50 protein-coding genes, 1 pseudogene and 1 riboswitch (2 of these 52 only partly in view) are annotated in these 57,124 nt (G+C 61.6%); of the genes and pseudogenes, 17 read left to right on the forward strand and 34 right to left on the reverse strand.

The annotated features are described in order from the left end of the window. Positions 1–142, forward strand: the end of a protein-coding gene (locus tag C2U37_RS00760; RefSeq protein WP_041213327.1) for a lytic transglycosylase domain-containing protein. 599 nt of this gene lie to the left of the window's left edge; 142 of the gene's 741 nt are visible here — the last part of the coding sequence; its start codon lies off the left edge, out of view; it ends in the stop codon at positions 140–142. Between the two features lie 105 nt (positions 143–247). Here C2U37_RS00760 and aqpZ read toward each other — a convergent pair. From aqpZ to C2U37_RS00780, 4 genes and pseudogenes are all read right to left on the reverse strand, one after another. Then, positions 248–933: pseudogene (gene aqpZ / locus C2U37_RS00765) on the reverse strand (aquaporin Z). 293 nt (positions 934–1,226) lie between these two features. Next, on the reverse strand, positions 1,227–1,748 hold the full coding sequence (gene ruvC, locus C2U37_RS00770; RefSeq protein ID WP_010673515.1) for a crossover junction endodeoxyribonuclease RuvC: 522 nt from the start codon (positions 1,746–1,748) through the stop codon (positions 1,227–1,229). A 233-nt stretch (positions 1,749–1,981) separates the two neighbouring features. Further along, positions 1,982–2,890: a Gfo/Idh/MocA family protein gene (locus tag C2U37_RS00775; protein ID WP_048208128.1), complete on the reverse strand. Its 909-nt coding sequence runs from the start codon at positions 2,888–2,890 to the stop codon at positions 1,982–1,984. 277 nt (positions 2,891–3,167) lie between these two features. Beyond that, a complete protein-coding gene (locus C2U37_RS00780) occupies positions 3,168–3,395 on the reverse strand; it encodes a hypothetical protein (protein WP_041214736.1) in 228 nt (75 codons plus the stop codon). A gap of 634 nt (positions 3,396–4,029) precedes the next feature. Here C2U37_RS00780 and C2U37_RS00785 point away from each other — a divergent pair. The 3 genes from C2U37_RS00785 to C2U37_RS00795 are packed head-to-tail and all read left to right on the forward strand — an operon-like array spanning position 4,030 to position 8,005. Next, a complete protein-coding gene (locus tag C2U37_RS00785; RefSeq protein WP_102948768.1) occupies positions 4,030–5,568 on the forward strand; it encodes an OmpA family protein in 1,539 nt (512 codons plus the stop codon). 17 nt (positions 5,569–5,585) lie between these two features. Then, positions 5,586–7,169, forward strand: coding sequence for a hypothetical protein (locus C2U37_RS00790; RefSeq protein ID WP_102948769.1), 1,584 nt, complete (start codon positions 5,586–5,588; stop codon positions 7,167–7,169). 2 nt (positions 7,170–7,171) lie between these two features. After that, positions 7,172–8,005 carry a hypothetical protein gene (locus C2U37_RS00795; protein WP_102948770.1) on the forward strand — a complete coding sequence of 278 codons (834 nt, stop codon included), beginning with the start codon at positions 7,172–7,174 and terminating at the stop codon, positions 8,003–8,005. A 613-nt stretch (positions 8,006–8,618) separates the two neighbouring features. Here the strand turns inward: C2U37_RS00795 and C2U37_RS00805 are convergent. Together C2U37_RS00805 and C2U37_RS00810 are read right to left on the reverse strand one after the other, a co-directional pair. Continuing rightward, complete coding sequence (locus C2U37_RS00805) at positions 8,619–9,569, reverse strand: transposase (protein ID WP_102948772.1); 951 nt, start codon at positions 9,567–9,569, stop codon at positions 8,619–8,621. Between the two features lie 134 nt (positions 9,570–9,703). Further along, positions 9,704–9,919 (reverse strand): hypothetical protein, encoded by a 216-nt coding sequence (locus C2U37_RS00810; RefSeq protein WP_102948773.1) that lies wholly within the window; start codon positions 9,917–9,919, stop codon positions 9,704–9,706. 623 nt (positions 9,920–10,542) lie between these two features. Here C2U37_RS00810 and C2U37_RS24510 point away from each other — a divergent pair. After that, the gene (locus C2U37_RS24510; protein WP_158656223.1) at positions 10,543–11,784 is read left to right on the forward strand and encodes a TIR domain-containing protein; all 1,242 of its coding nucleotides are present in this window, start codon (positions 10,543–10,545) and stop codon (positions 11,782–11,784) included. A 132-nt stretch (positions 11,785–11,916) separates the two neighbouring features. On the opposite strand, the gene C2U37_RS00815 is transcribed toward C2U37_RS24510, so the two are convergent. From C2U37_RS00815 to C2U37_RS00825, 3 genes are all read right to left on the reverse strand, one after another. Beyond that, a complete protein-coding gene (locus C2U37_RS00815; protein WP_104451718.1) occupies positions 11,917–14,322 on the reverse strand; it encodes a YgiQ family radical SAM protein in 2,406 nt (801 codons plus the stop codon). A 196-nt stretch (positions 14,323–14,518) separates the two neighbouring features. Further along, positions 14,519–17,671 carry an efflux RND transporter permease subunit gene (locus C2U37_RS00820; RefSeq protein ID WP_104451719.1) on the reverse strand — a complete coding sequence of 1,051 codons (3,153 nt, stop codon included), beginning with the start codon at positions 17,669–17,671 and terminating at the stop codon, positions 14,519–14,521. Further along, positions 17,671–18,723 (reverse strand): efflux RND transporter periplasmic adaptor subunit, encoded by a 1,053-nt coding sequence (locus C2U37_RS00825; protein ID WP_199770496.1) that lies wholly within the window; start codon positions 18,721–18,723, stop codon positions 17,671–17,673. The genes C2U37_RS00820 and C2U37_RS00825 overlap by 1 nt, the downstream gene beginning before the upstream one ends. Positions 18,724–18,933: 210 nt before the next feature. Here C2U37_RS00825 and C2U37_RS00830 point away from each other — a divergent pair, with 210 nt between their 5' ends. Beyond that, positions 18,934–20,490, forward strand: coding sequence for a sensor domain-containing diguanylate cyclase (locus C2U37_RS00830; RefSeq protein ID WP_167292757.1), 1,557 nt, complete (start codon positions 18,934–18,936; stop codon positions 20,488–20,490). A 34-nt stretch (positions 20,491–20,524) separates the two neighbouring features. Beyond that, entirely contained in the window at positions 20,525–21,394 is an 870-nt protein-coding gene (rssA, locus tag C2U37_RS00835) for a patatin-like phospholipase RssA (RefSeq protein ID WP_041213338.1), read from the forward strand. A 65-nt stretch (positions 21,395–21,459) separates the two neighbouring features. Here rssA and C2U37_RS00840 read toward each other — a convergent pair whose 3' ends face one another. Together C2U37_RS00840 and C2U37_RS00845 are read right to left on the reverse strand one after the other, a co-directional pair. Continuing rightward, on the reverse strand, positions 21,460–22,821 hold the full coding sequence (locus C2U37_RS00840) for a sodium-dependent transporter (protein WP_104451722.1): 1,362 nt from the start codon (positions 22,819–22,821) through the stop codon (positions 21,460–21,462). Positions 22,822–23,016: 195 nt separating this feature from the next. Continuing rightward, positions 23,017–23,283, reverse strand: coding sequence for a helix-turn-helix domain-containing protein (locus tag C2U37_RS00845; protein ID WP_010673503.1), 267 nt, complete (start codon positions 23,281–23,283; stop codon positions 23,017–23,019). Between the two features lie 258 nt (positions 23,284–23,541). On the opposite strand from C2U37_RS00845, the gene C2U37_RS00850 reads away from it, so the two are divergent. From C2U37_RS00850 to C2U37_RS00865, 4 genes are all read left to right on the forward strand, one after another. Further along, positions 23,542–24,129 carry a hypothetical protein gene (locus tag C2U37_RS00850; protein ID WP_104451723.1) on the forward strand — a complete coding sequence of 196 codons (588 nt, stop codon included), beginning with the start codon at positions 23,542–23,544 and terminating at the stop codon, positions 24,127–24,129. Positions 24,130–24,434: 305 nt separating this feature from the next. Then, complete coding sequence (gene ompA, locus C2U37_RS00855; RefSeq protein ID WP_104451724.1) at positions 24,435–25,454, forward strand: porin OmpA; 1,020 nt, start codon at positions 24,435–24,437, stop codon at positions 25,452–25,454. Positions 25,455–25,865: 411 nt separating this feature from the next. Continuing rightward, the gene (ompA, locus tag C2U37_RS00860) at positions 25,866–26,867 is read left to right on the forward strand and encodes a porin OmpA (protein ID WP_039039303.1); all 1,002 of its coding nucleotides are present in this window, start codon (positions 25,866–25,868) and stop codon (positions 26,865–26,867) included. Between the two features lie 219 nt (positions 26,868–27,086). Then, the gene (locus C2U37_RS00865) at positions 27,087–28,145 is read left to right on the forward strand and encodes an OmpA family protein (RefSeq protein ID WP_048208140.1); all 1,059 of its coding nucleotides are present in this window, start codon (positions 27,087–27,089) and stop codon (positions 28,143–28,145) included. 74 nt (positions 28,146–28,219) lie between these two features. Here the strand turns inward: C2U37_RS00865 and C2U37_RS00870 are convergent, their stop codons facing one another. Both C2U37_RS00870 and C2U37_RS00875 read right to left on the reverse strand, forming a co-directional pair. Beyond that, on the reverse strand, positions 28,220–29,914 hold the full coding sequence (locus tag C2U37_RS00870; protein ID WP_010673498.1) for an NAD-dependent malic enzyme: 1,695 nt from the start codon (positions 29,912–29,914) through the stop codon (positions 28,220–28,222). 55 nt (positions 29,915–29,969) lie between these two features. Next, positions 29,970–30,827: a helix-turn-helix transcriptional regulator gene (locus C2U37_RS00875; protein ID WP_041213342.1), complete on the reverse strand. Its 858-nt coding sequence runs from the start codon at positions 30,825–30,827 to the stop codon at positions 29,970–29,972. Between the two features lie 120 nt (positions 30,828–30,947). Here C2U37_RS00875 and C2U37_RS00880 point away from each other — a divergent pair, with 120 nt between their 5' ends. After that, entirely contained in the window at positions 30,948–32,327 is a 1,380-nt protein-coding gene (locus tag C2U37_RS00880; RefSeq protein WP_102948781.1) for an MATE family efflux transporter, read from the forward strand. A 151-nt stretch (positions 32,328–32,478) separates the two neighbouring features. After that, on the forward strand, positions 32,479–32,727 hold the full coding sequence (locus C2U37_RS00885; protein WP_102948782.1) for a YciN family protein: 249 nt from the start codon (positions 32,479–32,481) through the stop codon (positions 32,725–32,727). A gap of 30 nt (positions 32,728–32,757) precedes the next feature. Here the strand turns inward: C2U37_RS00885 and C2U37_RS00890 are convergent, their stop codons facing one another. After that, positions 32,758–33,897, reverse strand: coding sequence for a GGDEF domain-containing protein (locus C2U37_RS00890; RefSeq protein WP_102948783.1), 1,140 nt, complete (start codon positions 33,895–33,897; stop codon positions 32,758–32,760). A 243-nt stretch (positions 33,898–34,140) separates the two neighbouring features. Between C2U37_RS00890 and C2U37_RS00895 the strand changes: the two genes are divergently transcribed. Beyond that, positions 34,141–35,538, forward strand: coding sequence for a nucleobase:cation symporter-2 family protein (locus C2U37_RS00895; protein ID WP_102948784.1), 1,398 nt, complete (start codon positions 34,141–34,143; stop codon positions 35,536–35,538). A gap of 100 nt (positions 35,539–35,638) precedes the next feature. Beyond that, entirely contained in the window at positions 35,639–36,352 is a 714-nt protein-coding gene (locus tag C2U37_RS00900; protein ID WP_102948785.1) for a lipoyl protein ligase domain-containing protein, read from the forward strand. A gap of 201 nt (positions 36,353–36,553) precedes the next feature. Here the strand turns inward: C2U37_RS00900 and C2U37_RS00905 are convergent, their stop codons facing one another. Further along, on the reverse strand, positions 36,554–37,930 hold the full coding sequence (locus C2U37_RS00905; RefSeq protein ID WP_045523510.1) for an alanine/glycine:cation symporter family protein: 1,377 nt from the start codon (positions 37,928–37,930) through the stop codon (positions 36,554–36,556). Positions 37,931–38,180: 250 nt separating this feature from the next. After that, positions 38,181–38,291: riboswitch (glycine riboswitch) on the reverse strand. Positions 38,292–38,797: 506 nt separating this feature from the next. Between C2U37_RS00905 and C2U37_RS00910 the strand changes: the two genes are divergently transcribed. Then, positions 38,798–39,946 carry a type III PLP-dependent enzyme gene (locus C2U37_RS00910; RefSeq protein ID WP_104451725.1) on the forward strand — a complete coding sequence of 383 codons (1,149 nt, stop codon included), beginning with the start codon at positions 38,798–38,800 and terminating at the stop codon, positions 39,944–39,946. A gap of 65 nt (positions 39,947–40,011) precedes the next feature. On the opposite strand, the gene C2U37_RS00915 is transcribed toward C2U37_RS00910, so the two are convergent. The 3 genes from C2U37_RS00915 to yfcD form a co-directional block, all read right to left on the reverse strand. After that, entirely contained in the window at positions 40,012–40,980 is a 969-nt protein-coding gene (locus C2U37_RS00915) for a calcium/sodium antiporter (RefSeq protein ID WP_010673489.1), read from the reverse strand. A 124-nt stretch (positions 40,981–41,104) separates the two neighbouring features. Further along, positions 41,105–41,575 carry a peroxiredoxin gene (locus tag C2U37_RS00920; RefSeq protein ID WP_042882470.1) on the reverse strand — a complete coding sequence of 157 codons (471 nt, stop codon included), beginning with the start codon at positions 41,573–41,575 and terminating at the stop codon, positions 41,105–41,107. A gap of 111 nt (positions 41,576–41,686) precedes the next feature. Beyond that, a complete protein-coding gene (gene yfcD / locus C2U37_RS00925; protein WP_102948786.1) occupies positions 41,687–42,217 on the reverse strand; it encodes an NUDIX hydrolase YfcD in 531 nt (176 codons plus the stop codon). Between the two features lie 177 nt (positions 42,218–42,394). On the opposite strand from yfcD, the gene C2U37_RS00930 reads away from it, so the two are divergent. Continuing rightward, the gene (locus C2U37_RS00930) at positions 42,395–42,610 is read left to right on the forward strand and encodes a DUF1107 family protein (protein ID WP_010673486.1); all 216 of its coding nucleotides are present in this window, start codon (positions 42,395–42,397) and stop codon (positions 42,608–42,610) included. 95 nt (positions 42,611–42,705) lie between these two features. Here the strand turns inward: C2U37_RS00930 and C2U37_RS00935 are convergent, their stop codons facing one another. The 16 genes from C2U37_RS00935 to phoB all read right to left on the reverse strand — a co-directional run. Next, complete coding sequence (locus C2U37_RS00935) at positions 42,706–43,449, reverse strand: amino acid ABC transporter ATP-binding protein (RefSeq protein ID WP_010673485.1); 744 nt, start codon at positions 43,447–43,449, stop codon at positions 42,706–42,708. Positions 43,450–43,462: 13 nt separating this feature from the next. Next, entirely contained in the window at positions 43,463–44,557 is a 1,095-nt protein-coding gene (locus C2U37_RS00940; protein WP_102948787.1) for an amino acid ABC transporter permease, read from the reverse strand. Positions 44,558–44,566: 9 nt separating this feature from the next. Next, positions 44,567–45,754: an amino acid ABC transporter permease gene (locus C2U37_RS00945; protein WP_223924480.1), complete on the reverse strand. Its 1,188-nt coding sequence runs from the start codon at positions 45,752–45,754 to the stop codon at positions 44,567–44,569. 62 nt (positions 45,755–45,816) lie between these two features. Next, on the reverse strand, positions 45,817–46,836 hold the full coding sequence (locus C2U37_RS00950) for an amino acid ABC transporter substrate-binding protein (protein ID WP_010673482.1): 1,020 nt from the start codon (positions 46,834–46,836) through the stop codon (positions 45,817–45,819). A gap of 460 nt (positions 46,837–47,296) precedes the next feature. After that, on the reverse strand, positions 47,297–47,608 hold the full coding sequence (locus C2U37_RS00955; RefSeq protein ID WP_029313965.1) for a DUF2845 domain-containing protein: 312 nt from the start codon (positions 47,606–47,608) through the stop codon (positions 47,297–47,299). Then, complete coding sequence (locus tag C2U37_RS00960; RefSeq protein ID WP_104451726.1) at positions 47,593–48,606, reverse strand: ABC transporter permease; 1,014 nt, start codon at positions 48,604–48,606, stop codon at positions 47,593–47,595. The genes C2U37_RS00955 and C2U37_RS00960 overlap by 16 nt, the downstream gene beginning before the upstream one ends. A 79-nt stretch (positions 48,607–48,685) precedes the next feature. Next, positions 48,686–49,567: an ABC transporter ATP-binding protein gene (locus C2U37_RS00965; protein ID WP_043152369.1), complete on the reverse strand. Its 882-nt coding sequence runs from the start codon at positions 49,565–49,567 to the stop codon at positions 48,686–48,688. Positions 49,568–49,704: 137 nt separating this feature from the next. Further along, a complete protein-coding gene (locus C2U37_RS00970; RefSeq protein ID WP_010673478.1) occupies positions 49,705–50,316 on the reverse strand; it encodes an FKBP-type peptidyl-prolyl cis-trans isomerase in 612 nt (203 codons plus the stop codon). A 200-nt stretch (positions 50,317–50,516) separates the two neighbouring features. After that, positions 50,517–50,636, reverse strand: coding sequence for a copper homeostasis protein CutC (locus C2U37_RS00975; protein ID WP_080990052.1), 120 nt, complete (start codon positions 50,634–50,636; stop codon positions 50,517–50,519). A gap of 8 nt (positions 50,637–50,644) precedes the next feature. Next, positions 50,645–51,370: a copper homeostasis protein CutC gene (locus C2U37_RS00980; RefSeq protein WP_102948790.1), complete on the reverse strand. Its 726-nt coding sequence runs from the start codon at positions 51,368–51,370 to the stop codon at positions 50,645–50,647. Positions 51,371–51,411: 41 nt separating this feature from the next. Further along, on the reverse strand, positions 51,412–52,314 hold the full coding sequence (locus C2U37_RS00985) for an ROK family protein (protein WP_102948791.1): 903 nt from the start codon (positions 52,312–52,314) through the stop codon (positions 51,412–51,414). A gap of 109 nt (positions 52,315–52,423) precedes the next feature. Then, positions 52,424–52,930: a GNAT family N-acetyltransferase gene (locus C2U37_RS00990; RefSeq protein ID WP_102948792.1), complete on the reverse strand. Its 507-nt coding sequence runs from the start codon at positions 52,928–52,930 to the stop codon at positions 52,424–52,426. Beyond that, positions 52,918–53,733, reverse strand: coding sequence for a M48 family metallopeptidase (locus C2U37_RS00995; RefSeq protein ID WP_102948793.1), 816 nt, complete (start codon positions 53,731–53,733; stop codon positions 52,918–52,920). Before C2U37_RS00995 ends, C2U37_RS00990 begins: the two co-directional genes overlap by 13 nt. Positions 53,734–53,885: 152 nt before the next feature. Then, a complete protein-coding gene (locus tag C2U37_RS01000) occupies positions 53,886–54,860 on the reverse strand; it encodes a PstS family phosphate ABC transporter substrate-binding protein (RefSeq protein ID WP_010673473.1) in 975 nt (324 codons plus the stop codon). Between the two features lie 273 nt (positions 54,861–55,133). Beyond that, positions 55,134–56,429, reverse strand: coding sequence for a phosphate regulon sensor histidine kinase PhoR (gene phoR / locus C2U37_RS01005; protein ID WP_010673472.1), 1,296 nt, complete (start codon positions 56,427–56,429; stop codon positions 55,134–55,136). A gap of 72 nt (positions 56,430–56,501) precedes the next feature. Then, positions 56,502–57,124, reverse strand: partial view of a phosphate regulon transcriptional regulator PhoB gene (phoB, locus tag C2U37_RS01010; RefSeq protein ID WP_010673471.1) — the 3' portion only. It continues 67 nt past the right edge of the window; only the last 623 of its 690 coding nucleotides appear in the window; its start codon lies off the right edge, out of view — the gene reads right to left on this strand; it ends in the stop codon at positions 56,502–56,504.

The following is a 57,124-nucleotide window of genomic DNA, read 5'->3' on the forward strand; positions in this document are numbered from 1 at the left end:
CACCGCCGCCTACAATGCAGGCGCCGGTGCGGTGCAAAAACACGGCGGCATACCGCCCTATGCCGAAACCCGGGCCTATGTGGAACGGGTCAAGCTGCTGCATCAGCGCTACAAAGAGATGCTGAGCGCCAAGGGACTGTGATCATGCCGCACCCTATCGTCGGCATGGCGCCCTGCCCGGTATTCCTTCAGGCATAAAAAAACACGCCCGAAGGCGTGTCGATACCACACGTTAACTAGCAACACATCACTCTTTCGTGGCGATCACACGATAGGCCAATGCACCCAGAATGGCACCGACAATGGGGGCAACCCAGAACAGCCAGAGCTGGCCCACGGCCCAGTCACCGACAAAAAGCGCCACGCCAGTGCTGCGCGCCGGGTTGACCGAGGTGTTGGTCACCGGGATGCTGATGAGGTGGATGAGGGTCAGGCACAGACCGATGGCGATGGGAGCAAACCCGGCCGGTGCACGGCTGTCGGTGGCGCCCATGATGACGAACAGGAAGAAACCGGTCATCACCACTTCACACACCAGTGCGGCCAGCAGGCTGTAACCGCCGGGGGAATGCTCGCCATAGCCGTTGGAAGCAAAGCCGGCGCTCACATCAAAACCCACCTGTCCGCTGGCAATGACATAGAGCACGCCACCTGCCACGATCCCGCCAAGCACCTGGGCCACGATGTAGGGCAGCACGTTGGAGGCCGGGAAGCGACCACCGGCCCAGAGCCCGACGGTCACGGCCGGGTTCAGGTGGCAACCCGAGATATGACCGATGGCATAGGCCATGGTCAGCACAGTCAGGCCGAACGCCAGGGCGACGCCCAGCAGGCCGATCCCCACATTGGGGAAGGCGGCAGCCAGCACGGCGCTCCCGCAGCCCCCAGCACCAGCCAGAAGGTTCCCATAAATTCAGCAGCAAAAGGTTTCACTCTTGTCTCTCCCATGATGACTAACACGCGAACCTGAAAGGCTCATACGGACACTGTTATTGAACAGGCGCCATATTATGGGAGTGTGGCGGAGCAAGACGAAACCGACCCGATTCATCGCGAATATGTGATGAATGTCACAAGTTATTGATAAAGTAGAAAGATATCCCCCCGCTCGGTGCGCTTCTCCATGGGAGTCCCATCGAGGGACGCGACAGATTGTGACCCGACCAGCGATTTTGCCAGCAGCTTCCCGCGCTTCCCTGCCAACACCAGAAGCCCTCCCCCGGGGATCAGCGATAACGGCCGCGCACCGATCCGCTGGCCCGCCCGGCCATGCGAATGAGGCTCTGACGGGTGTGGAAGTGGCAGAGCGCCACCCCGAGGGCATCCGCCGCATCCGCCTGGGGGGTGGCAGAGAGCTTGAGCAGATGGGTCACCATGTGCTGCACCTGCTCCTTGGCGGCGCCACCGGTGCCCACCACCGCCTGCTTGATCTGGGTGGCCGAGTACTCGCTCACCGGCAGCAGGGCATTGACCGCCGCGACGATGGCACTTCCCCTGGCCTGGCCGAGCTTCAGGGCCGAGTCCGCGTTGCGCGCCATGAAGACCCGCTCGATGGCGAACTCGTCCGGCTTGAACTGGGTGATGATCTCGCTCACCCCGTCATAGACCTGCTTCAGGCGAGACGGCAGCTCCCCCAGATCGGTGCGGATGCAGCCCGATCCCAGATATTCCGCCTTGCCCGCGACGATGCGAATGACCCCGTAACCGGTGATGCGCGAACCGGGATCGATCCCCAGAATGATGCTCATGAACGGAATACCCCGCCCACTGCGGTCAGCCATCTCATCTTCGACACCTTCTTCATTGCGATCTCTTGCCCTGCAGCTCTTGATGGCCGCCAAGATAACAAACCCGCCTTCGCTTGGCTCGCTCGCTGGCACCTTTCCCGGCTGACTGCGCAAGGAGCCACCATCTCATACAGTGCTCTGCCGCTTCTCTGGCCAGTGATGCCTGCCGGTGTCACCAGCCCCTTGCCTTCGGGTCATCCCTTTGCCAGGGCGACGAGGCGCTCTGCCAGTCGATGGCTTTTCAGGTAGCTCTCGACCAGCGCCCCGTCTGCCCGCCCGGCGTCAATCTGCCCATACCAGTGCTCGAGCATGGCGACAAAGCCTCGGCTCGCCAGCACGGGCTGCCAGTCGCCCGGTGCCAGAGTCTGCACTGTGTTGTCTCGCGCAAGCAGGCCACGGGTGCAGTTCTCGATATGCAATGAGAGGTTGTCGCCATAGGCATCGATGCGCTCCTCGGTCATGCCGGCGCTGCGATTCATGCTGCCGCTCACCGCCATCTGCCCGCTCTGCCAGGCGACGCTCACCCCGGCCAGCAGCTCGGGCTGCTCACTGCTGCGTCGCAGCACCGCATGCAGCTCCCCGTCCGGCTCGCCGCCATAACAGCAGAGGCTGTCGAGCACATGGATACAGTCGTCGAACAGGAACTGGCGAGGCGCCCCCGGCAGGGCGTGCCTGTGCTTTTGCCAATGGAGCTCGGTCAGCGGCTGGCCGCGTGCGGCGGCCATGGCGGGCAGATAGCGACGGTTGAAGCCCACAAACAGCGGGCAGTCTCTGGCGATGGCGAGATTGGCGAGTGCCTCCACCTCTCCTGCGTTGTCACACAGCGGCTTGTCCACAAAGGTGGGAATGCCGGCACGCAGGCACAGCTCCGCCAGTTTGCCGTGCACGGCGGTGGCAGCGTGGATCATCACCGCATCAGGTCGGCTCGCCAGCAGCGCATCGACCTCGGTAAAACACTCGCCAATCCGGTACTGGCGCGCCAGTTTGCCGAGCACCGAGGGACTCCGGGTACAGAGCAGCGGGGTGACTCGCTCGTCGTTTGCAAGCAGCGGCAGATAGGCCTTCCGGGCGATATCGCCAAGGCCAATCAGGGCAATGCGCATGGGCACTCCTCTCAAGGGGATAACCAGATAACTGCCTGCACGATCTCAGGATTTCCCTCGCAGATCCAGCCTTGGCGCATCTCGCTCCAGGCGCCTTCTGATGCAATGCGGCATCGCCCCGCGACACCCTGGCCACCTTCCTCCATCGCAGCAAACCCCGGCGGCGCTTGAGCGGCAAACCGCGATAGCAAAACAGGCAGGGCGACAACAGTCGCCCTGCCTGTTACACCCGCACACACCACCGCACTCGGGCGATTGGCGCTCTTCTCACGTCGAGTTACTCTGCCGATCCGGCCTGCTCTTTGGCATCCCGCCACTTGCCAATCCTGGCGCCCAGCTCGGCGCAAAGCATGGCGCTGACCATGGCACCTATCATCCGGGTCATATCCGACATCTCTGTTGCAACCGGAAGCAGGGGCACGATCAGGTTAAAGGCGATGAGCCCCATCACCAGCCCGAGCCCGCTGCCAATCTTCTCTCTTCGGGATCGCGTTGTTATCGCCATCTGATTGCTCCTGACCAAACCCTTTCGACAATATTATCAAACAATGCGTTCAACAGAGGTCTTGCAATGCTTCGAACTGCCTGTGCCCCACTCTATAAACTGTTATCAGACATATTTATCGACAATTAATCCATTATATAAACGGGCTGCCAGACGTTATTCTGCCCATGAACATTATTTCGCCAGCACTGTCAGTGGGGGCGACCACATACTTCCCCCAACAGCCCTCATCCTCAATAGCGATAATCGGCCTGCGCCTTTCACAAACCACAAGAGCGTCGCCATATCGCTCTTTGTGTTCAGCGTCGGGGAGATGGGCAAAGATATTGGAAAGTCGATGTTTTTCCTATGGTTGCATCACTTTTCCACTCGCATGATCAGGTTCGTTTGGCTTATCATAGCCACTCGATACCTATTGAACCGCATAGATAATTGCCTCTTCTGACACTCAGGACATATCAGACACAGCCGCTTGCGAGAATGAGCACGCCTGGCGCCGATATTAAACATCAGCCCGCGTTAATATCTCTTATATCAGCAATTGTCGATATTTCACTCCACCCGAAGACGCTTTTCTCTGGCCTCACTGGTATGTCTGAATCTCGCTATTAAATATAAATGGCAAGGAATCGCTATGGATAAATCGTTTCGTCTTGCACCTCTCAGCTGTGTATTGATTGCCGCCGTGGGTTGCAGCTCTCAGCAGATGCAGAATTTCAAATCCACGGTCAATGATATCGGCAAGGATTACGGCATGCCGGTGCTTTGTGGGGCTGGCATGATTGCAGGAGGGGCTGCGGGCTACGCCATCAACGGGAAAAAAGGGGCTGTCGCGGGGGTTGCCCTCGGTGGGGCGCTGGGCTGCGCAGCAGGCTATATGTGGCAGTCCAGGCTACAAGAGCTTGACCGGATAGCAAAGGAAGAGAATCTCAACATCGCGACCGAGAAACTGACCGTTGCCGAGCCAGCCGCAGTGACCGGTGTCCCTCAGGACGCCGGCCTTGTGGCCCAGATCCCCGATTCCGGCATGTTCTCGAGTGGTTCTGCCCAGCTCACAGAAAGCGGCCTGCGCGTGGTCACGAAACTGGCCCAGCTCTATGCCAAACCCGCAGCCGTAGACGCCTCGGATCAGCGCCGTATCCTCCTCGTCGGCCACAGTGACGCCACCGGCCCTGCAGAACTCAATCTGCGACTCTCCGAGCAACGTGCGCGAGCCGTCGGCAAGGTTCTGGTCGCATCGGGGATCCCGGCCTCTTCCATTTACTATCAAGGCGCGGGTTCTTCGCGTCCCATCGCAGACAACAGCGACCCCTTGCTTCGCGGTCAGAATCGCCGGGTCGAAATTGTAGAACTGGCGAACGAGCAGGCTCTGGTCATGCGGGCCCAATCAGAAGAGAACAACACCCGCTATCTGCGTTACGGGGCTTCCGATACCGCCAAGCCTCGTGTGGCTGCGACCAAACCGGCGGCTCAGTCCGCAAGCGGTTCAAGCAAGGTGGCGGCCACGTCGCAAACCGCCCCTCACCAACCCGCCGCCAAGCAGAGTGCCTCAAACACCAGCACGACCAAGGCCCTGCCCAATGCCAAGGCCGCAGTGGACTTCGGCGGCAAGCCTGCCGGCACCTATCAGTGGAACATGGCCCAGAACATCAAACCCAAGGCGAGTGGTTTTGCACTGATCAGCAGCGCATACGCAAGCGACATGCCGATGTCGAGCTGTGAGGCAGATAAGCCACGCAGTGCAGGCCAGGTACTGAGCATGGCAGACGACAAGCCTCTCCCGCGCCATGCCACCAAGGAGTACATGCCCGGCTATAACAATCGCGTCTGGGCCAATACCGTCAACGGCCACCTGGTGACTGTCTCTCCGGTTTCCATCTTGCGTGACAACGCCCAGGTCGATCGTCAACCGATCCTGCAAGTCGTTCAGGGTTACAAATCCTCGAATCAGAAGAAGCCCCAGACCCTCAAGGCGGTGGCCAACACCTATGAGGGCGAGAGTGAGGTGCTATACCGCGTCTTCACCAGCGATCCCAAGGCGTCGGTGTCCTGCATGGACCTCGTGTTCAGCAAAGGCAACGCCAAGGTCAGCCAGGGAGCCCTGTTCTATCCGGCAGGTTCCGAGGCTTATGTGGCTTCGTACCTGCCCATTCCCGCCACCCATTCCAAATAAGAAAACGGAGAAACTTAGTGGAAGACTTTTCTTTGGCAGCGCTCAAGACGCTGATCCTCGCCAACCAGATGCTGACCGTTGGCATTGTTTCATTCCTCGTCAGCGCCGTGGTGGTGTGGCGGCATTGGGAGCATGTTTCCTACTTCCTGATCCGGGTATGGCACAGCCTGCCGCTGATCGGCACAGTGGCCCGTCTCGCCCGCAAGCCGGCCTCGGTCGATGGCGATGGCTGGATCAACCATGAAGTGACCCTGTCGAATGTGTACTACCGCGAATACAAGAAGCATTTAAAGGGGACAGATGCCTACAACGCCTCCCTCGACTACCTTGCCAAGGCAGGAGAGGCCGGCCGCTCCCCGCGCCCGGCGTGGGTGCTTGCTCTGGTGCTGGTGCTGGTGCTGGTCGAGGCAATGGGCTTTGCCTACGTGCTGGCAGGCTGGATGAACATGGATGCCTCCACCAATGACCGCCACCTGCTGGCAGCCGCGACGGCTCTGCTGCTCGCCGTTGCATCCGCATTCCTGGCTGAAGTGGCCGGACACTCCCTGCATCACAACAGCCTGATCGCCCGGGCGCGCCACTGGTGGCAAGGGGAAGAGCCCTCAAAACGCTCCCGTACCCTCAAGGCAAACAAGGCCATCAATCTGGAAGACTCCTTCTCGGACTCTGACAAACCTGACTACGAGCAGCTGCTGGCACGCCTGAAAGACGTGAATTCAGGCGTCAGCCGCAAGTTTGTCTGGCTGATTGTCTGTGCTTCGTTTGTTGCCTGCATGGCAGTGGGCGCCTTCGTGGTGCGTTCAGCCACCCTCGACAGCATCGAAACCGAGATGGTCAACAACATGCGCGCCGAAACAACGGCACAGAGTGACAGCAGCATGGGGTCGCCGTTTGATCTGCCGGAAGAGTCTCAAGCCATCAACAACGAGGCGGAAGAGGCCACCATCGAAGACAAGATGCAGGCCATCCGTGAGGCCAGCCTGACCACCTACGTCATGCTGTCGCTCATCTACATCGCCATCCAGGGGATCAGCATCTGGCTTGCCAGCAAATACCACTTTGCGGGCACCCATTCCAAAACAGCCTGGCGTCTGACACACGAATACGCGACCGCCGAAGAGATGCTGGACGCGATGGACCAGCAACGCACCGCCATTGCCAGCCATGCCGATGACAAGCTCCGCCGCTTGCAGACCCTGTTGTCGAGCCGTGACCATACCAACTCGGGTGTGCTGGGGGCGCTGGAAGGGGAGAAATCCGCCCATCGCAATTTCCTGGCCTTTATCGAGTACAAGGCAGGCACCGTGCCGCCCAAGCCGGCCCCCCAGGTCGCACCGGCAGTGCAAGCCGAGCCGGCACCCGCCGTACAACCGGCTGTTGCGCAGGTAGAGGCGGCTCTCCCGCCCACCACTGACGCCCCCGGCCAGACCGGCGCTGCCGTCAAGGCCGCCGATTTCCATGATGTCACTGGCCTGCCCGAAGAGAGTCTGGCAGCAGCCAGCCGCGCACTGGGGGTGGACGAAGCGCAGTTGCGTGATATCCGTGAACAGCAGATGGCCCTCAAGACCCTGGGCCTCTTTCCCACCAAGCAGAGTGCCTAATCGTGAAGATCACCCAGGTATTGCTACTGGCGTTGACGCTGCCTTGTGCAGCGTTGGCGGCCGAGCGTAACGACATACAGAGCTGCTATGAACGCAATGGCCTGACCGACATCAAACCTGCGGGCACCGGTCGCGAACTGGTGGTCATCATCGACCAGACCATTCCGATGCCTGACGATCTGCAACGCAGCAGTTGGGGGCAGATCGAGCGGTTCGTGCAGGCTGGCGATCGCGTCAAGCTCTATACCTTCTCCGCCTTCTTGCCTGGCGAATACCTTCGCCTGGCCTACGCGGGGCAACTGGATATGCCGCTGGAAGGGGAGATCCGGGACGATGTCAGCATGCGCAAATTGCGCGGCCTGGACACCTGCCTGACGACGCAGACCAAGGTCTTTCGTAACGGCTTTGGCAAACAGTTCGTGAAAGCACTGCGTGATGCCCGCCAGGACATCCCCAAGAGCGAGATCATGAACTCGCTGCGCAAGGTGGGTGACGATATGAAGGCCGAGCAAGGCGTCAATGACCGCGTCGTGTTCCTCATTTCGGACATGCTGGAGCACTCCGATTACACCAGCTTCTATGCCACCAACAAGATCAAGCAGCTCAATGTCGGTGACGAGCTCAAGCAGGCCAAGAGCAAGGGGCTGTTTGCCGATCTGCAAGGCGCTCGCGTCTACGTCACGGGCGCCGGGCTGGTAACCGACGCGGTGAAACACGCCTATCGTTCCGGCAAGACCATGGATGCACTCGGTGACTTCTGGTCACAGTACTTCGAGCACTCCCATGCCACCCTGGTGAACTTCGGCGCCCCCAGCCTGAGCATGGATTTGCAATAACCGTCACCTTCACAGGCAGAGCCCGCGCTTCTGCCCATCACACAAGGGCGACCAACTGGTCGCCCTTGTTATTTATTGCCAACGCTGCCCCCATTCGAGATATCGGCCAACCCGCCCCTTGGCATCAGGTTTGGTCATGCGAGCCAAAGGTGGATCCCCATATTTGCCGACTCTCGTAAAAGATCCCCAAGAGACGTCGTCATCTCCCCCCTTCTCCATGGACCGAGCAAGATAAGCTCCCTTTTTATTTGGGACAGCCATCTTTGTGTACGGATTGTTCCATTGGAGGAACCATATCACCCACTCTGTTTCACTGATGCAAAAATCACCTGCTCAAGCAACACCCACGGTGTCGCCGCATTGTGAGAAAGGGCCTGTTGACAAAGGACCGATAGCCCCTCTTCCCCAACCCGCCTTATCAGGACTGCCATCTTTTGGAGAAAGCCCTCATCCAGCGCCCAGCACAACTTGTCATCCAGCATGTGCGATGGCATTTGTGAAACTCGGGGATTAAAGAGAGTGTCTTGGCATCGATGACGCCAATTCAGATGCGATCACACCGGTGGTGAGCTGGCGCTATACCGGACGTTGTTATGACGCGAGTATTCTTCACTCAAAGGGATGGTTGATGACACCGTCGCTGGCCACAGTGCCAGGCAAACTGCTGACAATGCTCTTTGTCACCCACCACTCTGATGCCCTGGCGCCGAAACAGCGTCACTTGCTTGAGCCAGCGCACCTCGTCCAACCCCAGCCGCACCAGGATGGGGGCAAGAGAAGCCGGGATATGGCCCCGTTTGTCCACTCGGATGGCGCGACCTGTCCAGTCCACCAGCATCAGGTAATCCGCAAAGGTATATGGCAGGCTATCGGGTCGCGCGTCGTGCGCGAATGGCAACAGCAACGGCGGCAATGGGGCGGCGGACTGCTCGCCATCGAGACGCTGCTTGAGGCTGGTGTAATCGCTCTGTTCAGGCCGGTCGGACAATCCCGCTCGTATAGGATTGAGATCAACATAGGCCATGCAGGCCAGCAGGGCTGATTCGGTGAGCAAGGCCTGGCTCTTGAAGCGCCCTTCCCAGAAATGGCCCTTGCAACCATCTTCCCGATTGGCCTGCCGAGCCAGGGTTTCATTGAGCAGCCGCACAAACCAGCTGATGGAATGCAGGCGCTCCCGCCACTGTCCTATCAGTTGTTGCACCACAGCCAGTTCGGGCTCAATCAGGGACTCCCCCTGATACCAGCGTCGCACCAGCAGCGGCCACTGGAACAGCGCCTCCCAACGCTCGGCCACCTCTCGCTCGCTCCAATTGGCAGCGGTATCCGGCTCGACCTTGAGCACCAGATGATAGTGATTGCTCATCACTGCATAGGCACACACACCGATGGCAAACAGTCGCGACAATTGGCCCAACTTGTCGACCACCCACTGGCGCCGATGCTCGTAACTCTGGCCGGAGTGGGCATCTTCCCCGCACAGAAACGCCCGCCGCACACAGCGACTGACCACATGATAGTAAGGCGTATCCTGCAAACTGATTTGACGTGAACGGGCAATGGTCATGGCTCACCCCCTGGGCAGTGACACCTCAAGCCAAGTACAGGGCTACGCCGCTGTCAAAAAGGTGGGTGTCCCAGATTTCCATCCTACCCCCTGGCCAGGTGACAGCCGTTTGCCGGGTGACTCAGGAAATCCCGTCAAGATGGCTCCCGGCGCTCCAGCCACTTGCCCACTCTGGCCCCCAGCTCGGCGCAGAGCAGGGCCGTCACGGCGGCCCAGAGCATCTGGTTGCCATCAAAACCCGCCTGCTTTTCAAACAAGAAAGGCGCCAGCAGATTGAAGCCGATAATCCCGAGCAGCAGGCCAAGGCCGCTGCCCACCTTCTCCCTGCGGGATCGCACCTTTAGCGCCATCTGATTGCTCCTGTTGAGATGAGATAAGGGACACCTATCGCCCCTGCCGATCTACCCGGCAAGATAACAAAGCCTCCCCCGATAGGGGCAGCCATCTTTTGGGGGAATGAACATAGCCACATATACCCCTTTCAAATCCATTTGCTGATCCAGTTCAAAAAACGATGAGATTCTGATGGTTACATCATTCCATGGCTCGCCTAGCCAGTTTCGTTTGGCTTACCATAGCCATCCAGAACCTGTTGAGCTGTGATGGGTTGCTGCCATCGTCGGTCACGGTCAATAGAGCATATTGGAAGCTGTAATCCACGGGCGGTAGCGTGGGAGTTGGTTGCGTTACGCCCCATACAGAAAGGTGGGTGTCCCAGAACTCCCTAAGGCTCGCTTGTGTAGTTTCGTTTGTCTTACAGTGGCTATCTGGAACCTGTTGAACTGCGATGGGTCACTGCCCTCGCTGGTCAATGGAGCATATTGGAAGCTGTAATCCATGGGCAGTAGCGTGGGATTTGGTGGCGTTACGCCCCATACAGAAAGGTGGGTACAGAAAGGTGGGTGTCCCAGAATCCCCCAATATTAATTATATCAAATGCATTAAATTATTTTTATCTTAAGGGATGAGATGTATGAGACGTATCATATTTTATTCATGGCAGTCTGATATACCATCAAGGTTAAATAGAAACATTATAGAAGATGCTTTAAATAGAGCGCTTAAAGCCATAAGAAGAGATGAAACAGAAAGTCTAGAACCAGTTTTGGACCGAGATACATCAGGAGTCCCAGGCTCCCCATCCATTAGTGATACCATTTTTAAAAAAATCTCATCTGCTGACATTTTTGTTGCTGATGTCACCATCATAAATAAAAACAGCGACAATAAAAAAACACCCAACCCGAATGTATTAATTGAGTTGGGCTTTGCCATATCTCAATTAGGATGGGATAGGATCATTCTTATTCAAAACTCTCACTTCGGGGGACCAGAGGATCTTCCTTTCGATCTAAGAGGAAGACGCGTTGTAACATATAGTTTTTCCTCTGAGGAGGAGAGCAAAGCTGATATTAGAGGAATTTTACAAGGCCGACTCGAGTCTGCATTGAAGTCTGCATTGAGTGATTCTAGCTTCGGAACATTACCTACTGGTCCAAATGCGCCTATATGGTGGGGAGAGTGGCTCAATAATAATCCCGGAAGAAGCTTCGGGGGTAAAGTTTTCATAAGAGAAACTACATCGAGTGGTTTTTTATTTGATATGATGGTTTTTAGTGGGTCTCACACGGGGCAAATAACTGCTGAAGCACTTTATGTATCTAGGGATATGGCTTATGCAAAAATAAACAATGGTGAAGGGGATGATTATGGAGAAATAAGTTTCAAACGTCGAATTATTGACGGGAAAAAATTTTTATCTGTAGAGGAAACGGCTAGTTGTTCCAATCATAGGGGAATGGGTGTAGTTTTTAGTGGCGAGTTCCAGTGGTCTAGCGATCATCTCTTTGACTTAGGATTTATAAATGAACTTGAGTTGGAAAGAATTTATAGCCTTTTAGGGAATTACTATACCGCTTTTAAAACTAGAATGGAAGGAATTGGTGAATGTGATAACTTAGATACGTTCTCTGCCAAAGTATTTCGTGGTGGCGTACGAGGCTTGTACACTTATATGGAAGGTATTGTTATGTGTGCACCCCATGGGGGTCTATGGGTAGCATTTTTGGATGATAATGATGTCAAATATTTTACAAATGACATAAATTGGAAAACAAGAATACCAAAAAGTATAGAGGCTTGGAGAGATAGATTTAAAGACAAAGAAGTAAAATTCATTTCAGATGTACAAGCTTTACCAGATAATACCCTCTAAACATGATTTTAGTTATAGCTTTGTGCATTAAGTAATTTGTTTTCAATCCCATTTATTGAACTACGAAAACAAATATAAAAAGGCGACCATTCGGTCGCCTTTTTATTTCCATCGCTTTACCGTCAGGAAAACTCACCGAGCCGGTCGCTTGGCACCATTGCCTTTGGCCGCTGGCTTGCCGCCCTGAGTGGCAGGTTTGGCTCCCGGCTTGGCAGAGCCGACGCGGGTCGGGGCCTTGCCCTTGTGGGCGGGTTTGCCGGCTGGTTTACCCTGGCTTGCGCCCTGAGCGGCGGGCTTGCCGTTACCCGAGCCTTTTTGGAGCTGAGAGCCAACCGGTTTGCCATTGCCCGCCTTGCCGCCATGTTTGCTGGCTGCAGAGGCATTGGCTGCACCAGCCTCGCTGCGGGCGGCCTTGTTGCCCGCCCCGTTGCTGCGCTGATGGGTGATGGCGCTGTGGCGGGTCAACGCGGGCTTGAGGCCCTTGCTGCGGCTGCGCTCGGCTTTGGCTTCTCCGCGACCTTCCGGCGGCACCAGGCAGTCGGGGGCGTTGCCGATGAGGTGACCCTTGCCCATCTCCAGCAGGGCTTCGCGGATCATCGGCCAGCCGGCCGGATCGTGATAGCGCAGCAGTGCCTTGTGCAGGCGACGGCGACGCTCCCCTTTCACCACGAACACGTCCCCGCCCTGGCGGCTCACCTTGTTGAGGGGGTTTTTCTCGGTGTAATACATGGTGGTGGCGTTGGCGAGCGGCGACGGGTAGAAGTTCTGCACCTGATCGAGCTTGAAGCGGTTGGACTTGATCCAGAGCGCCATGTTCACCATGTCTTCATCCGTGGTGCCCGGGTGGGCGGAGATGAAGTAGGGGATCAGGTACTGCTGCTTGCCCGCCTCTTTGGAATACTTGTCGAACAGCTCCTTGAAGCTGTAGTAGCTGCCCATGCCCGGCTTCATCATCTTGGAGAGCGGGCCCTCCTCGGTGTGTTCCGGCGCGATCTTGAGGTAGCCGCCGACGTGGTACTTGGCCAGCTCCTTGATATAGCGCGGATCTTCCACCGCGATGTCGTAACGCACCCCGGAGGCGATCAGGATCTTCTTGATGCCCTTGAGGTCACGCGCCTTGCGATAGAGGTTGATGGTCGGGCTGTGGTCGGTATCCATGTGCGGGCAGATGGTCGGCCAGACGCAGGAGGCACGGCGACAGGTCTGCTCGGCCTTGGGGCTCTTGCAGCGCAACTTGTACATGTTGGCCGTGGGGCCGCCCAGATCCGAGATGACACCGGTAAAGCCCGGCACCTTGTCGCGGATCTCTTCGATTTCTTTCAGGATCGACTCTTCCGAGCGGCTCTGGATGATGCGCCCCTCGTGCTCGGTGATGGAGCAGAAGGAGCAGCCGCCAAAGCAGCCGCGCATGATGTTGACCGAGGTCTTGATCATGTCGTAGGCCGGGATCTTCTCGTTGCCATAGGCCGGGTGCGGCACCCGCTGATACGGCAGGCCGAACACCCCGTCCATCTCGTCGGTTTCGAGCGGGAAGGCAGGCGGGTTGACCCAGATGATGCGATCGCCGTGGGCCTGGGAGAGCGCGCGGGCGCAGCCCGGGTTGGTCTCGTGGTGCAGGATGCGGGACGCATGGGCGTAGAGCACCTTGTCCTCCTTCACCCGCTCGAACGCCGGCAGCTTGACGTAGGTCTTCTCCCATGGCTTTTGCTTAGGCGGCTGCACCAGGATGGGCTTGGCCTCCTGCTCCACCGGTGCGGTGCCTTCGTCGTCCGCGCAGGGGGCCCCTTCCATATAGGGGTTGGGGATGGGATCGATGCGGCCAATCTGGTCGAGCTTGCTCGAATCCACCCCGCGCCAGCCCGGCAGCGGTTCCTTGCGGATCACGGCGGTGCCGCGAATGTCCTGCATGGTGTCGATGGTCTCGCCGCCTGCGATGCGGTGAGCCACCTCCACCAGCGGCCGCTCGGCGTTGCCGTAGATGAGGATGTCGGCCTTGGCGTCGATCAGGATGGAGCGGCGGATGGTCTCGGACCAGTAGTCGTAATGGGCAATGCGGCGCAGGGATGCCTCGATGCCGCCGATGACCACCGGCACCTCTTTATAGGCCTCTTTGCAGCGCTGGGTATAGACCAGGGTGGCGCGATCCGGCCGCTTGCCGCCCACATCCCCCGGGGTGTAGGCGTCGTCGTGGCGCAGTTTCTTGTCGGCGGTGTAGCGGTTGATCATGGAGTCCATATTGCCCGCAGTGACACCATAAAACAGGTTCGGCTTGCCCAGGCGCATGAAGTCATCTTTCGATGACCAGTCCGGCTGGGCGATGATGCCGACCCGAAAACCCTGGGATTCGAGCATGCGACCGATCACCGCCATGCCGAAGCTCGGGTGATCCACGTAGGCGTCGCCTGTCACCAGCACGATGTCGCAGCTGTCCCAGCCGAGCTTGTCCATCTCCGCGCGGGACATGGGCAGGAAGGGCGCCGTGCCATAGCACTCGGCCCAGTAACGGGGATAGGAGAAGAGGTTGGTAACCGGCTGCATTTTGACCACCTGGAACAATTCGGGTCGCGCATTATACCGGCAGAGCAAGGCGGGGGCGACGGCTTTTTGCCCCTACAGAACGCGAGGGGAAGGGGCGCCTTCGAGCGGGCGCGACAGGTTGGCGTGACAGACTCGGATCTCATCAACAAGCAGGGCGCCCATTGGCGCCCTGCTTGCTGTCATCCGGGTCGGCACGCTAGGCCGCCGGTTTGTCACGCCCCTCGGGGGCCACCGCCCCCGGCACCGTGGAGGGACTGGCCGGGATTGCCGTGGCCAGTACCTCGTCCACCAGTCGGTCCCGCGCTCCCGTCATCCCCGCGCGTCTGGCGATCAGGTGATAGATGGCGGGCACCACCAGCAGGGTCACCAGGGTCGCCAAGGACAAGCCGAAGAAGACCACGGTCCCCACGGCCATCCGGCTCTCGTACCCCGCCCCCATGGAGAGCATCAGGGGCACGGCGCCGATGATGGCGGTGAGCGAGGTCATCAAGATGGGGCGCAAGCGGCGCACCGACCCCTTGATGATCGCCTCCTCGAACCCTTCACCCCGCTGGCGCAGCTGGTTGATGAACTCGACGATGAGGATGCCATTCTTGGTCACCATGCCGATGAGCATGATCATGCCTATCTGGCTGTAGATGCTGAGCTCCTGCCCCGTGAGCCAGAGGCCGAGCAGGCCGCCGAAGATGCCGAGCGGCACCGTCATCATCACCACCGCCGGGGTCAGCAGGCTCTCGAACTGGGCCACCAGCACCAGATAGACCACCAGCAGGGCCAGGCCGAACACCAGTGCCATCTCCCCCTGGTTGTCGCGATAGTCCTTGGACTCGCCGGCATAATCCACCGACATGCCGGTGGGCAGGTGATCCGCGGCCCAGCCATCCAGGAAGTCGAGCGCCTCCCCCAGGGTGTGGCCGGGGGCCACGTCCGCGGTGAGGGTGACCGCCTTCTGGCGCTGGTAGTGGTTGAGGCGCTGGGGGCTCGCCACCTGGGTGACGGTCGCCAGGGTGGAGAGGCTCACCATCTCGCCGCTCGCGGCCTTCAAATAGATGCGGCTGATGTCGGAGATGCCGTTGAACTGGGTCTGGTTGGCGCGCAGGTAGACATCATACTCTTCGCCCCTGTCCACATAGGTGGTCTGGCTGACGCCGCCGAGCAGGGCCTGCAGGGAGCTTGCGATGGTGGAGACCGGAATGCCGAGCTGAGTGGCTCGCTCCCGCTCTATGGTCACCTGCAGCTCCGGGGTCTTCTCGGCATAGTCGAGATCCGGGCTCTGCATCAGCCCGCTCCGGGCCGCCGCCTCCTTGAGTGCCAGCCCCTGCTGATTGAGCTCGCCGTAATCGGAGCCTTGCAGCACGAACTGTACCGCCGCGGTGGAGCCGCCTCTGAACCCCGGCTGGAAGGTGCGGATCATCACGTCGGGGATGCCGGCGAGGCGGCCGCTCAGGGAGCGGCCAAACTCGGTGGCCGTTTCGTCCCGCACCGCCCAGTCACTGAGCTGGATGATGGCCATGCCGGTCTGATCGCCGCCGCGCCCGAAGGCCGGGGTGCTGAAGCTCATGGCCTGCACCACCCCCTTGCCGAGCAGCGGCAGGATGGCGGCCTCCACCTGCTGCATGTTGCGCTTCATCCGCTCGATGCTGGTGCCCTCCGCCCCTTTCACGAACACATAGAGCACGCCCCTGTCCTCGATCGGGGTGAGGCTCGCGGGCAGCTTGCCAAAGAGGGCGCCAATGCCGCCGAGGCAGAGCAGCAACACCAGGGGCATCCAGACGGCGCGGCGCAGCACGGCCCCCAGCACGCGGCGATAACGCTCCTCCACCCAGCCAAGTCCCTTGTCCAGGGTGGCGGTCAGGGCGTTGGGCTTGTCCACGGCACGCATCAGCCAGGAGCCCATGGCCGGGGTCAGGGTGAGCGCCACCAGGGAGGAGAAGAGCACGGCCAGGGAGAGCAGGATGGCGAACTCGGTGAAGAGGCGCCCCACCATGCCGTCCATGAAGGCGATGGGCACGAACACCATCACCAGCACGGCGGTGGTGGCGATGACGGCAAAGCCCACCTCCCGGGTGCCGTGCCAGGCCGCCATCAAGGGGGACTCGCCCCGTTGCAGGTGGTGGTGGATGTTCTCCACCACCACGATGGCGTCATCCACCACCAGGCCGATGGCGAGGATGAGGGCCAGCAAGGTGATGAGGTTGATGGAAAAGCCCAGATACCAGGCACCGATGAAGGCCGAAATCAGGGAGACGGGCACCGTGATGGCGGGGATGAGCGTGGTGCGCCCCTGCCCGAGGAAGAGATAGAGCACGGCCACCACCAGCAGAGCGCAGATGGCGAGTGTCTCGTATACCTCGTCGATGGCCTGCTTGATGAAGATGGTGGAGTCGTAGTCGACCTCAAGGGTGGCCCCCTCCGGCAGGAAGCGCTGCATCTCCACGAGCTTCTTCTCGATGCCCTGGGCCACCGCCAGGGGGTTGGCTGTGGATTGAGCGACGATGCCAATCCCCAGGCTCTCGCGGCCGTTGCGCTGATAGGCGCTGTCTTCGTTCTTGGCCCCCACCTCCACATCCGCAATGTCCGCCAGATAGATGCTCTGACCATTGGTGGCGGTTTTGACCGGCAGGGTGCGAAAATCTTCCGCACTGTGATAGAGCCGTGCGATCTGCACCGCCATGGTCATGGTGTTGTTGCGGATCTCGCCGCCCGGCAGCTCGATGTTCTCCCGCTTGAGGGCATCCTGCACGTCGGCCACCGTGATGCCGCGGGCCGCCATGTCGGCGGGGCGCAGCCGCACGTACATCACCTGGGTCAGGTCCCCGGAGAGAGACACCTCGCTCACTCCATCCACCAGGCTCAAGGGGTCCACCAGCATGCGATTGGCGTAATCCGTCATGGCGGTACGGTCCATCTGGGTGCTGCTGAAGTTGAGCCAGATGGCCACATCCCCGTTGCCGTTGTCCTTGGTCACCATGGGCTCGTCCGCCCCGTCTGGCAGCTTGGGTCTGGCCCGGGAGATGGCGTCACGCACGTCGGAGGTGCCCTCCAGCATGTTCCAGCCGAGCTTGAACTCCACCGTGATGGAGGAGCGCCCCTTGCGGGTCACCGAGTTGATGTTCTTGATGCCGCTGATGCCGGAGAGCTGATCCTCGATGGGCTTGGTGACCTGGCTCTCCATCACCTCGGGGGCCGCTCCCTCATAGGTGGTGGTGATGGAAACGGACGGGGTCTGCACATCCGGCATCTCCCGCACGGTGAGTTTGCTGAAGGCCACCAGGCCGAACACGGTGAGCAGGGCGCTGATGACCACCGCCACCAGGGGACGGCGTACTGAGATATCGGAGAGCCACATCAGCCTTTCACCTCGCCCAGATCACGTACCTGGGCGCCGTCGCGCAGATTGACCAGCCCCTCCACCGCGATGCGATCGCCGACGTTCAACCCCTTGAGCACCCAGACGGCCTCGCCATGGGTGTCGCCAAGCTCCACCGGCACCCGCTTCACCCGTCCGTCCGCCTCCAGGCGATAGACGAAGCGCTGCTCGCCGGCGTACTCCACCGACTGGGCGGGGATCAGGGTCATCTTCTGGGGTGGCAGAGAGAGATCCACGTTCATCAGCATGCCGGGACGCAGCTGGCCACCGGTGTTGGGCAGGATGACGCGGGCCTTGATGTTCTGGGTGTCGCTGGAGATCCGGCTGTCGAGGGTCTCCAGCACGCCGGAAAAGGATTGATCCGGCCAGGCCGAGCTGGTTGCCGTCACCGCCATGCCGGGGCGCAGCAGGGAGAGGTAGCGCTCGGGCACCGCCAGATCGAGCCGCAGTTTTGCCAGCTCGTCCAGATGCAAGAGCACGTCGCCGCTGTTGACCAGGGCTCCTTCGCTGAGATCGATAAGGCTGACGGTGCCGTCGAAGGGGGCGGCCAGGGTGCGCAGGGAAAGCTCGTAACGGGCCGCATCGACCCGGGCCAGGGCCTGGGCAACAGTCGCCTCCTGCCCCTCCAGCTCCGAGGTGGTGACGGCGCCTCGCGCCACCAGCTTGCGCATGTCCCGCAGCTTGCGAGCCTCGTCGCGCACGCTGGCGCTCTGCTCGGCCAGCTCCGCCTGCTGCTTGCCCGCATCCAGGGCGATCAGGGTCTGCCCCTGTTTGACCTGCTGGCCGGAGCTCACCGCGATGGTGGCAATGCGACCGGTCACCTCGGGACTGATGGCCACGGAGCGATTGGCCGCAAGCTTGCTCACCAGCTTGATGGAGGGCTCGGCCAGACTCTGCCTGACGGTTTCGGCCCTGATGTTGATCTCTCTTGGTGCAGGCTTGCTGGCGGGTTCAGCCTGCCGCAGATGCCAGGCGCCCGCCGCCAGCAATAGAAGAAGAGGGAAAAGCCACAGCCACACGCGCGTTTTCATCACAAGATCCATGCAGTCAAAGAGAGAGGAAGAAGAGATAGCTTCATCAAGGATGGCACCATGTTACCCCCTGACTATGCCGTGACTATGTATAAATGTGACAAAACGTAACAGTCCGGTGAGAAGATCATCAAAAACGCATCTTGTCGGCACGCGCGTCAGGGTTCTGCCTTACACTGATGCCGACTCTCGCCATCTTCCGGTACGCCCATGTCCATTCCCTCCCCCGCCTTTGCCAGATACCGATTGCAGTGGCTGCTGCTGGGCCTCGGCCTGCTGCTGTTGCTGCTCGCCCTGCAACATGCGTTTCGCCAGGTTACCGAGATCAACAAGCGTGACACCATCAACGCCGCGACCCAGCTCAGCAGCCAGCACCAGCGGATGGAGACCTTCCTTGAGGCCATGCGCGGCCAGGCGGAGGAGCGCCTGCGCAGCAATCCCCAGTCCGTGCTCTCTCGCCAGCTCTATCAGGCGCTGCAATCCGACGGGGAGCACGGCATCAACCTGGATCGCATCCCCGTCGATCTGCCCCCCGCCCTCATCGGCAACCTGACCGGGCAGGGCCCGCTGCCCCACGACGGCAGCGAGCGGCAAGCCAGAATACATCTCGCCCTCAGCCTCTCCCCCTTGCTCGCCACCGCCAGCAAGCTGCTGGACAGGGACGTGGCCTGGATCTACTTCACCGGTACGGACAATTTCATCTACCTCTATCCCTGGGTGCCATCCAGCCAGTTTCGCTTCGATCCCGTGATTTACAGCAAGGCCTACTGGCAGGAGGCGATGGCCAGGTATCCCCACCTGGAGCACGCCATGCTCTCGCGCCCCTACCAGGATTTTGCCGGACGAGGGCAGATGATCACCCTCTCCCAGCCCATTACCCAGGGAGGCCAGATCATTGGCCTGCTCAGCATCGACATCCAGACCGTCACGCTGGCGCAGACCCTGCACCGCCTCGCCCCCCGGATTGGTACCCTGTTCCTGCTCAACGCCCATCAGCAGATCCTCGCCAGCAGCCAGTCCGGAACCGCGCCGCCCCCGGTCAGGACGGCGCAGTCAGCGGAATATGAGTGGCAACAGGGCGCCTTGCAGCTCGTCTATCCCATCCCGGAGACACCGCTCTCCCTCATCCATCGCATCCCGCTGCTGCCTCTGCTGCAGACGCTGTTGTGGCAATCGGCAACGGCGCTCATCACCATTCTCTGTCTGGTGGTGGCGACCGTCTCCAGCCTGCGTGCCCAGCGCCTCAACCGGCGTCTCAACTACCTGTCGCGCCACGATGCCCTGACCGGCGCCTTCAACCGCCACTACTTCGATGCCTTCGAACACCGCCAGGCTCTGGCAGGCCGCCAACGTATCGGCGCCATCATGTTTGACTGCGATCACTTCAAACAGGTCAACGACCGTTTCGGCCACGGGGTGGGCGATCAGGTCCTCATCCGTCTGGTGCAGCTCTGCCAGTCTCTGCTGACACGGGAGTGCCACCTGATCCGCTGGGGCGGCGAGGAGTTCCTGCTGCTCGTCACCGATGAAGCGATCCCTCTGGCCCCCTTGGCCGAGCGGCTTCGCCTGTGCATAGCAGAGCATCCCTGGAGCGCCATCGCGGCCGAGCTGAAGGTGACCGTCAGCCTGGGCCACTGTCGTCAATCACCGGCCATCTCCTTGCAGGAGGTGATCCGCCGCGCCGATATCGCCCTCTATCAGGCCAAGGCCAACGGCCGCAATCGCAGCGAAGCGTGGCGGGATGACGGACAGGAGAAGCCGGAGTAAGCTGGACTCCCACTTCATGTCAGGAGACGCAACTGTGTCACGAAAACCCCGTCTGGGATTGGCCCTGGGCAGCGGTGCGGCCCGAGGATGGGCCCACATCGGCATCATCCGTGCCCTGGAGCGACTGGGCGTCAAGCCGGATCTGGTGGCTGGCTGCTCCATCGGCAGCTTTGTCGGCGCCGCCTATGCCGCTGGTGAACTGGACAAGCTGGAGAGCTGGGTGCGCGGCTTCAGCCGCCTGCAGGTCATGGGGCTGCTCGATCCTGCCCTCTCCGGCGGCCTGTTTCGCGGTGACAAGGTATTTGGCATCGCCGCCGGCCATCTGGGGGATCCCGCCATCGAAAGCCTGCCGCTGCCCTTTGCCTGCGTAGCCACCGAACTCGATACCGGTCGCGAGATCTGGTTGCAGGAAGGACCGCTTCGCCAGTGCGTGCGCGCCTCCTGCGGCATGCCCGGCCTGCTCACCCCGACCCGGGTGGAGGATCGCTGGCTGGTGGACGGGGCCGTGGTCAACCCGGTCCCCATCTCCCTGGCCCGCGCCATGGGAGCCGAGGTGGTGATCGCCGTCAACCTCAACACCGACATGCACCAGCCCTGGACCGACGAACCGGACGAGCCCGTGCAGGGGGGGCTGCTCAGCCAGTGGTTGAACCGGGGCGAGCGCGAACCCAGTACCCCCGGCATGTGGGGGGTGATGACGGGCTCCATCAACATCATGCAGGAGCGCATCACCCGTGCCCGGATGGCCGGGGATCCCCCCGAGATCCAGCTCTGCCCGCGCCTTGGCAACCTCTCCATCATGGATTTCCACCGCGCGAGCGACGCCATCGACGAGGGGGAAGCCTGTGTCGAGCGCAACCTGGAGCAGCTCAAGGAGGAGCTGTCACGACTCTGCCTGATATGAAGGCATATCGGGGTAAAAGACAAAAAGAGCGCCAATAGGCGCTTTTTTGTTTCGTGCGACGCGCCTCAGAACAGCCCCAGCCCCTTGAGCATCACCACCAGGATCAGCAGCGGCGACACATAGCGGATGATGAAAAACAGGGGGCTGAGGATGGGCAGCGCCAGCTTGCCTCCATTGGTCAGCGCCGTCGTCATCCGCTCGAATCCCCATACCCAGCCCACAAAGAGGCAGAGGAAGATGCCGCCAAGGGGCATCAGCACGTTGGAAGAGACGAAGTCGAACAGATCGAAGAAGGTTTTCCCGCCAACCTGCACATCCGCCAGCGTGCTGCTCGAGAGCGCACAGGTCGAGCCGACCGCCCCCAGCACCAGCAGGTTGATCAGGGTCGCCCTTGTGCGGCTCATGTGAAAGCGCTCGGAGAGCACCGAGACCGGCACCTCCAGAATGGAGAGCATGGCCCCGGTGGCTGCAATGGCGGAGAGCACGAAGAAGAGCACCATGAAGAGGTGTCCAAAGGGGATGCTGGCAAAGACCGCGGGTATGGTGATGAACAGCAGGGAGGGGCCTGCGCTCGGCTCGAAGCCAAAGGCAAACACCGCCGGGAAGATGGCGATCCCCGCCAGCATGGAGACGAAGAGATCCGCGCACATCACCCGTACCGTGGTGAGAGGGATGTGCTGATCATCGCGAAAATAGCTGCCATAGGTCATCATGCAGCCCATCCCGATGGAGAGCTTGAAGAACGCCAGCCCCATGGCCGTCAGCACGACGCCTGCGGTCACCTTGGAGAAATCCGGCGAGAACAGGAAATGCAGTCCTTCGCTCGCCCCGGGCAGAGTCAGGCTGCGCACGCCTATCACCAGCAGCAGGATGAAGAGCAGTGGCATCAACCGCTTGGTGACCGCTTCGATCCCCCTGGAGACCCCCATCAGCAGGATGCCCCCCATCAGGGCCAGCACCAGCCACTGCCAGAGCAGACTCTGCAAGGGATCCGTGATGAGCGAATTGAAGGCAGCCCCCGTGACGGCGGGATCGGTGGAGAGGATCTCGCCGCTGGCCGCCTTGAAGATGTAGGCAAACACCCAGGCCGCCACCTCGGAGTAGAACGACATGATGAGGAAGGCCGCGCTCACCCCCATGGCGGCGATCAGCCACCAGGGTTGCCCCTTCGGAGCCAGCTTGATGAGCCCGCTGACCACATCCGTCCTGGCCTCGCGCCCCAGCATGATCTCGGAGATCATCACCGGCAATCCCACCAGCAGGGTGGCGACGACATAGACCAGCAGAAAACCGGCGCCACCGTTCTCACCGGTCAGATAGGGAAATTTCCAGATATTGCCGAGCCCGACGGCAGACCCCAGGGTCGCGGCCAGCACGCCAAAGGTGCTGGTAAACCCATCTCTGGCTTTGGTAATGGATTGGCTCATCGTTGTCTCGCTGTGTGGATCACCGCCTGAATTAAAAGGGTCGGAGTGTTCCGTGGATTAATCCAGCCCGACAAGATGATTTAGTGAAAATCGCCGCTGGCCGCACACAACGCATTATTTAATTAAATAATCATCCATTTTGACAAATAAAAAATGCCGCCTCGAGGGCGGCATTTTTATCAAGGTTGAACTGAATCAAGCCTTGGCAATATCGTCCGGACCGATCTGGCCGATTTCGGCGACTTTCTTGTCAGCCAGCAGCCAGAGGGTGAACTTGTGCAGATCGGGGTGGTGGGCCAGGGCAACCAGGAAGGCGCCTCCGACTTCACGGTAACCCAGTTCATAGTTCTTCAGGGTGGTTGGGGGGACGCCCAGCAGATCGGCAAACTTGGGACGGCTCAGGCCTACCGCTTCGCGGATCTGACGGATCTTCTTGCCAACAGTTACGATATTTGAATTCATGTGTTCCATACTCCGTTCGGCGGATTGACTCCACCTTTATTTTTCGCGACGACTCGTAGTCAAGTGTATCAGTTTTGAACGGACTCGTTATGGTCGAGCCTCTATCTATAATCAGCGTCTTTCGACGACAACCCTTCACAAACCTCGGGGATGGTAATCGCTGTGTCGCCTCAGGTAAACAGTCTCGAAAAGAAACCTTTCTTGTTGCCCGGCCATCCCTCGTATAATTCGCCGGTTATTTCCAAGAGAGTCATCAACATGGCATTTCCCGGCATCATTTCCCGTCTTCATTCCGACCCGGACTCCCTCCCCCGTCAGCTCGCCCAGGGTCTGCAGACCCGGGCCGAGGCGTTCTGGTTGCCCATTGCCATGCAGGGGGACGCCACCACCGTGCTGGCGGCCCTCCCGGACAGCTGCAGCCTCTATCTTGAAGGCCAGACGACGCTTCCCCTGCGCAGCCACGACGGCGTCGTGGCAGAAAACGGCACCCTGGCACTGGGCAATGGTCACACGATGACGCTGGCCAGGGAGAAAGGCGATGGCGGCATCGTGCCGGAAGAAAGCCTCGCCGAGATGGCCCAATGGCTGGAAGCGGGTCATCGGCACTTCATCTGCTCCACTGCCGTCCAGCCCGTGGCGCGGGCCATCCTCAACATCTGGCCTCTCGATCCCTACCTCGCCCGTCACTTCTTGCTCAGTTTCACACCCTTGCTGTGCGAAGCAACCGAGGCGGACTATCTTGCGGTCCTCTCGGTCAGGGCGGGTGACGCCATCCCGCGGCACGCTTGGGCTGAGGCTTATATGAAGCTTGAGAAGAAACTGCATCGCGCCTACTTGGATCACTAATAAATCCCAAGAAACAGCCAGTTATCCCTACGACACAATTTGCCCCATCCCTTATCTGTGAGCTTGATCATGTTTTGAAATGGGCATAAAGTGCGCCACGTCATCGGAATGACGTCGGCTGTTCGTGGCGGAGTATGCATTGTCGACAGTGCAACCCGCACACTTGTGCACCCAGATACGTGCCTCCTGGATGGATCTAGGATCCCTGTTCGCACCAACGTCGTTGGTCGACAGAGCCAGCAGCTTACATAAATTACAAAGTGCGAAGCACGTGAACAACGTGCCATCTCAACGAGGATTATTTTATGATGAAAATGGCTCCTTCCCTGATCGCCATCGCTATGGCCACCATGGGTGCAACTGCAGCTCACGCCGCTGACGACATCTACTTCGGCGCCGGTGTTGGTGCAACTCACTTCAACGGTCTGAACAAGATCGAAGGCGTGAACGTTGGCGAAGAAGATGCGGCTGCTGCCAATGCCTTCGTTGGTTACAACTTCAACGAATACTTCGGTTCCGAGCTGGGCTACCAGTACACCGGCCGTGGCAACACCGACGGCAACCGTTACGAGAGCCAGGGTGCCACCCTGTCCGGTATCGCTCGTCTGCCGCTGGGCAACGATTTCTCCCTGTTCGGTGAAGCTGGCGCCTACTGGGGCCACACCGACGGTCTGGGTACCAGCGATACCAAAGTATCCCCGCTGGCCGGCGCCGGTGTGACCTACAAGGTCAACGACGCGCTGGATCTGCAAGCTCGCTACCGCTACATGTGGGACGTGGCTGACCTGCACGCCGACAACTTACGCTACAAGTCCAACCAGAGCGTTGCGACCCTGGAAGCCGTTTACCACCCGTTCCGTACTTCCTACGTAGCGCCTGCTCCGGCCCCGGTTGTTGAAGAAGCACCGGCCCCGGCTCCGCAAATCGTTGAGAAGAACTTCGCCCTGAACTCCGACGTGCTGTTCGCCTTTGGCAAAGACAGCCTGAAGGCCGAAGGTGTGCAAGCCCTGAACGCTCTGTACCAGCAAATCGTTGAGTTCCAGCCGAAAGACGGCAACGCCGTTGTTGTTGGTTACACCGACCGTATCGGTTCCGACGCTTACAACCAGAAGCTGTCTGAAGCTCGTGCCCGCACCGTTGCCAACTTCCTGGTCAGCAAGGGTATGGCTGCCAGCAAGGTTGCCATCGAAGGTCGTGGCGAAGCCAACCCGGTCACCGGCACCAAGTGTGACGGCGTCAAGGCCAAGGCTCAGCTGATCTCCTGCCTGGCTCCGGACCGTCGCGTAGAAGTTCGCGTATCCGGCGTACAAGAAGTTCAAAAGTAATCTGACTTCGCTCAGGTAACGTAAAAAGGGGATGCCACGGCATCCCCTTTTGCTGTCTCTCTCCTCCCCCCAGCGACACTCTCTGTCTCACCTTTTCTCCCCTTTACCCCCGTATTGCGGCCCCGCGACACCGGTGTCGGCGCTGCATATCTGTGCAGAAACTTGATCACGCTGATTCAAAAGAATACAGTAGCAACGCTTGTAAGACATTGGATGAACTATTAAAAGTCCTCAGTGCCCGGTTAGTTGTCCATGGAGAAACAGCTTCATGAGAATCCAGGTTTCCATCCATTTTTTATTCAAGCCGTCCGTGATCCGCTCACGGTGTCGCACATGAAGTGTCATCTGCGACCGGTATAACAAAGAGTGCGCAGTACGCCCATAGCACGGCAACTCAACGAGGATAAAACGATGAAAATGAAAATGGCACCAACCCTGATTGCTCTGGCCATTGCAGCCATGGGAACCACCACCGCTCAGGCGGCCGACGACTGGTACACGGGTATGGGTGCAGGTTGGGCCTATGGCCACGACCTGGATACCTTCGGCCAGGATGCTGACAAGGACGCCACCGCGCTCTCCCTGTTCGGCGGTTACAACTTCACCGAGAACTTTGCCGCCGAGCTCGGCTATCTCTATGCCGGCAAGGCTGGCGTCGATGGCGTCGACTTCAAGACCCAGGGTGCCACCCTGTCCGGTATCGCACGCCTGCCCATGAATGACATCTTCTCCGTCTTCGCCGAAGGGGGTGCCTACTTCAACCACGTCAACGGCAACGGCCAGAGCGACAACGGGACCTCGCCGCTGGCGGGTCTGGGTCTGACTGCCAAGCTCTCCGACCTTATCGACCTGCAGGCCCGCTACCGCTACATGTGGGATCTGGGTGACGATCAGAAAACCTGGAAAACCGACATGAGCGTCGCCACCCTGGAACTGGTGATGCACCCGAACCGCACCACCTATGTGGCACCGGCCCCGGCACCGGCTCCCGAGCCGGTTCCCGAGCCTGTCATGGTCGACAAGAACTTCTCCCTGAGCTCGGACGTGCTGTTTGCCTTCGGCAAATCCACCCTGAAGCCGGAAGGGGCTGCTGCGCTCAACACCCTGTATCAGCAGATCGTCGACGTCCAGCCGAAAGATGGCAGCGCCGTGGTGGTGGGTTACACCGACCGCATCGGCTCCGATGCCTACAACCTGAAGCTGTCTGAAGCCCGTGCCCGCACCGTGGCCGACTTCCTGGTTGGCAAGGGTCTGCCGGCTGGCAAGGTTTCCATCGAAGGTCGTGGTGAAGCCAACCCGGTCACCGGCACCCAGTGTGACGGCATCAAGGCCAAGGCTCAGCTGATCGCCTGCCTGGCACCGGATCGCCGCGTCGAAGTGCGCGTCACCGGCGTACAGGAAGTGCAGCAATAAGGGGACAACCACCTGTTGCAAAAAGGGGCCATTCCGGCCCCTTTTTTAATGCCCGGACGGCACCGCCAGCGCGGGCAGCCCACCTGCCTGTCTCACCGATTTTCCATACAGATGCGTCACTTAAATGGTTAATGCGCTCACATCGCCTATACATAATGTTGGCTATACATAGCAAAGGGCTGGGAGCCCTATAACACCCAACATCGACGAGGATACGCGATGAACATAAGACTGAAACCTGTGTGGATTGCATTGGCATTGGCGACGAGTGCCGCCCAGGCGGCACCTGTTCACGACTGGTATGTGGGGGCTGGGGGTGGCTGGGCCTTTGCCCATGACATCGATGATTTCAGCCAGGACGTCGGCAAGGACGCAACCGCCATCAACGCCTTTGTCGGCTACAACTACAACGAGAATCTGGGGGCAGAGCTCGGCTACCTCTCCACCGGTGACTGGGATATTGCCGGCCAGGACTTCAACAGCAAGGGGGCCACCCTGTCGGTCATTGGCCGTTTGCCGCTGGGGGACATCTTCTCTGTCTTTGCCGAAGGGGGTGGTTATCTCTATCACGTCGACTCCGTCAACGGGGGAGATGACAACCTGGCTCCCCTGGCGGGTCTGGGACTGACCGCCAGACTGAGCGACTGGGTAGACATCCAGACCCGCTACCGCTACATGGTGCGAGTCGGGGACGATCCTGACAACGACAAGGTGGGCAGCGGCACCAAACGCTGGGTCAGCGACATCAGTACCGCCACCATCGAGCTGGTGCTTCACCCCAATCGCACCGTCGCCGCAGTGCCGGTGGCCGCGCCTCTGGTCGTGGCACCGCCGCCCCCGGCTCCCGAGCCGGTGGATCAGACCTTCAACCTGAGTTCGGATGTGCTGTTTGCCTTTGGCAAGGCGGAGCTCAAACCGGAGGGGATGCAGGCACTCGACGCCCTCTACCAGCAGATCGTCGACGTCAAACCCAAGGATGGCAACGCCATGGTGATGGGCTACACCGACCGCATCGGCTCGGATGCCAACAACCAGGCACTGTCGGAGGCCCGTGCAAGCACGGTCGCCAACTTCCTGATTGGCAAGGGGCTGCCTGCAGACAAGGTGAGCATCCAGGGCAATGGCGAGAGCAACCCGGTCACCGGCACCCAGTGTGATGCCATCAAGGCCAGGGCTGCCCTCATCGACTGCCTGGCCCCGGATCGCCGGGTCGAAATCCGGGTCACCGGTGTCAGCAATCCCGCCGAGCCCGCCCCCGCCGAGCAACCGGCACAATAACCTCCTCTTCCTTCACAGCCGTGCACAAAAAAGGGATGCCGAGGCATCCCTTCTGCATGTCTGTCCCCTTGGGATCAGAAGGAAGTACGACGATAGCGGCGGTACTCGGGGCGCCAGAAGTTCGCCTCGATGGCCTGATCGATCACATCATCGGGGGTCTGCACCGCCTTGCCCTGCAACATGGCGGTCTTGGCCACCATCTTGGCGATGTAGCGGGAGACCTGATGGATGTCCGCCAGATCCGGCAGCAAGGAGCCCTCTTCCCCCTTCACCAGGGGTGAACAATCCGCCAGGGCACGGCTGGCCGACATCAGCATGGCATCGGTCACCCGGTTGGCACCGGAGGCGATCACCCCAAGGCCGATCCCCGGGAAGATGAAGGAGTTGTTGCACTGGGCGATGACGTAGCGCTTGCCCTTGTACTCCACCGGTGCGAACGGGCTGCCGGTGGCGACCAGCACCTGGCCGTCGGTCCAGCGAATGAGATCCGCCGGGGTGGCTTCCACCCGGGAAGTGGGGTTGGAGAGCGGGAAGATGATGGGACGGGCACAGTGCTTGTGCATGGTCTTGACCACCTCTTCGGTAAACAGACCCGGCTGGCCGGAGACCCCGATCAGGATGTCCGGGCGACCGTGCTCCATCACCTCCAGCAGGGAGATGTTGTCCCCCACCGGCCACTCCTTGATCCGCTCGATCGGCTGGGAGAGCTTGCGCTGGAAGTCGAGCTGGTTGGGGATCTTGTCGGTGATGAGACCGAATCGGTCCACCATGAAGACCCGGCCCCGCGCCTCGGCGTCGGTCAGCCCTTCGGCCTTCATCTGCGCCACGATCTGCTCGGCGATGCCGCACCCGGCACTGCCCGCCCCGAGGAAGGCGACCCGCTTCTCGGAGAGCTTGGCACCGGAGGCCTTGCAGGCGGCGATGAGGCTGCCCAGGGTCACCGCGGCGGTCCCCTGAATGTCATCGTTGAAGCAGCACAGCTCATCCTTGTAGCGGTTGAGCAGCGGGGTGGCATTGCCCTGGGCGAAATCCTCGAACTGCAGCAGGATGTCCGGCCAGCGGCGCTTGACCGCCTGAATGAAGGCATCGACGAACTCGTCGTACTCTTCGCCGGAGATGCGCGGATGGCGCCACCCCATGTAGAAGGGGTCGTTCAGCAACTGCTGGTTGTTGGTGCCCACGTCCAGCACCACCGGCAGGCAGTAGGCCGGGGAGATGCCGCCACAGGCGGTGTAGAGGGAGAGCTTGCCGATGGGAATGCCCATGCCGCCGATGCCCTGATCCCCGAGGCCCAGGATGCGTTCGCCATCGGTGACCACGATCACCTTGACGTTCTGCTTGGTGGCGTTTTGCAGCATGTCATCGATCCTGTCCTTGTCTGGATAGGAGATGAAGAGGCCGCGAGCACGACGATAGATGTTGGAGAACTCCTCGCACGCCTTGCCGACCGTCGGGGTGTAGATGACCGGCAGCATTTCGGTGAGGTGGTTGTTCAGCAGGCGGTAGAAGAGCGTTTCGTTGGTATCCTGGATGTTGCGCAAATAGATGTGCTTGTCCATGTCGTTGCCAAACGCCATGAACTGGCGATAGGCACGCTCTGCCTGCTCTTCGATGGTTTCGATGTTCTGGGGCAGCAGACCCTCCAGATTGAAGCTACTGCGTTCTTCGCTGGTGAAGGCGCTGCCCTTGTTGAGCAACGGCGTCTCCAGCAGGGCTGGACCTGCGTAGGGAATGTAGAGGGGACGTTTCTGATTATTATCTTCAAACATGGATCTGTACCTTGACTGTGTGGCCCGTCGATCCTATGGGCTTGAGCCAACAATTTCAAAGGGTTTGCACCTCCCTTGCGAAAGGTTTGCGACCCAGTCGACGAAAGGCCCCCGGAGTCTGACCCGTCAGGCGGCGAAAACGGTTGGCAAAGTTGGCGCCGTCGCTGTATCCGACCCGGGCCGCCAGCTCGGCCAGCGGCCAGTTGGTGTAGAGCAGCAACTGGCGCGCCTTGTTCATGCGAAGCCCGGTGAGCCAGGCCATGGGGCCCATGCCGAACACCTGCTGGCAGAGCCGGTGCAGATGGGGCACCGAGCAGGCCATCTGGTCGGCCAGCAGGGCCACGCTCCAGGGCTCGTCCAGACGCGCCTCCACCCGCCGAAACAGCGCCTGAAGCCGCAGCTCCGGCGTGCCGCGCACCTCCCCCTGCAGGGTCCGCTCCAAGAGCGCCAGCAGCAGGCTCAGCAGCTGGGGCTGGAGTGGCGAACGTATTCCCTCCCCCTGCATCAGGCTGAGCAGATGGTAGAGCTGCTCCCCCTCCTCCCCCTGCCAGATGCGATGGCCAAGCCGGTGCAGATGCTGCCAGCGAGGCACGTCGTCCAGCAGGATCCAACTGGTATGCCAGGCTTCCCCCACCAGCCTGAGGCCCCCCGGCACGGCGGCCGGGAGAAAGACCAGGGCTCCCGCCGGGATGGGCTGCTCCCCGCCATCGGTGAGCAGGGCGCCCCCCTCGTCATGGCTCACCATCAGGATGTGAAACTCCGGTCGGTTGCGGCGGATAAGGTAGTGCTCCCGTATCGTCGAGAGGCCGGTCAGGAAGACACCCGCCTCCCCAAGCAGGGGCAGCCCTTCGCGCCCCAGCATCCGCTCTTCGCAGGCCGGGGCGATTTCCAGACACTCGCTGATAAATGGCATAGCACCTCAACAGGATAGTTTTGCACAAGAAAGCCGAGAGAGGCTCACAGTGAAGCCTCCCGTTATCACCCCTATCATACCCACGACAAACCCTGATTTTTACCAACCCGGTTAACATAAATGAATTATTGGCAAGCGATTTTAAAACAAACCACCGATCGCGAGTTCATGACGCGACTGTGGCGACTGGCCCTGCCGGTTTCGCTGCAATCCATGATGTTCTCCCTGCTCGGCCTCATCGACATCATGATGGTGAGCCAGCTCGGCACCACGGCTGTGGCGGCGGTCGGCTTGGGCAACCGGGTCTTCTTCTTCAATCTGCTGGTGATAGCGGGGCTCTCGGGCGGGGTCTCGGTGTTGGCGGCACAATATTTCGGCCGTGGCGAGATGGCCGGGGTGCGCCGCTCCCTGGCCCTGGCCCTGGTGGGCGCCCTGGCGGTGAGCCTGCCCTTTGCCCTCGTCTATGTGCTCTCACCGGGCAGCGTGCTCGGCTTTGCCAGCCATGAGCCCGCGCTGCGCGAGCTGGCCGACGAGTTCCTGATGATCACCGGCGCCACCATCCTCTGCACCGCCGTGGTGGTGCCCCTGGAGTCGGCCCTGCGCTCGGTGGGCAATGCCGCGGCGCCGACCCGCATCGGTATCATCGCCATCATCGCCAACGTCATCCTCAACTATGCCCTCATCTTCGGCCATTTCGGCGCCGAGGCCATGGGAGTAGCCGGCTCCGCCTGGGGCACCACCCTTTCGCGCCTGCTGCAGACGGCGCTGCTGCTTGCCTATGTGTGGCGTGCAGAGCCCCGTCTCATCCCGCGCAAGCAAGACTGGCTCGCCGCCTTCAGGCGCAAGGAGGTGGTGCGCTTCACCCTGATCGCCCTGCCGCTGTTGCTGCACGACGGGCTCTGGGCCTTCGGCATGCTGCTCTACGGCTTCCTCTACGCGCACCTTGGCACCGACGCTCTGGCCATCATGACCACCCTCGGCACGCTGGAGAGCATCCTCATCTCCCTCTTCTTCGGGCTGGCGGTGGCCTGCTCCACCCTGCTCGGTCACCGGCTCGGGGCAGAGGAGTATGACGAGGCCTGGCAGCACTCCCAGCTCTTCCTGCTGCTTGCCCCCGTCGGCGCCCTGCTGGTGGGGACCGCCGTCTGGCTGATGCAGGGCAGCCTGCTGCAATGGGTCGGCAACCTGCCGGGCGAGCTGATGACTGAGGCCGGCCAGGTGCTCGCCATCCTGTGCCTCGGCATGCTGCTCAAGGTGTTCAACATGGTGGGGATCGTCGGGGTGCTGCGCTCGGGGGGGGACGTCAACTACAGCATCTTCATCGACATCGTCGGCATGTGGTGCATCGGCCTGCCGCTGGCCTGGGTGGCGGTCAGCCTGCTGGGCTGGCCCCTCTCCTGGGTGGTGGCGGTGGTCCTGCTGGAGGAGCTCTCCAAGGTGCTGCTGGTGCAGCGCCGCATTCGCCAGCGGCGCTGGCTGCGCAATCTGGTGCTGGGATAAGGGAAGAGCGCAAAGCGGGAAAATGCGGGGTCATATCAATGACAGAAAATCCCGCTTTGCAGTATGCTGGCCCCCTCTTCAATCAGAGGCGGGGTGCGCCGGCCATGCCGATCCTTGTGCCCCTGCCCAGTAGTCGTTTAAGGAGACGAGCATGCAACCACAAAAAGAGCGGATCACCGAGACTGCCCTGCTGGAGATGGCCAACAAGATCATTCGTGAACACGAGGACTTCATCCACGGCATGCGCGCCGACTCGGTGGAGCAGAAGGGGGACATTCTGGTGTTCCAGGGGGAGTTCTTCCTGGCAGAGGACGGCACCCCGACCGGCAAGACCATGGCGGTGTTCAACATGTTCAAGCTGCTGGCCCAGCAGCTCTCCGGCAAATACACCCTGGCCTGACGCCAGCCCCGTCATCACCGGATGCCGCCCTCAGGCGGCATCCGTTTTTGTGCGCCCTGCATCGCCCGCGGGTTTCCCTGCCTCGGCCACCACGCAGTTGCGACCCGCCATCTTGGCCATGTAGAGGCACTCGTCCGCCCGGTTGAGCAGATCCTCCACCCCCTCGCCACGCTGGGCCAGGGTCAGACCGATGCTCACCGTCACCTCCAGCAGCTCGTCGGAGGTGGGGCTTTTCACCAACCTCGCCTCCACCGCGACCCGCAGCCGCTCCGCCACCCGCTTGGCTTGTGCCAGGTCCGTGCAACCGGGCAACAGGATGGCAAACTCCTCCCCGCCGTAACGCCCGAGCACCATGCCGGGCTCCAGTTGTTCCGACAGGGTGGCCGCCACCTCCTTGAGCACCGCATCCCCCGCCAGATGGCCGAAGGTGTCGTTGATGCGCTTGAAGCGATCCAGATCCAGCAGCAGCACCGCGAAGGGAGCCTGTTTGCGGATCATGGCGGCCCTCGCCTTCTCGAGCTGCTTCATCAGCAGGCGGCGGTTCATCATGCCGGTCAACTCGTCCGTGGTGGACTCCCGATAGAGTTGCAGCAGCATGTTGAGCTGGCCGCACTGCACCCAGGCGCTGGCGATGGCAAAGAGCCCCAGCAGCCAGACCTGGTTGAGGGTCTGCACGCTCCAGAGGGGCTGGCCCACCAGCAGCCAGTTGCCCGCCAGCATGGTGGCCAGAATGCCCCCCGCCAGTTGCAGGCTGAGGGAGAGGGGAATGGGGAAGATGGCGAACAGACTGATGAGCAGATAGGGGAAGGCCATGTAGCCCGCCTGCATCTCCTGATCCGCGCCGAAGCTGTGCAGGCAGATGAGGGAGAAGAGCATCATCACCGCCATCAGGTAGCCCAGCGCCAGCTTCATGCGCTCGCGCTTGAAGTGGATGAGATAGGAGAGGGGGATGAGGGGCGAGAGGGCCAGCAGGCAGAAGACCCTGACCTGGAACAGCGCCTCGAACTGGATGGCTGGCAGGGTCAGCCAGTCCACCAGAGCCCAGCTCGGGAGCCCCGCCATCAGCAGACAGGTGAGCAGCCGCAGCCGCACCGTCATGAAGCCCATCCGGGTCAGGGTAAAATCTTCGGAGTGGGCGCGGGCACTCCAGAACTCCGACAGCTTCAGCATCCAGAGTCTCCATCTTCGAACCGAGGGCTCATTCTACACCGTCCCCATCCTGATGCATCAGCCTCCCTCCCCTTTGTGAGGGATCGGTCTCACACAAACCGGCGGATCTTAATCGCCACAGGAAAACGTTTCAACCCATCAGGAAATAAACGAGTTTGCGCTCAATTAGCGCTGGAAAGCGCGATGCCAATCACTAAAATAGCGCCCAATTTTCTCCCCTCCCCCCACACATTCGAGGTATTTATGGAACAGGCTGCCGCCCCAAGCGCCATCCGAGAGGCCCATCCCCCCAGGCGAGCCCACAGCGAACTGGTCTACGGCATCGAGGATGTCCCCCCCCTGCCCCAGACCCTGTTCGCCGCCCTGCAGCATATGCTCGCCATGTTTGTCGCCATCATCACCCCGCCCCTCATCATCGCCAACGCCCTCGGCCTCCCCGCCGATGACACCCGCTACATCGTCTCCATGTCCCTGGTCATGTCCGGCATCGCCTCCTTCATCCAGACCCGCCGTTTCGGCCCCCTCGGTTCCGGCCTGCTCTCGGTACAGGGCACCAGCTTCAACTTCCTCGGTCCCATCATCGCCTCCGGCCTCGCCCTCAAGCAGGCGGCCATGCCCACCGACGATCTGCTGGGCACCCTGTTCGGCACCATGCTGGCAGCGGCCCTCACCATCGTCGTCATGAGCCGCTTCCTGCACCTGGTCAAACGGATCATCACCCCGCTGGTGACCGGCATCGTGGTATTGCTCATCGGCCTGACCCTCATCAAGGTAGGGCTCATCAGCATGGGGGGCGGCTACGGCGCCCTGGCGGACGGCAGCTTCGCCAGCCACACCAACCTCTTTCTCTCCCTGCTGGTGCTCGGCCTCATCGTGCTGATGCAACGCAGTCGCAACCCCTGGCTGCGCCTCTCCGCCATCATGATCGCCATGCTGGCGGGCTATGCGGTGGCGCTGCTGCTGGGCAAGGTGGCAGCCCCCACCTTCGACGGCCCCCTGGTGATGGTGCCTGTTCCGCTCCACTACGGGCTCGGCTTTGACTGGCAGCTGTTCGTGCCGCTCGCCATCATCTTCGTGGTGACGGCGCTGGAAGCCATCGGCGACATGACCGCCACCTCCGACATCTCCGGCGAGCCGCTGGAAGGGCCGGTCTACATGGCGCGGATCAAGGGGGGCGTGCTGGCCGACGGCGCCAACTCCATGCTGGCGGCGGTCTTCTCCACCTTCCCCATGTCCACCTTCGCCCAGAACAACGGCGTCATCCAGCTGACCGGGGTGGCCAGCCGCCATGTCGGCCTCTTCATCGCCGCCATGCTGGCCCTGCTCGGCCTGTTCCCGGCGGTGGCGAGCCTGGTGCAACAAATACCTGAACCCGTGCTCGGCGGCGCCACCATCGTCATGTTCGGCACCATCGCCGCCGCCGGGGTGCGCATCATCTCCCGGGAGGAGCTGGACCGCCGCGCCCTGATGATCCTGGCGGTGTCGCTCGCCATGGGTCTCGGAGTGGCCCAGGTGCCCGAGGTGCTGCAACACCTGCCGGAGCTGGCCAGGAGCGTGCTCTCCTACGGCGTCGCCACCGGCGGCCTCACCGCCATCCTGCTCAATCTGCTGCTGCCCCGGCGCGCCGCCGCACAGGCCTGACACTCCGCCATCCTTGCACCAAAGCCCCGCCATGCGGGGCTTTACCTTGTTTGCCTCCGCGCGTACTGTGCTTGGCAGCCTCTGCCAAAGGATGCCTTTCATGCCTTATACCCTGCTGCCCCCGCCGCCCGCCCACCAGACACCCGACCAGATCCTGGCCGAGGAGCAGCGCTGGCTGCGGGAGTGCGCCGGTGACGGCGAGCCCAGAGCCCTCCTCTGGCAGGGCCCCCAATGCCTCATCGTCACCCGCAAGGACACCCGTTTGCCCCGCTACCAGGCCGCCTGCGAGCAGCTGGCCGCCGAGGACTGGCCGGTGTTCGTGCGCGACAGCGGCGGCACCGCCGTGCCCCACGGCGCCGGCGTCCTCAACCTCTCCCTCATGCTGCCCCGAACCACCACGGATCTGGCCCACTACTACCGGCTGCTGGGGGCGCCCCTGCTCGCCCTGCTGGAGGAATACGGTCTTGCGGGCAGCTACGACTTCGTGCCCGGCTCGTTTTGCGACGGCCAGTACAACCTGGTGATCGGGGGGCGCAAGGTGACCGGCACCGCCCAGCGCTGGCTGGCGCCGGGCCGGGATCACGACGGCGCCGTGCTGGCCCAGGCCATGCTGCTGGTGGCGGGGGATGTGGACGAGGGCACCCGGATGGCGAGCCGCTTCTACGAACTGGCCGGGGGCGAGCTGCGCTTTGCTCCGGGCACCTCCACCACCCTGGCCCACGCCATTGGCTGGCAGGGGGATGAGGCGGCCCTGGTGAGCCGGGTGAGCAGGGCGCTGGCGCAGCGGCTTTCCGGAGATATTCCCTCCCCCTGACCCCCTGGGGGCAACAAGCGCCGCCATTCATTGCGTAAAATGCAAAAAAGCCACGATGAGCGTCGTGGCTTTTGCGTATTTCGCACAGATATTGTCAGAGGAGCCGGGATCAAGCCCCGGGTTTTGCCATCCCAGCCCGGATCCCGGTTGACACCATGGACAGGAGCCCGGTGACAGGACTTCCCGCAGGCCCGCTTCTCATCAGGCCGTCTGCGGCTCGGGCTCGGACTCCGTATCCCGGTCCCGGCTGAAGTAGGCGCGGGTCTCGGCAATCACCACGTGGCGCAGGCCGATGAGGCCGATGAGGTTGGGCACCGCCATCAGGCCGTTGACGATGTCGGCCAAGAGCCAGATCAGGTCCAGATGGAGGAAGGCACCGCTCGCCACCAGCACCAGATAGATGAGGCGGTAGGGTTTGATCGCCTTCACCCCGAACAGGTACTCGGTGCAGCGCTCGCCGTAGTAGTTCCAGCCAAGGATGGTGGTAAAGGCGAAGAACAACAGGCCGATGCTCACCAGATACTGGCCCACATGGGCATCCAGCCCCTGGGCAAAGGCCAGACTGGTCATGGCCGCACCGCTTGCATCGCCGCTCCACACCCCGGTCACCACCAGGGTCAGGCCGGTCATGGTGCAGATGATGATGGTGTCGATGAAGGTGCCGGTCATGGAGACCAGCCCCTGCTCCACGCAGGAATCGGTCTTGGCCGCCGCCGCCGCGATGGGGGCCGAGCCCAGCCCCGACTCGTTGGAGAAGACCCCGCGCGCCACCCCGGACTGGATCGCCAGCATGATGCCGGCGCCGACGAAACCGCCGGTGGCCGCATGACCGGTGAAGGCGCTCCCGATCACCAGCATGACCGCATCGGGCAGGGCGCCTGCATTGTTCACCAGCACCCCGGCACAGGCGACGATGTAGAAGATGGCCATGAAGGGCACCACCTTGCTGGACACGCTGGAGATGGACTGGATACCCCCCAGGGTCACCAGCGCCACGATCAGGGTCAGCACCACGGCGGTCACTTCACGGGGTACCGAGAAGGAGAGGCTCATGGCATCACTGATGGCGTTGACCTGGGGGAAGGTACCGATGCCGAAGAAGGCGACGCCGATGCCGAACAGGGCAAACAGCTTGGCGAGCGGCCTGGAGCCGAGCCCCTTCTCCAGATAGTACATGGGGCCACCCGCCATCTGGCCGTTGGCGTCCTGCTGGCGATATTTCACCGCCAGCAGGCACTCGGCGTACTTGGTGGCCATGCCGAACAGGGCGGCCATCCACATCCAGAACAGGGCGCCGGGGCCGCCGAGCTTGATGGCGGTGGCGACCCCGACGATGTTGCCGGTGCCGATGGTGGCGGAGAGGGCGGTGCAGAGCGCGCCGAAGCTGGAGACATCCCCCTGCTTGCCCTGCCCCTGATCGCGGCCAAAGACCAGCTTGAGGGCCAGCGGCAAACGCACGATCTGAAGCAGACCCAATCGCCAGGTGAGATAGATACCGGTCCCGACCAGCAGGATCAGCAGGGGGGGACCCCAGATAAAGCTATCGATGGCGGCGAGCGCCGATTGAATTGATGACATGCATCCTCCTTAAAAAACAACGATTAAGGAGGAGAAGGATGATCTTCCCATAGGTGTCGCGATCGGCCAGAGGCGATCGGATGCGGGCAAAGAACGTGTTCACACTCTTGCTGCGAGGCCGTGATCAAGGCTCATGCGCTGCTCGGAAGCCTCATGTATTTACATACACTCCGGTTCCTGCGCTGCTCTTTGCCTTGCTGACGACCTCTCGCTACAGATCGTGAACAGTTCCAAGCTCAGGTACAACCATCCCATCCCCTCTGTCCTTTTGCCTGAGAGTTTCCGGCGCCAGATTGCGATGCAATCACGGTGCCTTGCTCCTTCGGCGCCCGATTCAACGGGTCTCTCCAGAGTATCGTCCAGTAGCAGTCCACACCGGTTGCCCGGTACCTGAAAGATTCACTTCTTCGGTGGATGGTTGCCCATCGCTCTCCTGCTACCTTCATCCGAACTAGTTTGGATTAGGAAGCGGGCATGGTAATCCAAAAAATGTGAGCTGTCTCGCACTCCCTGGCCCCGGCGCCCCCTTTTTACCTGGCCGCAACCCCCAGGCCTGATGTTATTAGTTCGTTAACTATCAACAGCTTATCAAGCTCCCTTAGGGGGTGCTCCCCATCACGGCCCTGATCGCTTCCCGTATCAAGAGCCTGTTTCGTCTCGACCAGAAAAACTTGCCGACATATCCAATCAAAATGCTTGCACACAAACTCAATAAGCCGATAATCCCGCGCATAACTAAGCACTTTGCAAGGGAGTTATGCAATGTGCCTGGTGGGTCCCTCCGGACCGCTCGCCTGAGCCGGCCGTCGCCGGTTCAATCGCATATGGCTTGGGCATATCACGCCCCCTAAGGACTATCAAAAGAGAATGAACGAGACCCTGGTCGCACAAGATTACCGTCAGTTGGTTGAACAATTCGGCTCCCCCCTGCTGCTGCTCGACAAGGCAGCCGTCCGCAAACAGTATCGGGCCCTGGCGGCCGCCCTGCCCGATGTGCGCTTGCATTATGCACTCAAGCCCCTGCCCCACGAGGCGGTGGTCTCTGTCTTGAAGGAAGAGGGGGCCTGTTTCGATCTGGCCACCAATGGCGAAGTGGATCTGGTGCGCAGCCAAGGGGTTCGCCCGGGGCGCTGCATCCATACCCATCCCATCAAGCGTGACAGCGACATCCGTTATGCCCTGGAATTCGGCTGTACCGTGTTTGTCTATGACAACCCGCTGGAGCTGGAAAAGTTCCTGCCCTACAAGGATGAAGTGAAACTGCTGCTACGGGTCAGCTTCCCCAACCCCGAGACCAAGGTCGATCTCTCCAAGAAGTTCGGCTGCACCCCGGAGCAGGCACTGCCGTTGCTGCAACTGGCCCAGGCCAAGGGGATCAAGGTGATGGGGCTGTCGTTCCACGTCGGCTCCCAGGTACCCCACGCCCGTCGCCACGTGCAGGCCATCGACGCCTGCCGCGAGATCATGGAGCAGGCCTGGGAGCTCGGACTCAAGCCCTGGGTGCTGGATATCGGCGGCGGCTTCCCGGTGGACTATGACGGCGGCGAGTTCGACATCGACGGTTTCTGCGCCCCGATCCGCGAGGCCCTGGCCAAGCTGCCCGCCACGGTGCAGAAGATTGCCGAGCCGGGCCGCTTCATCAGCGCGCCGGCCATGACCTCGGTCGCCAGCGTGATGGGCAAGGCCCACCGCGGCGACAAGATCTGGTACTACCTGGATGACGGTCTCTACGGCAGCTACAACGGCCAGCTCTACGACCACGTCACCTACCCGGTGAGCACGCCCTATGCCCACGGCGAACTGCACAATGCGGTGCTCTCCGGCCCCACCTGCGACAGCGTGGACGTCATCCGCGACAGCATCATGCTGCCGGATCTCGAGATCGGCGAGCTGGTGGTGGGTCGGGTGATGGGGGCCTACACCTGGGCCTCCGCGTCCACCTTCAACTTCTTCCCCAAGGCGAGCATCCTGATCCTGGACAGCGCCCAGAGGCAGAAGCTGGTTGCCGTGGCCTGAGACCAGGACCCGCGCACAAAAAAGAGGGGACGCCGCGGCGTCCCCTCTTTCATTTCATCACCAGACTAGATGAACTGGCTGGTCAGCAGCCAGCCGGTGTAGGCGACGAAGCAGGCGAGCAGCACGCCCCCCTCCAGCCGGTTGATGCGCCCCTGCCCCTTGCGGCCCAGACACATCACCAGCAGCAACAGGGTCAGCCCCATCATGATGCTCCAGTCGCGGGAAAGCACTTCGGGCGCCACCTCGAGCGGGTGGATGCCGGCGGCGATGCCCACCACGGCCAGGGTGTTGAACAGGTTGGAACCCAGCACGTTGCCAAGGGCCAGATCGTGCTCGTTCTTGCGGATGGCGATGAGGGACGATGCCAGCTCCGGCAAGGAGGTCCCCACCGCGACTATGGTCAGGCCAATCACCAGATCGCTGATGCCAAAACCCTGGGCGATGGTCACCGCCCCCCACACCAGCAGACGGGAAGCCCCGATCAGCAGCACCAGGCCGACGATGAGCCAGAGGATGGCGCTCTTGAGAGACATGCCCTCGGAGACGATGTCCTCCTCGGTATCTGTATCCAGCGCATCCCCCTTGCCGTTCATGCCGGCCCAGATGGACCAGCCCATCAGCACTGCGAACACGGCCCCCAGAATGGCGGCATCCATCCGGCCCAGATTGCCATCGATGAGCAGGGCGCCGGAGAGCAGGGTGATGCCGAGCAGGATGGGGATCTCCTTGCGCACCACCTGGGAGGCGACGGCGATGGGGCTGATCAGGGCGGTCAGACCCAGGATCAGGGCAATATTGGTGATGTTGGAACCATAGGCATTGCCGAGCGCGAGCCCGGGATTGCCCTGGGAGGCCGCCAGCGCGGAGACCACCATCTCGGGGGCCGAGGTACCAAAACCGATGATCACCATGCCGATCAGCAGCGGCGGCATACCGGCGTAACGGGCGGTGGCGGCGGCGCCGTCCACGAACTTGTCGGCACTCCAGACCAGCAACGCCAGTCCGGCAATCAGGGCAACAAAAGCCAGGGTCATATTGTTCTATCTCATCCACGGCAAACACGAGAGCCAGGCAAGTTGCCTGGCTCCATCCAAACGCGGCCTCAGTGTAACGGGGCCGCTTGCTATTTCAAGGTGTAATCAAACACCGATTAATCTTTCACAGCGCCGCCAGCAGGCTCTGGGCATCCGACACCTCGAACTTGCCTGGCGCCTCAACGAAGAGCCGCTCCACCACACCATCGTTGGCGATGAGGGCAAAACGCTGGGCCCGCACGCCGCCGAAGGCCCCGGTCTCCTTGGCCAGACCCAGTGCCCGGGTCCAGCTGCCGTCGCCGTCCGCCAGCATGGTGATGTCAGCGGCGTTCTGGGCCTCCTGCCACGCCTTCATCACGAAGGCGTCGTTGACCGACAGACAGCACAGTTCCACCCCCTTGGCCCTGAACTGATCGGCCAGCACCACGTAGCCCGGCAGGTGGGCGTTGGAGCAGGTGGGGGTGAAGGCGCCGGGCACCGCAAAGAGCACCACCCGCTTGTCGGCAAACAGGGCCTGGGTATCCTTCACCTGCTTGCCCTCGGCGGTGATAAAGGTAAATTCCCCTGCGGGCAGGGATTGACCGACCGTGATCATGATGACGCATCCTTCTGTGGTTCAAAGAGGCCCAGTCTACCCCATTCCACCAGAAGGCGAAGGGGTCCATCGAGCAGCAACAACGCGATCGGGGACAAACGCCTGTCGCCCCTATTTCTGGCCTGATGGCAGGCGCCTTGCCTGCCAGGTGGCGATGGCGAGCAGGGAGTCAGGCGTGAACTCGTCCGCCCGATCGGCTATCTCGCCCAGGCTCATCCAGTGCACCTCGCTCACCTCTTCGGCCTGCAGTTGCAGCGGCCCCTGATAGTGACAGCTGAACAGGCCGCCCCAGACCCGGTAGCGGCTGCCGCTCGCCTCCCCTTCGGCATAGAAGGTGCCGTAATCCTGCAGGGGCACGTCGCGGATCCCCAGCTCCTCGGCCAGCTCCCGCCGGGCGGAAAGGGCCATGGCCTCCCCCGTGGTCACCACGCCACCGGCGCAGGCATCCAGCATGCCGGGGCAAAAATCCTTGCTCGGGGTGCGCCGCTGCACCAGGATGCGCTCACCCTCATCCAGCACCAGGATGTAGCTGGCACGATGACGCAGGTTTTCCTGACGCACCCTGGCGCGCTCGGCCACCCCGATCACCCTGTCCTGCTCGTCTACTATGTCCACCCACTCCACGTGCGGCACCTTTGTCATGTCTGCAATGGCCGCAGTATATCGGGCCCCGGACCCGGACTCTCACTACTTTTTCAACGCCGGAGCTGCACGCCAGCCGATCACAAGACAGATTCATACAAATCTTTATCAAGTGTCACATCAGTGTCACGGTCCGTCGGCATAGTGTGCCCTGTCCAAACAACAGGGTCTCTTGCCATGAAGGTGTTCAAGCAGTGGTCTCCCCGTCGAATTGCTCGCTATATCAAGAGCTTCCATCATGGAAGTTTCATGGTTGAAGCACTGGGGCGGTTTGAGTTTCAAGGGGGGATCATCGATGTGAAGCCGTTGAGCTGTCATCAGGCGCTGAGCCTGGCCCGGCAGATCAACTTGGCCGTGCGCGATCTGCGCACCACCACCCTGTTGCCGGGCTGACATACTCCTTTCTGTCTGTCGTCGACTTCCATGTACACATTTGCCCGCCGCTCATTCGAGCGTGCGGGCTGTTTTTCTGAAGGTTGTGCCCTGCCTCAGTGCTGCAGGATCTGGGAGAGGAAGAGCTTGGTCCGATCGGACTGGGGGTTGTCAAAGAACTGATCCGGCACGTTCTCTTCGATGATTTGCCCCCGGTCCATGAAGATCACCCTGTCCGCCACCTGCTTGGCAAACCCCATCTCGTGGGTGACACAGAGCATGGTCATCCCCTCGTGGGCCAGCTCCACCATCACATCCAGCACCTCCCGCACCATCTCGGGATCCAGCGCCGAGGTTGGCTCGTCAAACAGCATCACCTGGGGATTCATGCACAGACTGCGGGCGATGGCGACCCGCTGCTGCTGGCCACCGGAGAGCTGCCCCGGATACTTGAGCGCCTGTTCGGGGATCCGCACCCGGCGCAGGAAGTTCATGGCGATCTCCTCGGCCTCCTTGCGCGGCAACTGCTTGACCCAGATGGGCGCAAGGCAACAGTTCTCCAGCACGGTCAGATGGGGGAAGAGGTTGAAATGCTGGAACACCATGCCCACCTCCCGGCGCACCGTCTCGATGTTCTTGAGATCCGAGGTCAGGGCCGTGCCCTTGACCAGGATGTCCCCGCTCTGGTGCTCTTCCAGCCGGTTGATGCAGCGGATCATGGTGGACTTGCCCGACCCCGATGGTCCGCAGATGACGATCTTCTCCCCTCTGCCCACCTGCAGGTTGATGTTGCGCAGCACGTGAAACTCACCGTACCACTTGTTGACCTCTTTCAGTTCGACAACTGCGTCCGTTTTCATATCAGAACGACTCCTAATGCTTGTGGCCCGTGTTGAGTTTGCGCTCCAGATAGATGGAGTAGCGGGACATGCCAAAACAGAACATCCAGAAGATCATGGCGATAAAGACATAAGCTTCGGTGGAATACCCCAGCCAGGCCGGATCCGCCAGGGCCACCTTGGAGATGGCCAGCAGATCGAACAGCCCGATGATCAGCACCAGGCTGGTGTCCTTGAACAGGGAAATAAAGGTGTTCACCAGGGAAGGAATGGTGATCTTGAGGGCCTGGGGCATGATGATGAGGCCCATCACCTTCCAGTAGGAGAGCCCCAGGGCATCCCCCGCCTCATATTGCCCCTTGGGGATCGCCTGCAGCCCCCCTCTCACCACCTCGGCCACGTAGGCCGCCTGGAACAGGATGATGCCGATGAGCGCCCGCAGCAGCTTGTCGAGCTCCACCTCGGTACTCATGAACAGTGGCAGCATGACGGACGCCATGAAGAGCACAGTAATGAGCGGCACCGCCCGCCAGAACTCGATATAGACGGTACAGAGGCTGGAGATGACCGGCATGTGGGAGCGACGCCCCAGTGCCAGCAGGATGCCGAACGGCAGTGCGACCACTATGCCCACCACCGCCAGCACCAGGGTGAGCATCAGCCCGCCCCAGCGGTTCGTTTCCACCACCTCCAGCCCCGCTCCCCCATGGATGAGGAAGAAGGCGATGACAGGGAACACCAGCAGGGTGAAGAGCGCCAGCCACCCCTTGCGCGGGGTCTTTGGCCAGATGAGCAGGGCCAGCAGCGCCGCCAGACCGGCGAAGGTCAGGTTGATGCGCCAGTACTGATCAGCCGGGTAGAAGCCATAGAGATACTGCCCCAGCCGGCTCTCGATGAAGATCCAGCAGGCACCGCCCTGGACGCAGGCCTCGCGGCTGCTCCCCTGCCAGGTGGCCGAGAACAGCGCCCAGTCCAGTGCAGACCAGATGAGTGGCAGCAACAGATAGGCCAGCACCAGGGTCATCAGGCCGTTCCACCAGTTGGGGAAAAGGTTCTGCCTGATCCAGGCGAGCGGCCCCCGACGGTGGTTGGGAGGCGGCAGCGCCTCCTGCAATTCATTCACGAACATGACAGCTCCCTAGCGCTCAACCAGCGTCATTCTGCGGTTGTAGATGTTCATCAGCACCGAGGTGGTGATACTGATGACGAGATAGACCCCCATGGTCATGGCGATGACCTCGATGGCCTGCCCTGTCTGGTTGAGAGTCGTCCCCATGAACACCGAGACCAGATCCGGGTAGCCGATGGCGGTCGCCAGGGAGGAGTTCTTGGTGAGGTTCAGATACTGGCTGGTCAAGGGAGGAATGATGACCCGCATGGCCTGGGGAATGATCACCAGCCGCAGCGTCTTGGTGGGCGAGAGCCCGAGGGCGGAGGCCGCCTCCGTCTGCCCCTTGCTGATGGCCAGGATGCCGGATCGCACTATCTCGGCGATGAAGGCCGCCGTATAGATGGTGAGCGCCAGCAAGAGGGCCGCGAGCTCCGGCAGCACCGTCAGCCCCCCCCGGAAGTTGAACCCTTGCAGCGCAGGCAAGCTCCAGCTGAGCGGGCTGCCCGCCAGCAGGAAGGTGATCCCCGGGAGCAGCATGACCAGGGCGGCCACACAGCGCCAGAACGGGAAGATCCTGCCGGTCAGGGCCTGACGGCGGCGAGCCCAGCGGCCCAGCCCCCAGCTCAGCAGCACCGCGAGCACCAGTGCCCAGAGCACGTAGCCGAATCCCTCTTCGAACAGGGGCTTGGGCAGATAGAAGCCCCGCACGTTGAGGAAGGCGAGCCCGCCTATATCCACGCTCTGACGCGGGGAAGGCAGGGTACGCAGCACCGAGAAGTACCAGAAGAAGATCTGCAGCAGCAGCGGGATGTTGCGAAACGTCTCTATGTAGACGGCCGCTATCTTGGCCACCAGCCAGTTGCGCGACAGGCGCGCGACCCCGAGTGCGAACCCGAGCAGGGTGGCAAACAGGATGCCGAGCACGGAGACCAGCAGGGTGTTGAGCAAGCCCACCACGAAGGTGCGACCGAAGGTGTAGGTCTCGTCGTAGGGGATGAGGCTCTGCAAGATGCCGAAACCGGCCGTGTTGCCCAGAAAATCAAAGCCTGTAGTGATACCACGGGTGGCCAGATTGGTCAGGGCATTGTTGACGATGTAGAACAGGAACCCGATAACCGCCGCGATGGCCAGGCACTGGAAGAGCAGCGCCCGCACCTTGGCGTCATACCACCAGCGGCCCTGTTCTTTCCTATGGTTTGATGCGTGTAATGCCATGAGGATGACTCCGACAAAGCCAGGGAAAACATGGGGGGCCAGGCCCCCCGGTGACTGTCGACTCAGCGGATGGGTGGCGCGTACATCAGACCGCCCTTGTTCCAGAGGGCATTGATGCCGCGATCAATCTTGAGGGGGGAGCCGGCACCGACGTTGCGATCGAAGGATTCACCGTAGTTGCCGACCTGTTTGACGATGTTGTAGGCCCATTTGTCATCCAGCCCCAGCACAGTCCCTTTGGGCTCTTCCAGCCCCAGCAGGCGACGGATGTCAGGATTGGTGGACTTGAGCATCTCGTCCACGTTGGCACTGGTAACCCCGGCCTCCTCGGCATTGAGCATGGCGTTGAGGCTCCAGCGCACCACCTTGAACCACTGATCGTCACCCTGACGCACGGCTGGGCCCAGCGGCTCCTTGGAGATGACCTCCGGCAGCACCACGGCTTCCTCTGGCTTGGTGAGCTTGATCTTGAGGGCATAGAGCTGGGACTGATCCGAAGTCAGCACGTCACAGCGGCCGGCTTCGAAGCCCTTGACGGTCTGATCCGAGGTATCGAACACCACTGGGGTGTACTTCATGCCGCCATTGGCGCGGAAATAGTCAGCCAGGTTGAGCTCGGTGGTGGTACCGGACTGGATACAGACGGCGGCACCGTCAAGCTCCTTGGCGCTCTTGACCCCGAGGGACTGCTTGACCAGGAACCCCTGCCCGTCGTAGTAGTTCACCCCGGCGAACGTGAGGCCCAGCGACCCATCCCGGGTCAGGGTCCAGGTGGTATTGCGCGAGAGCAGATCCACTTCCCCGGACTGCAGGGCGGTAAAGCGCTCCTTGGCGGTGAGGGAGACATACTTGACCTTGCTGGCGTCCCCCAGTACCGCGGCGGCCACGGCGCGGCACACGTCCACGTCGAGCCCGGTCCAGGTTCCCTTGGCATCCGGGTTGGAGAACCCGGGCAGGCCGTCACCGACCCCGCACTGCACGAATCCCTTCTTCTTGACGGCATCCAGCGTACCGTCCGCCCACGCATTGGCTGCCATCAGCGACAGCGCCATCACCATACCTGCCTTGTGTATCTGCTTCATGTCACTCTTCCCTGTGGTTTGATTCGAACAGGCATCAAAATCTAGCGAGATGCCATCGTTTCCCTGCTTTTTGGCAGCTTATCCAGCCGCAGAAAAACCTGTCAATCGGTGCAATCCGGCCCAACCATGGTGCAACAGAACAAAATATCTAAACGGGGGAATATGCACTCTCAGAATCAAAAGTAGACCCTTATTTGCCAAATAGCCTGCTGCTTAAAACCCTTCATGGCATGAGGATTATTTTTCGAAAATAAATCGGCTGCACCGCATTGGGGCAGCCATTTCTGCTGACAACTGACTCATCAGATTCGGTTTTATGCCAAAAGCACCAGAGTGAGGCAGCATGACCCCATATGGAAAAATGGCGATAACAGGCAGGGAAAAGAAACAGAAAAAGAGGTAAAAGGCGGGGAAATGGCGACCTCATCTCCCGCAGGCTGGGCTTCAGAAAACCAGGAGGTCATCCTCCCCGTGGACCATCCGCAATGTCGGTGATGACGCCGTTTTCGACGGTGACAAACTGCATGAATTCCCGCTTGCCGAAGTTGTAGGTCCAGCGTTCGGCATACTTGACCGTCACTCTCGCCCCGAAGCCGTTCTCCTCGAAGCGGGTGAGATCTTCCTTGAGCATCGGTTGGCCGCAGCGAACCAGCAGCTCTGCCGTGGTGTCTCCCTCGGTCAGCAAAGCGTTCTTGCAACGCAGGGTACCTGCCTGCACAGGCAAGGCCGCCACCAGCAACAACCACAGAACAGGTTTCATTTTGCACTCCATTTGAACAGCATGGCGCCCAGCGAGATGCACACCAGGGCGAACACCATGACCTGACCCAGAGGGCCTGCCACCTCCTGCCATCCCGCCCCTTCCAGCATCACGGCGCGGGCTGCTTCGATGATCTGGCTGAGGGGCAGCCTGGCCGCAAGCTGCTGCAGCCAGGCGGGCGCGCCTTCCAGCGAGAACCAGACACCGGATAAAAACATCATGGGCAAGCTAATGAGATTGAGCAAACCGCTCGCCAGCTCCTCGTTCTGCAGGCGAGCGGCGATGAGCAGGCCAAGGGAGGCCATCGCCGTTCCTCCCGCCAGAGCGATCACCAGCAGCAGCCACCCCGACCCGATGAGGGGCACATCCAGCAGCCAGTAGGCCGCGCAGAAGACCAGCAGGCTCACCACCAGGGTGATCAGCACCCGTGACAGCAACTGGGCGAAGAGAAACTCCAGCGCGCCGAGCGGCGTGGCTCGCAGCCGTTTCAGCACCCCGTTCTTGCGATAACGCACGATGACAAACCCGACCCCGAACAGGCCGGAGAACATCAGGTTCATGCCGATCACCCCGGGCAGCAGCCAGTCGCCGTAGCGGATGGCGCGCCCGCTCAGGGTCTCTCTTTGCAAGGGCACCTGCACCGCCTGGCGCAGCAGATACTCGGCCATGGCCCCCTGAGGGGCGTCCGGGTTTATCCAGTAACGCCCCCCGGCGGGTGAAAGCAGCAGGTCCAGCTGATGGTGACGGACCTTGAGCTGGCCTCTCGACGCCTCGTCATAGGGGATGATCTTGAGCAGTGGCACGGCGCGCAGCGGGGCATAGGTTGCGGGCAGTTCCCCCACCACCCCGATCTGCACCAGCGGTTTGGGCGGGCCGGAGAAGATGAGGGAGAAGCCGATGACCAGCAGGAGCGGGAAAAGCAGGTTCCACACCAGGGCCGCGCGATCGCGTACGAACTCGAGGGTACGGGCATAGAAGAGCGCCCCGATGCGCTTGAGGGATCCCTTCATCGTCCACTCCCGGGATTGCATGTCGGCAAGGCGTACCACAGCCCGGAGGCCACGGTCAGACAGAACTCGGTCATCCCTCTCATGCGCCGCTCCGCAGGCTGTGGCCGGTCAGGTTCAGGAAGAGATCCTCCAGATTGGGGGAGCGCACCTGCATGCCGGTGAGCGGCACACCAAGATCCAGCAAGGCTGGCAGCAGGGTCGCCACGTCGGGGCAACAGAGCTCCACCTGATCGCCAACCGGACGCAGGGGATAGCCGAGCCCAGCCAGGGCCGGGTGGCCCCCAAGACGCACCAGCACGCCATCAAAGTGTTGCGCCAGCAAGGCGGCCGGCGTGTCCAGACTGAGCAGGTGACCGTGATCGACGATGGCAATCAGATCGCACAGCTGCTGCGCTTCGTCCATGTAGTGGGTGGTGAGCACCACCGTCTTGCCCTGGGCCTTGATCGCCTCTATTCGCTGCCAGAAGTGGTGGCGCGCCTGGGGATCCAGTCCTGTGGTGGGCTCATCCAGAAACAGCAGTTCGGGATCCCCGAGCAGGGCCAGAGCCAGCAGCAGGCGCTGACGCTGGCCCCCCGAGAGCTTGCGACTGTCCCTGTCGATGAACTCGCCCAGGGCGCACAGATCGATGAGCAGCTCCCGTGGCAAGGGATTGGGGTAGAGGCTGGCGAACAGGCGCAGGGTATCGCGCACCGTCAGGAAATCCTGCAGCGCCGTGTGCTGGAACTGGATGCCGATGCGGGAGCGATAATCCGGGCCGCGCGGGGCGCCGTGAAACAGGATCTGGCCGCTGTCCGGGGTGAGGATCCCCTCCAGCATTTCTATGGTCGTGGTCTTGCCCGCCCCGTTCGGGCCGAGCAGGCCGAAGCAGCTGCCGGCGGGAATGGCAAAACTGAGCCCGTCCACCGCCTTGACGCCGGGGAAGTGCTTGACGAGATCGACGACCTCGATGATGGCTGCCATGGCGTGTCTCCCTCACATGGCCGGAATGGACGACGCTCTGACTATATCCAAATCCCCGCCGAAGGCACATGGCCCGTTTGGGCGGTCCAAAAACAAACGGCGACCTCAGGGTCGCCGTTTGCATCACGCCAGCCGGATCACAGGATGTCCAGCAGCTCCACTTCGAATACCAGAGCGGAGTACGGCGGGATGGAGCCGGCACCACGGGCACCGTAGGCCAGATCCTGCGGAATGTAGAGCTTCCACTTGGAGCCAACCGGCATCATCTGCAGCGCTTCCACCCAACCGGCGATCACGCCGGTCACCGGGAACTCGGCCGGTTGGCCGCGAGCAACAGAGCTGTCGAACACGCCACCGTGGGTGAAGGTACCGTGGTAGTGCACGCGCACGGACTGACCGGCAACCGGCACGGCGCCATTGCCTTCGACCATGACTTCATATTGCAGACCGGAGTCGGTGGTCTTCACTTCGGCGCGCTTGGCGTTGTCGGCCAGGAAGGCTTCGCCTTCGGCGGCAGCGGCCTTGGCGGCAGCTTCCTGCTCTTCCTGCATGCGGGCGGTGATCACCTGGAAGGCATCGTTGATATCGTCACGGCTGACCGCGAACTCCAGGCCGTTCAGGGCATCTGCCAGACCTTGTTGCAGGGCCGGGATATCCAGACCGGCGAAGGCTTGCTGAGCCAGTTGGTCGCCCATGTTACGGCCGATGCCGTAGCTGGCCTTCTGTTCGATAGAGTCGTATTGGGACATTGAGAGGTTGCTCCGGGTCCTGATGGTAAAAGAGACGGGATGATAACAGACTTTTTCGCACCGTGCTGCCAAGACGCCCCTCAATTGCCCGCCGGTGGGAGACGCCTCACATCGGCCCCCTCATCCCCGCCCCTTCTCCCGCATAGAGGAGAAGGGAGGAAAAAAACAGCACCATCACCCTTGCTCACATTCAAGCCGTATCAGGCCCTGTCCAGCAGTGCCCGCACCGCCGCGACCTTGGCGCCGTCGGTGATATTGACCCGGCCGTCGTCCGAGGTGCCCATGTTGACGTCACAGAGAGAGGCACCATGGCGCCGCACGGTCTGTATCAGGCCTTGTCCAGCAGTGCCCGCACCGCCGCGACCTTGGTGCCGTCGGTGATGTTGACCCGGCCGTCGTCCGAGGTGCCCATGTTCACACCATGGGGCACCATGCCGCCGCGCCAGCCCATGCCGGACATGTGCACTTCATTGACGCCGGTGAATTCGATGATGGTGCGCACGTTGTCGGCGTTGACCCCGGCTCCCGGCATCAGGCTGGCCCGTCCCGCCAGCGCCTGGTGCATGGCCTGCAGGGTTTCGAGCCCCGCCAGCGCGGTCGGCGCATGGCCGGAGCTCAGAATGCGCTCGCAACCCGCCGCGACGATCGTCTCGAGATCCAGCCGCCAGTCGGAGGAGAGATCGATGGCCCGGTGGAAGGTGACGCCGAGCGGCCCCGCCGCCTCGACCAGTTGCCGGAGCTTGCCTTCGGGTACCCGTCCATCTTCATCCAGCAGACCGACCACCACCCCTTGCAGGCCCGCAGCACGAGCGGCGGCGATATCCAAGAGCATCATCTCGAACTCGCCGTCGTTGAAGCAAAAATCTCCGGCGCGTGGACGGATCATGGCGTAGACGGGGATGGTGGCGTGGCGCGCCACCTGCTGCATGAAACCATAGGAGGGAGTGAGACCGCCCAGCCCCAGCGCAGAGCAGAGCTCGATGCGATCGGCGCCGGCCGCCTGGGCGGTGAACAGGGATTCGAGGTTGTCGATACAGATTTCAAGACGGGTCATGATGACTCCTTGTTCGGGGAGATCAGACCCTCTGTCCGATCTCACAGATTGAGCAGGGCTGCACCGCGCACACCGCCGGCACCACCGAATCGGGCCTCGCGGATCGCCGGCAGGGCGACACCGGGCAGCAGGTGACCGGGCAGACGTTTGGGCAGCTCCTCATAGAGGGCTGGCAGGGCGCTCAGGCCGCCCCCCAGCACCACCACATCGGGATCAATCACCGAGATGGCGGTGGCGAGGCCAGCAGCGATGATCTCGAGCCAGCAGTCGATGGTCGAGAGGGCCGCCGCCTCACGGGCATCGGCACGGGCGACAATCTGGTGGCCGCTCACCCGTTCCCCATGAACATGGTGGTATAGCCGCTCCAGGCCCGTGCCCGACGCATAGGTTTCGAAACAGACCAGGCGCCCGCAGCCACAGCGGGGACGGGGCAAATCCGGGTATTTCATCAGGATGGTGGCGGGCAGCGGGTAGTGACCTATCTCCCCCGCCAGCCAGTTGCGCCCCTGGATGAGCTTGCCCGCCAGGTAGACGGCGCCGCCGATGCCGGTGCCTATGGTGACGCCGAGGGCGCTGCCAGCACCGTCTGCGGCCCCCTGATGCACTTCCGACAAGAGGAAACAGTTGGCGTCATTGTCGACCTTGACCGGTCGGCCCAGCAGTTCGGCCAGATCCGCCCCCAGATGGCGGCCATGGATGGCGGGCAGGTTGGCCGCCACTATGCTCCCGTCGAGGCGATTGAGGATCCCCGGAAACCCGATGCCGACGGCCCCTTTCACCCCGAAGCGCGCATCCGCCGCCTCGACCCGCTCGCGGATCAGCTGCTGCAACCCTTCGTAATCATTGCCGGGAGTGCTCATGCGCTCCTCGTGACAGAGATTCAAGACGCCGTCATACACAGCGAACGCTATCTTGGTGCCTCCAATGTCAAATCCGTAGTACATGCCACACTCCCTTGCGGTGGACCCGGCCACCTCAGTCTGTCCAGATGGGGCACATTGTATTAATTCGCAAAAAAAATAAAGTGACCGAGGGCGAAAAACGGGAGCCAGCTCAAAGCAGACGGAACATTTGTCGTTGTTGGCAAGGTTGTCCGAGACTCATCAGGGTGCGCTCCTGACCGTCGAACATGAAGCCGCGGCGCAGGTAGAATCCCTCGCCGATGTGATTGCCATCCAGCAGCCAGAGCCTGACGCACTCGCAACCGGCCCGGCGCATCTGCACCGCCACCGCCTGCCACAGCCGTTTGCCATGACCCTGACGCCAATGATCGGGATGAAGGTAGAGCGCCCGGATCCGCGCCGTCATCAAGCCTTCCTCCAAAGAGGGTTGCCAGTAGAGCAGGCCGATGACCACGTCGTCCTGACAGACCAGCATGGGAACGGGGCCAGGCTCGGCGAGCCGATGTCGCCAGATCTGCAGGTGGTCGGTCACCGCCAGCTGGGCCAGCATGTCGGCCCCCAGCACCTCCCCGTAGGCCGCCAGCCAGCTCGCCCGCTGCATCACCGTCATGGCGGCGGCATCGGTGGGACGCGCCAGGCGCAGGCTTACGCCTTGCACTGGGGAACCAGCCCTGATGCTTTCGCCTGCTGGTACAGGGGCTGCACTTCGGCCTGCTGGGCCTGCAGGTTGGCGATCCGGCTCTGGTCGCTGGGGTGGGTGGAGAGCAGCTGGGGCGGTGCCTTGCCACCGGAGGCGGCGCTCATGTTCTGCCACAGGGTGACGGCTTCGGCCGGGTTGAACCCGGCGCGGGCCATCAGCTCGAGGCCGAGCCGGTCCGCCTCGCTCTCCTGGGTTCTGCCATAAGGCAGGGCTATCCCCACCTGGACCCCGAGGCCCAGGGCGGCCATGGTGGCAGCGCCCCCGAGGCTGTCGCTGCTGCCGATGGCGGCGTCCGCCACCGCCAACCCGATACCGGTCAGCTGATCCCGGGAGAGGCGCTCGTTGGAGTGCTGGGCCAGCACGTGGGTCAGCTCGTGACCGATGACGGTGGCGAGCTGGTCCTGATTCTTGGCGACTTTCAGCAGGCCGCTGTAAACGCCTATCTTGCCGCCGGGCAGGGCGAAGGCGTTGATCTCCTTGGAGTCGAACACCACCACCTCCCAGCTGGTGATGCCATAGCTGGCAGGCACCTGGGCGGTCACCGCCTTGGCCACGCAGCCCACATAGGCATTCATCCTGGCATCCGAGCTCACCTTCTCCTGCTGCTTCATCTGGGTGAAGGAGTCGGCGCCCAGCTGGTTCATCTGCTGGGGGGAAAAGAGCAGCATCTGGTTGCGACCGGTCGGCGACTGGGCGCAGCCGGCCAGCAGGGCGCTGCACAAGGCCGTCAGGGCCAGTCTGGAGAGGGAAGATGCGCGCATGAGAGGGTCCTTTGCCGTGAAGTTGCCCTATTCTCGGAAATGCCGCCGCCCGGCGCAAGCCGGGCGCTGCGCCCTGCGACCAAAAAGATCCTGGGGCGCACCAATGAAAACGAGCCCGCATGGGGCTCGTTTTTCTGCAAGGGCTCGTTCTGTTACATGATGCCCAGCTTCTTCAGGTCGGCCTGAACCACCTTGGCCGGGACCGGCACATAGCCGTCCTTGGCAACGATGGTCTGGCCCGCCTTGGAGAGCATCATCTTCACAAACTCCTGCTCCATCGGGGAGAGCGGCTTGTTCGGATGCTTGTTCACGTAGACGTACAGGAAGCGCGACAGCGGGTACTTGCCGGTGATGGCGTTGTCGGAGTTCGCCTCGATGAAGGTCTTGCCATCCTTGGAGAGCGGAACGGCGCGCACCCCGGAGGTGACGTAGCCGATACCGGAGTAGCCGATGCCGTTCAGGGAGGAGGAGACGGACTGTACCACGGAGGCGGAGCCCGGCTGCTCGTTCACGCCGCTCTTGAAGTCACCGTTGCACAGGGCGTGTTCCTTGAAGTAACCGTAGGTACCGGACACGGAGTTGCGACCGAACAGTTGCAGATCCTTGCCGGACCAGCTGCCGTCCAGACCCAGATCAGACCACTTGGTGGCCGCCTTGGCTTCGCCGCACTTGAGGGTGCTGGAGAAGATGGCATCGATCTGAGACATGGTCAGCCCCTTGATGGGGTTGTCCTTGTTGACGAACACGGCCAGGGCATCGACGGCGACGCGGATGGCGGTCGGCTTGTAGCCGTAGCGCTTCTCGAATGCCTCCTCTTCACCGGCCTTCATGGCGCGGCTCATGGGGCCAAACTGGGCGACGCCCTCGGTCAGGGCAGTCGGTGCGGTGGAAGAACCGGCGGCCTGGATCTGCACGTTGACGTTGGGATACATGCGCTTAAATTCTTCGGCCCACAGGGTCATCATGTTGGCCAGGGTGTCCGAGCCGACAGAGGACAGGTTGCCCGAGATGCCGCTGGTCGGTGTGTATTCCGGCAGGTCTTTATCCACACCGGCAGCCAGAGCGCTGACAGAAAACAGGGTTGCTGCGGTGAATCCGATGACACCAGCCAGTTTGTTGAGTTTCATCCAATCTCTCCAAGTCCAAGGTTGCAGAAGGCAATCGTCAGGTTGACGTCTAAACGTGGTTGACACCCGATCGCAATGATCCGTGGGCCAGCACCACTCCTTCTCCAGTGTTACAGAAGGTCCGTTCTTTAAGACGGCGCCAGTATCTGGCCTGGCAGTGACAAATTTATGGAATTTATATGACACTTTGATGACATGGGCCGAGAGTGGCCCGGATGAAAAAAGGGCTGCGATGCAGCCCTTCTCTCCTTGCTAACACATTGACACAAAATATTATTTCACCAGCACCATGCGGGCGGGAATGAGAAAGCTGAAGCGGCTGCCCGCACCGACCCGGCTCTCGATATCGAGATGGGCATCGTGATGACTCAGGGCATGCTTGACGATGGCAAGGCCGAGCCCGGACCCTCCGGTGTGGCGCGAGCGGGCCTTGTCGACCCGATAGAACCGCTCGGTGAGCCGTGCCAGATGCTCGGGGGGGATCCCCTCCCCCTCATCCTGCACCGCAAACAGCGCCATGCTCCCCTGCTTGCGCCACTCCACGGTGATCTTGCGCCCCGCCGGGGTGTAGTGGATGGCGTTGTAGACCAGGTTGGAGACGGCGCTGCGCAGTTGATCCTGATCCCCGCGCACCAGCAGATTGGGCTGAACCATGAAGACGATCTCGTGGGCCCGCTCGCCGGAGAGCGCCCGCGCCTCCTGCTCCAGCAGCCCCAGCATGGCGGGCATGTCCACCAGATGGGAGAGATCCACGGTGGGCGCCGCCTCGATGCGCGACAGGGTGAGCAGCTGGTTGACCAGATTGTCCATGCGGATCGTCTGCTCCATCATCACCTTGTGCGCCTTGGCCCACATGGCGGGGGGCGGCGGCTCCTCGGTCATCTCCAGATACCCCTTGAGCACGGTGAGGGGGGTGCGCAGCTCGTGAGAGACGTTGGAGACGAAGTGCTTGCGCGTCTTCTCCAGGCTGCGCAGCCGGGTCACGTCCCGCACCACCAGCATGGCCTGGTCCTCCGCATAGGGCATGATGCGAAATTCGAGGAACTTCTCCTCGTTGATGGGGGAGTGCATCTCGAACGGCTCGTCATACTGCCCCTTGCCCAGATAGGCGACGAAGGCGGGGTGACGGATCAGGTTGCCGATGTGCTGGCCGGCATCCTCGGGCCAGCGAAAGCCGAGCAGTTGCTCCGCCAGCCGGTTGCACCAGAGGATGCTGCCGTCGGTGCGAAACACCACGGCCGCATCGGGCAGCGCCTCCGCCCCTTCCCGAAAACGGCGGATGAGGCCCGCCAGCTCCCGGCGCCGGGCCCGGTGACGCTGCTGCAACTTGTAGATGCCGTTGAAGATGTGCTCCCAACTGCCGCTGCCGTGGGGCGGCACCAGGCTGCGATCGTGCCACAGCCAGTCCGACAGCCGCTTCTGGAAGCGGTAGTGCCAGACCAGGTGCACCACAGTGGCCACCAGCAGGCAGAGAACGAGATGATCGATTAACCAACCTACCAAGACGAAGGGGCTGTAGAAGAACGCCATTCGCCACAACTGTCGCCGCCAGGCGTAAGGTTGCAACATTAAGATCTCCTAGAGACAGCAAAGAGCCGGGTCCAATGCCCGCCGGCAGGCGCTGGCGGCACTGGCCCTGACCTAGAGACGGGTCGAGAAGCGGTAGCCGGCCCCGCGCACCGTCTGGATCAATCTGTCGTGCCCCGTCTCTTCGATGGCCTTGCGCAGGCGGCGAATGTGCACGTCCACCGTCCTGTCCTCGACATACACGTTGGTACCCCAGACGTTGTTGAGCAACTGCTCGCGGCTGTAGACCCGCTCGGGGTGGGTCATGAAGAAGTGCAGCAGCTTGAATTCGGTCGGCCCCATGTCGAGGGCCTTCTCCTCGGCACTGACCCGGTGGGAAACGGGATCCAGCTTTAGCCCCTGCACCTCGATCACCTCGTCCACCGAGGTGGGAGAGACACGGCGCATCACGGCGTGCAGGCGGGCGGTGAGCTCCTTGGGGGAGAAGGGCTTGGTGATGTAGTCGTCGGCACCGGCCTCGAGCCCGCGCACCTTGTCCTCTTCCTCGCCCCGGGCGGTCAGCATCACCACCGGGATCTGGCGAGTCATCTCATCCTGCTTGAGCTGCTTGAGGAACTGGATACCACTGCCACCTGGCATCATCCAGTCCAGCACGATGAGTTCGGGGTAGGGTTCGCGCACCTTTGCCAGTCCATCGGCGTAATCTTCTGCTTCTACTGTTTCATATCCCTTCTGCT

Source organism: Aeromonas sp. ASNIH1, assembly GCF_002934285.1.
GTDB classification, from domain to species: Bacteria; Pseudomonadota; Gammaproteobacteria; order Enterobacterales; family Aeromonadaceae; genus Aeromonas; species Aeromonas caviae.

Excerpts from the sequence above, each read along its gene's own strand:
- C2U37_RS00900 (WP_102948785.1), top strand. The coding sequence starts at position 35,639 with ATGCCTTATACCCTGCTGCCCCCGCCGCCCGCCCACCAGACACCCGAC.
- ompA (WP_104451724.1), top strand. The coding sequence starts at position 24,435 with ATGATGAAAATGGCTCCTTCCCTGATCGCCATCGCTATGGCCACCATG.
- ompA (WP_039039303.1), top strand. The coding sequence starts at position 25,866 with ATGAAAATGAAAATGGCACCAACCCTGATTGCTCTGGCCATTGCAGCC.
- C2U37_RS00940 (WP_102948787.1), bottom strand. The coding sequence starts at position 44,557 with ATGTTCGTGAATGAATTGCAGGAGGCGCTGCCGCCTCCCAACCACCGT.
- ruvC (WP_010673515.1), bottom strand. The coding sequence starts at position 1,748 with ATGAGCATCATTCTGGGGATCGATCCCGGTTCGCGCATCACCGGTTAC.
- C2U37_RS00985 (WP_102948791.1), bottom strand. The coding sequence starts at position 52,314 with ATGTACTACGGATTTGACATTGGAGGCACCAAGATAGCGTTCGCTGTG.
- C2U37_RS00870 (WP_010673498.1), bottom strand. The coding sequence starts at position 29,914 with ATGTTTGAAGATAATAATCAGAAACGTCCCCTCTACATTCCCTACGCA.
- C2U37_RS00780 (WP_041214736.1), bottom strand. The coding sequence starts at position 3,395 with ATGGCGATAACAACGCGATCCCGAAGAGAGAAGATTGGCAGCGGGCTC.
- phoR (WP_010673472.1), bottom strand. The coding sequence starts at position 56,429 with ATGTTGCAACCTTACGCCTGGCGGCGACAGTTGTGGCGAATGGCGTTC.
- C2U37_RS00875 (WP_041213342.1), bottom strand. The coding sequence starts at position 30,827 with ATGCCATTTATCAGCGAGTGTCTGGAAATCGCCCCGGCCTGCGAAGAG.
- C2U37_RS00935 (WP_010673485.1), bottom strand. The coding sequence starts at position 43,449 with ATGAAAACGGACGCAGTTGTCGAACTGAAAGAGGTCAACAAGTGGTAC.
- C2U37_RS00970 (WP_010673478.1), bottom strand. The coding sequence starts at position 50,316 with ATGTCCCAATACGACTCTATCGAACAGAAGGCCAGCTACGGCATCGGC.
- C2U37_RS00995 (WP_102948793.1), bottom strand. The coding sequence starts at position 53,733 with ATGCGCGCATCTTCCCTCTCCAGACTGGCCCTGACGGCCTTGTGCAGC.
- C2U37_RS00915 (WP_010673489.1), bottom strand. The coding sequence starts at position 40,980 with ATGACCCTGGCTTTTGTTGCCCTGATTGCCGGACTGGCGTTGCTGGTC.
- yfcD (WP_102948786.1), bottom strand. The coding sequence starts at position 42,217 with ATGACAAAGGTGCCGCACGTGGAGTGGGTGGACATAGTAGACGAGCAG.
- C2U37_RS01000 (WP_010673473.1), bottom strand. The coding sequence starts at position 54,860 with ATGAAACTCAACAAACTGGCTGGTGTCATCGGATTCACCGCAGCAACC.
- C2U37_RS00810 (WP_102948773.1), bottom strand. The coding sequence starts at position 9,919 with ATGGCGCTAAAGGTGCGATCCCGCAGGGAGAAGGTGGGCAGCGGCCTT.
- C2U37_RS00895 (WP_102948784.1), top strand. The coding sequence starts at position 34,141 with ATGGAACAGGCTGCCGCCCCAAGCGCCATCCGAGAGGCCCATCCCCCC.
- C2U37_RS00840 (WP_104451722.1), bottom strand. The coding sequence starts at position 22,821 with ATGAGCCAATCCATTACCAAAGCCAGAGATGGGTTTACCAGCACCTTT.
- C2U37_RS00965 (WP_043152369.1), bottom strand. The coding sequence starts at position 49,567 with ATGGCAGCCATCATCGAGGTCGTCGATCTCGTCAAGCACTTCCCCGGC.
- C2U37_RS00820 (WP_104451719.1), bottom strand. The coding sequence starts at position 17,671 with ATGTGGCTCTCCGATATCTCAGTACGCCGTCCCCTGGTGGCGGTGGTC.
- C2U37_RS00920 (WP_042882470.1), bottom strand. The coding sequence starts at position 41,575 with ATGATCACGGTCGGTCAATCCCTGCCCGCAGGGGAATTTACCTTTATC.
- C2U37_RS00980 (WP_102948790.1), bottom strand. The coding sequence starts at position 51,370 with ATGACCCGTCTTGAAATCTGTATCGACAACCTCGAATCCCTGTTCACC.
- C2U37_RS24510 (WP_158656223.1), top strand. The coding sequence starts at position 10,543 with ATGAGACGTATCATATTTTATTCATGGCAGTCTGATATACCATCAAGG.
- C2U37_RS00815 (WP_104451718.1), bottom strand. The coding sequence starts at position 14,322 with ATGCAGCCGGTTACCAACCTCTTCTCCTATCCCCGTTACTGGGCCGAG.
- C2U37_RS00880 (WP_102948781.1), top strand. The coding sequence starts at position 30,948 with ATGAATTATTGGCAAGCGATTTTAAAACAAACCACCGATCGCGAGTTC.
- C2U37_RS00910 (WP_104451725.1), top strand. The coding sequence starts at position 38,798 with ATGAACGAGACCCTGGTCGCACAAGATTACCGTCAGTTGGTTGAACAA.
- C2U37_RS00865 (WP_048208140.1), top strand. The coding sequence starts at position 27,087 with ATGAACATAAGACTGAAACCTGTGTGGATTGCATTGGCATTGGCGACG.
- C2U37_RS00825 (WP_199770496.1), bottom strand. The coding sequence starts at position 18,723 with ATGAAAACGCGCGTGTGGCTGTGGCTTTTCCCTCTTCTTCTATTGCTG.
- C2U37_RS00905 (WP_045523510.1), bottom strand. The coding sequence starts at position 37,930 with ATGTCATCAATTCAATCGGCGCTCGCCGCCATCGATAGCTTTATCTGG.
- C2U37_RS00890 (WP_102948783.1), bottom strand. The coding sequence starts at position 33,897 with ATGCTGAAGCTGTCGGAGTTCTGGAGTGCCCGCGCCCACTCCGAAGAT.
- C2U37_RS00955 (WP_029313965.1), bottom strand. The coding sequence starts at position 47,608 with ATGGAGTGCAAAATGAAACCTGTTCTGTGGTTGTTGCTGGTGGCGGCC.
- C2U37_RS00945 (WP_223924480.1), bottom strand. The coding sequence starts at position 45,754 with ATGGCATTACACGCATCAAACCATAGGAAAGAACAGGGCCGCTGGTGG.
- C2U37_RS00775 (WP_048208128.1), bottom strand. The coding sequence starts at position 2,890 with ATGCGCATTGCCCTGATTGGCCTTGGCGATATCGCCCGGAAGGCCTAT.
- C2U37_RS00950 (WP_010673482.1), bottom strand. The coding sequence starts at position 46,836 with ATGAAGCAGATACACAAGGCAGGTATGGTGATGGCGCTGTCGCTGATG.
- C2U37_RS00930 (WP_010673486.1), top strand. The coding sequence starts at position 42,395 with ATGAAGGTGTTCAAGCAGTGGTCTCCCCGTCGAATTGCTCGCTATATC.
- C2U37_RS00830 (WP_167292757.1), top strand. The coding sequence starts at position 18,934 with ATGTCCATTCCCTCCCCCGCCTTTGCCAGATACCGATTGCAGTGGCTG.
- C2U37_RS00960 (WP_104451726.1), bottom strand. The coding sequence starts at position 48,606 with ATGAAGGGATCCCTCAAGCGCATCGGGGCGCTCTTCTATGCCCGTACC.
- C2U37_RS00885 (WP_102948782.1), top strand. The coding sequence starts at position 32,479 with ATGCAACCACAAAAAGAGCGGATCACCGAGACTGCCCTGCTGGAGATG.
- C2U37_RS00785 (WP_102948768.1), top strand. The coding sequence starts at position 4,030 with ATGGATAAATCGTTTCGTCTTGCACCTCTCAGCTGTGTATTGATTGCC.
- C2U37_RS00850 (WP_104451723.1), top strand. The coding sequence starts at position 23,542 with ATGGCATTTCCCGGCATCATTTCCCGTCTTCATTCCGACCCGGACTCC.
- C2U37_RS00805 (WP_102948772.1), bottom strand. The coding sequence starts at position 9,569 with ATGACCATTGCCCGTTCACGTCAAATCAGTTTGCAGGATACGCCTTAC.
- C2U37_RS00845 (WP_010673503.1), bottom strand. The coding sequence starts at position 23,283 with ATGAATTCAAATATCGTAACTGTTGGCAAGAAGATCCGTCAGATCCGC.